Annotated in this window: 52 protein-coding genes and 1 tRNA gene (1 of these 53 running past the window's edge); 22 read left to right on the top strand and 31 right to left on the bottom strand. The window is 42.3% G+C overall.

Translation table 11 applies throughout. The annotated features are described in order from the left end of the window. Positions 1-858 carry the 5' portion of an ATP-dependent DNA helicase gene (locus tag IQ246_RS01020; protein ID WP_193999293.1) on the bottom strand. It extends 699 nt beyond the left edge of the window, so the window shows 858 of its 1,557 coding nt (coding positions 1-858); the start codon lies at positions 856-858; the stop codon falls past the left edge of the window. Positions 859-1,058: 200 nt separating this feature from the next. Here IQ246_RS01020 and IQ246_RS01015 point away from each other — a divergent pair, with 200 nt between their 5' ends. From IQ246_RS01015 to lysS, 3 genes are all read left to right on the top strand, one after another. After that, positions 1,059-2,021: a M48 family metallopeptidase gene (locus IQ246_RS01015; protein ID WP_193999292.1), complete on the top strand. Its 963-nt coding sequence runs from the start codon at positions 1,059-1,061 to the stop codon at positions 2,019-2,021. Between the two features lie 90 nt (positions 2,022-2,111). Beyond that, positions 2,112-2,516 carry a hypothetical protein gene (locus IQ246_RS01010; protein WP_193999291.1) on the top strand — a complete coding sequence of 135 codons (405 nt, stop codon included), beginning with the start codon at positions 2,112-2,114 and terminating at the stop codon, positions 2,514-2,516. A 150-nt stretch (positions 2,517-2,666) separates the two neighbouring features. Then, positions 2,667-4,352 carry a lysine--tRNA ligase gene (gene lysS, locus IQ246_RS01005; protein WP_193999289.1) on the top strand — a complete coding sequence of 562 codons (1,686 nt, stop codon included), beginning with the start codon at positions 2,667-2,669 and terminating at the stop codon, positions 4,350-4,352. 63 nt (positions 4,353-4,415) lie between these two features. On the opposite strand, the gene IQ246_RS01000 is transcribed toward lysS, so the two are convergent. Further along, positions 4,416-5,012: a glyoxalase-like domain protein gene (locus tag IQ246_RS01000; RefSeq protein ID WP_193999287.1), complete on the bottom strand. Its 597-nt coding sequence runs from the start codon at positions 5,010-5,012 to the stop codon at positions 4,416-4,418. A gap of 198 nt (positions 5,013-5,210) precedes the next feature. On the opposite strand from IQ246_RS01000, the gene IQ246_RS00995 reads away from it, so the two are divergent. Together IQ246_RS00995 and IQ246_RS00990 are read left to right on the top strand one after the other, a co-directional pair. Then, positions 5,211-5,840, top strand: a complete 630-nt coding sequence (locus IQ246_RS00995; RefSeq protein ID WP_193999285.1) for a sigma-70 family RNA polymerase sigma factor — start codon at positions 5,211-5,213, stop codon at positions 5,838-5,840. 97 nt (positions 5,841-5,937) lie between these two features. Continuing rightward, on the top strand, positions 5,938-7,059 hold the full coding sequence (locus tag IQ246_RS00990) for a lipopolysaccharide assembly protein LapB (RefSeq protein ID WP_193999283.1): 1,122 nt from the start codon (positions 5,938-5,940) through the stop codon (positions 7,057-7,059). 64 nt (positions 7,060-7,123) lie between these two features. Here IQ246_RS00990 and IQ246_RS00985 read toward each other — a convergent pair whose 3' ends face one another. The 3 genes from IQ246_RS00985 to IQ246_RS00975 form a co-directional block, all read right to left on the bottom strand. Further along, a complete protein-coding gene (locus IQ246_RS00985; RefSeq protein ID WP_193999281.1) occupies positions 7,124-7,957 on the bottom strand; it encodes a hypothetical protein in 834 nt (277 codons plus the stop codon). A 304-nt stretch (positions 7,958-8,261) separates the two neighbouring features. After that, positions 8,262-8,744: a DUF2267 domain-containing protein gene (locus IQ246_RS00980; RefSeq protein WP_193999279.1), complete on the bottom strand. Its 483-nt coding sequence runs from the start codon at positions 8,742-8,744 to the stop codon at positions 8,262-8,264. A gap of 224 nt (positions 8,745-8,968) precedes the next feature. Further along, a complete protein-coding gene (locus tag IQ246_RS00975; RefSeq protein ID WP_193999277.1) occupies positions 8,969-10,399 on the bottom strand; it encodes a cell wall metabolism sensor histidine kinase WalK in 1,431 nt (476 codons plus the stop codon). Between the two features lie 64 nt (positions 10,400-10,463). Between IQ246_RS00975 and IQ246_RS31150 the strand changes: the two genes are divergently transcribed. The 3 genes from IQ246_RS31150 to IQ246_RS00960 all read left to right on the top strand — a co-directional run bounded on the left by IQ246_RS31150 (position 10,464) and on the right by IQ246_RS00960 (position 13,563). Beyond that, the gene (locus tag IQ246_RS31150) at positions 10,464-10,565 is read left to right on the top strand and encodes a hypothetical protein (protein WP_193999275.1); all 102 of its coding nucleotides are present in this window, start codon (positions 10,464-10,466) and stop codon (positions 10,563-10,565) included. A gap of 210 nt (positions 10,566-10,775) precedes the next feature. Beyond that, on the top strand, positions 10,776-12,956 hold the full coding sequence (ppk1, locus tag IQ246_RS00965) for a polyphosphate kinase 1 (RefSeq protein WP_193999273.1): 2,181 nt from the start codon (positions 10,776-10,778) through the stop codon (positions 12,954-12,956). 190 nt (positions 12,957-13,146) lie between these two features. After that, entirely contained in the window at positions 13,147-13,563 is a 417-nt protein-coding gene (locus IQ246_RS00960) for a response regulator transcription factor (RefSeq protein WP_193999271.1), read from the top strand. Positions 13,564-13,697: 134 nt separating this feature from the next. Here IQ246_RS00960 and IQ246_RS30085 read toward each other — a convergent pair whose 3' ends face one another. Then, positions 13,698-13,886: a hypothetical protein gene (locus tag IQ246_RS30085; protein ID WP_244141893.1), complete on the bottom strand. Its 189-nt coding sequence runs from the start codon at positions 13,884-13,886 to the stop codon at positions 13,698-13,700. 166 nt (positions 13,887-14,052) lie between these two features. Between IQ246_RS30085 and IQ246_RS00950 the strand changes: the two genes are divergently transcribed. After that, positions 14,053-14,622 (top strand): DUF2854 domain-containing protein, encoded by a 570-nt coding sequence (locus IQ246_RS00950; RefSeq protein ID WP_193999269.1) that lies wholly within the window; start codon positions 14,053-14,055, stop codon positions 14,620-14,622. Between the two features lie 49 nt (positions 14,623-14,671). On the opposite strand, the gene IQ246_RS00945 is transcribed toward IQ246_RS00950, so the two are convergent. Next, positions 14,672-14,932 (bottom strand): chlororespiratory reduction protein 7, encoded by a 261-nt coding sequence (locus IQ246_RS00945; RefSeq protein ID WP_193999267.1) that lies wholly within the window; start codon positions 14,930-14,932, stop codon positions 14,672-14,674. Between the two features lie 1,037 nt (positions 14,933-15,969). Here IQ246_RS00945 and IQ246_RS00940 point away from each other — a divergent pair. Further along, the gene (locus IQ246_RS00940; protein WP_193999265.1) at positions 15,970-16,992 is read left to right on the top strand and encodes a PleD family two-component system response regulator; all 1,023 of its coding nucleotides are present in this window, start codon (positions 15,970-15,972) and stop codon (positions 16,990-16,992) included. Between the two features lie 32 nt (positions 16,993-17,024). On the opposite strand, the gene IQ246_RS00935 is transcribed toward IQ246_RS00940, so the two are convergent. Then, positions 17,025-18,230 carry a histidine kinase gene (locus IQ246_RS00935; RefSeq protein ID WP_193999263.1) on the bottom strand — a complete coding sequence of 402 codons (1,206 nt, stop codon included), beginning with the start codon at positions 18,228-18,230 and terminating at the stop codon, positions 17,025-17,027. A gap of 958 nt (positions 18,231-19,188) precedes the next feature. On the opposite strand from IQ246_RS00935, the gene IQ246_RS00930 reads away from it, so the two are divergent. The 3 genes from IQ246_RS00930 to IQ246_RS00920 all read left to right on the top strand — a co-directional run bounded on the left by IQ246_RS00930 (position 19,189) and on the right by IQ246_RS00920 (position 22,907). Further along, on the top strand, positions 19,189-20,304 hold the full coding sequence (locus IQ246_RS00930) for a glycosyltransferase family 4 protein (RefSeq protein ID WP_193999261.1): 1,116 nt from the start codon (positions 19,189-19,191) through the stop codon (positions 20,302-20,304). A 61-nt stretch (positions 20,305-20,365) separates the two neighbouring features. Further along, positions 20,366-21,751 carry an S-layer homology domain-containing protein gene (locus tag IQ246_RS00925; protein ID WP_193999259.1) on the top strand — a complete coding sequence of 462 codons (1,386 nt, stop codon included), beginning with the start codon at positions 20,366-20,368 and terminating at the stop codon, positions 21,749-21,751. Positions 21,752-21,863: 112 nt separating this feature from the next. Next, positions 21,864-22,907 carry a M42 family metallopeptidase gene (locus tag IQ246_RS00920; protein WP_193999257.1) on the top strand — a complete coding sequence of 348 codons (1,044 nt, stop codon included), beginning with the start codon at positions 21,864-21,866 and terminating at the stop codon, positions 22,905-22,907. 24 nt (positions 22,908-22,931) lie between these two features. Here IQ246_RS00920 and IQ246_RS00915 read toward each other — a convergent pair. Beyond that, positions 22,932-23,003 (bottom strand) — tRNA-Thr (locus tag IQ246_RS00915). A gap of 33 nt (positions 23,004-23,036) precedes the next feature. Here IQ246_RS00915 and IQ246_RS00910 point away from each other — a divergent pair. Beyond that, a complete protein-coding gene (locus IQ246_RS00910) occupies positions 23,037-23,306 on the top strand; it encodes a DUF3493 domain-containing protein (protein ID WP_193999255.1) in 270 nt (89 codons plus the stop codon). A gap of 354 nt (positions 23,307-23,660) precedes the next feature. On the opposite strand, the gene IQ246_RS00905 is transcribed toward IQ246_RS00910, so the two are convergent. Next, a complete protein-coding gene (locus IQ246_RS00905) occupies positions 23,661-25,346 on the bottom strand; it encodes a DUF1565 domain-containing protein (protein WP_193999253.1) in 1,686 nt (561 codons plus the stop codon). 340 nt (positions 25,347-25,686) lie between these two features. On the opposite strand from IQ246_RS00905, the gene IQ246_RS00900 reads away from it, so the two are divergent. Beyond that, complete coding sequence (locus tag IQ246_RS00900; RefSeq protein ID WP_339379217.1) at positions 25,687-25,947, top strand: alpha/beta hydrolase; 261 nt, start codon at positions 25,687-25,689, stop codon at positions 25,945-25,947. Between the two features lie 106 nt (positions 25,948-26,053). On the opposite strand, the gene IQ246_RS00895 is transcribed toward IQ246_RS00900, so the two are convergent. The 7 genes from IQ246_RS00895 to tnpA all read right to left on the bottom strand — a co-directional run bounded on the left by IQ246_RS00895 (position 26,054) and on the right by tnpA (position 33,619). Beyond that, the gene (locus IQ246_RS00895) at positions 26,054-26,251 is read right to left on the bottom strand and encodes a hypothetical protein (RefSeq protein WP_193999251.1); all 198 of its coding nucleotides are present in this window, start codon (positions 26,249-26,251) and stop codon (positions 26,054-26,056) included. 6 nt (positions 26,252-26,257) lie between these two features. Continuing rightward, positions 26,258-26,869: a low-complexity tail membrane protein gene (locus IQ246_RS00890; RefSeq protein WP_193999249.1), complete on the bottom strand. Its 612-nt coding sequence runs from the start codon at positions 26,867-26,869 to the stop codon at positions 26,258-26,260. Positions 26,870-27,005: 136 nt separating this feature from the next. Next, positions 27,006-30,134 (bottom strand): translation initiation factor IF-2, encoded by a 3,129-nt coding sequence (gene infB / locus IQ246_RS00885; protein ID WP_193999247.1) that lies wholly within the window; start codon positions 30,132-30,134, stop codon positions 27,006-27,008. A 433-nt stretch (positions 30,135-30,567) separates the two neighbouring features. Beyond that, positions 30,568-30,837 (bottom strand): YlxR family protein, encoded by a 270-nt coding sequence (locus tag IQ246_RS00880; protein WP_193999244.1) that lies wholly within the window; start codon positions 30,835-30,837, stop codon positions 30,568-30,570. A 147-nt stretch (positions 30,838-30,984) separates the two neighbouring features. Further along, positions 30,985-32,274: a transcription termination factor NusA gene (gene nusA / locus IQ246_RS00875; RefSeq protein WP_193999242.1), complete on the bottom strand. Its 1,290-nt coding sequence runs from the start codon at positions 32,272-32,274 to the stop codon at positions 30,985-30,987. 235 nt (positions 32,275-32,509) lie between these two features. Continuing rightward, positions 32,510-32,971, bottom strand: coding sequence for a ribosome maturation factor RimP (gene rimP, locus IQ246_RS00870; RefSeq protein WP_193999366.1), 462 nt, complete (start codon positions 32,969-32,971; stop codon positions 32,510-32,512). 273 nt (positions 32,972-33,244) lie between these two features. After that, entirely contained in the window at positions 33,245-33,619 is a 375-nt protein-coding gene (tnpA, locus tag IQ246_RS00865; RefSeq protein WP_208491947.1) for an IS200/IS605 family transposase, read from the bottom strand. Between the two features lie 97 nt (positions 33,620-33,716). On the opposite strand from tnpA, the gene IQ246_RS00860 reads away from it, so the two are divergent. Next, positions 33,717-34,103 (top strand): zinc ribbon domain-containing protein, encoded by a 387-nt coding sequence (locus tag IQ246_RS00860; protein ID WP_208491946.1) that lies wholly within the window; start codon positions 33,717-33,719, stop codon positions 34,101-34,103. Between the two features lie 29 nt (positions 34,104-34,132). Here the strand turns inward: IQ246_RS00860 and IQ246_RS00855 are convergent, their stop codons facing one another. Beyond that, entirely contained in the window at positions 34,133-35,581 is a 1,449-nt protein-coding gene (locus IQ246_RS00855; protein WP_193999240.1) for a hypothetical protein, read from the bottom strand. A 271-nt stretch (positions 35,582-35,852) separates the two neighbouring features. Here IQ246_RS00855 and IQ246_RS00850 point away from each other — a divergent pair, with 271 nt between their 5' ends. Further along, entirely contained in the window at positions 35,853-36,572 is a 720-nt protein-coding gene (locus tag IQ246_RS00850; RefSeq protein ID WP_193999238.1) for a peptidoglycan-binding protein, read from the top strand. A gap of 31 nt (positions 36,573-36,603) precedes the next feature. Here IQ246_RS00850 and IQ246_RS00845 read toward each other — a convergent pair whose 3' ends face one another. Together IQ246_RS00845 and IQ246_RS00840 are read right to left on the bottom strand one after the other, a co-directional pair. Then, positions 36,604-37,497, bottom strand: coding sequence for a hypothetical protein (locus IQ246_RS00845; RefSeq protein WP_193999236.1), 894 nt, complete (start codon positions 37,495-37,497; stop codon positions 36,604-36,606). 158 nt (positions 37,498-37,655) lie between these two features. Then, positions 37,656-39,485: a serine/threonine-protein kinase gene (locus IQ246_RS00840; protein ID WP_193999234.1), complete on the bottom strand. Its 1,830-nt coding sequence runs from the start codon at positions 39,483-39,485 to the stop codon at positions 37,656-37,658. Between the two features lie 872 nt (positions 39,486-40,357). Between IQ246_RS00840 and IQ246_RS00835 the strand changes: the two genes are divergently transcribed. Beyond that, positions 40,358-41,266 (top strand): DUF3365 domain-containing protein, encoded by a 909-nt coding sequence (locus IQ246_RS00835; protein ID WP_193999232.1) that lies wholly within the window; start codon positions 40,358-40,360, stop codon positions 41,264-41,266. 43 nt (positions 41,267-41,309) lie between these two features. Here the strand turns inward: IQ246_RS00835 and IQ246_RS00830 are convergent, their stop codons facing one another. The 4 genes from IQ246_RS00830 to radA all read right to left on the bottom strand — a co-directional run bounded on the left by IQ246_RS00830 (position 41,310) and on the right by radA (position 46,434). Beyond that, complete coding sequence (locus IQ246_RS00830; RefSeq protein ID WP_193999231.1) at positions 41,310-42,536, bottom strand: serine/threonine-protein kinase; 1,227 nt, start codon at positions 42,534-42,536, stop codon at positions 41,310-41,312. 550 nt (positions 42,537-43,086) lie between these two features. Beyond that, on the bottom strand, positions 43,087-43,920 hold the full coding sequence (locus tag IQ246_RS00825; RefSeq protein WP_193999229.1) for a Uma2 family endonuclease: 834 nt from the start codon (positions 43,918-43,920) through the stop codon (positions 43,087-43,089). Positions 43,921-44,115: 195 nt separating this feature from the next. Beyond that, positions 44,116-44,841 carry a Uma2 family endonuclease gene (locus IQ246_RS00820; protein ID WP_193999227.1) on the bottom strand — a complete coding sequence of 242 codons (726 nt, stop codon included), beginning with the start codon at positions 44,839-44,841 and terminating at the stop codon, positions 44,116-44,118. Between the two features lie 69 nt (positions 44,842-44,910). Further along, positions 44,911-46,434, bottom strand: a complete 1,524-nt coding sequence (gene radA / locus IQ246_RS00815; protein ID WP_193999226.1) for a DNA repair protein RadA — start codon at positions 46,432-46,434, stop codon at positions 44,911-44,913. Positions 46,435-46,604: 170 nt separating this feature from the next. Between radA and rpaB the strand changes: the two genes are divergently transcribed. Both rpaB and IQ246_RS00805 read left to right on the top strand, forming a co-directional pair. Then, entirely contained in the window at positions 46,605-47,333 is a 729-nt protein-coding gene (gene rpaB, locus IQ246_RS00810; protein WP_162399181.1) for a response regulator transcription factor RpaB, read from the top strand. Positions 47,334-47,444: 111 nt separating this feature from the next. Beyond that, positions 47,445-48,101, top strand: coding sequence for a cofactor assembly of complex C subunit B (locus tag IQ246_RS00805; RefSeq protein ID WP_193999224.1), 657 nt, complete (start codon positions 47,445-47,447; stop codon positions 48,099-48,101). 188 nt (positions 48,102-48,289) lie between these two features. Here IQ246_RS00805 and IQ246_RS00800 read toward each other — a convergent pair whose 3' ends face one another. Beyond that, on the bottom strand, positions 48,290-49,135 hold the full coding sequence (locus IQ246_RS00800) for an HAD family hydrolase (RefSeq protein ID WP_193999222.1): 846 nt from the start codon (positions 49,133-49,135) through the stop codon (positions 48,290-48,292). Between the two features lie 104 nt (positions 49,136-49,239). Between IQ246_RS00800 and IQ246_RS00795 the strand changes: the two genes are divergently transcribed. Beyond that, entirely contained in the window at positions 49,240-50,061 is an 822-nt protein-coding gene (locus tag IQ246_RS00795) for a hypothetical protein (protein WP_193999220.1), read from the top strand. A 79-nt stretch (positions 50,062-50,140) separates the two neighbouring features. Here the strand turns inward: IQ246_RS00795 and IQ246_RS00790 are convergent, their stop codons facing one another. From IQ246_RS00790 to psbP, 6 genes are all read right to left on the bottom strand, one after another. After that, a complete protein-coding gene (locus tag IQ246_RS00790; RefSeq protein WP_193999218.1) occupies positions 50,141-50,848 on the bottom strand; it encodes a DevA family ABC transporter ATP-binding protein in 708 nt (235 codons plus the stop codon). A gap of 159 nt (positions 50,849-51,007) precedes the next feature. After that, positions 51,008-52,162: an ABC transporter permease DevC gene (gene devC / locus IQ246_RS00785; RefSeq protein WP_193999216.1), complete on the bottom strand. Its 1,155-nt coding sequence runs from the start codon at positions 52,160-52,162 to the stop codon at positions 51,008-51,010. Between the two features lie 191 nt (positions 52,163-52,353). Further along, positions 52,354-53,778, bottom strand: coding sequence for an HlyD family efflux transporter periplasmic adaptor subunit (locus IQ246_RS00780; protein ID WP_193999214.1), 1,425 nt, complete (start codon positions 53,776-53,778; stop codon positions 52,354-52,356). Between the two features lie 465 nt (positions 53,779-54,243). Next, complete coding sequence (locus IQ246_RS00775; protein WP_193999212.1) at positions 54,244-54,981, bottom strand: phycocyanobilin:ferredoxin oxidoreductase; 738 nt, start codon at positions 54,979-54,981, stop codon at positions 54,244-54,246. A 273-nt stretch (positions 54,982-55,254) separates the two neighbouring features. Further along, entirely contained in the window at positions 55,255-55,848 is a 594-nt protein-coding gene (locus IQ246_RS00770; protein WP_193999210.1) for a nucleoside triphosphate pyrophosphatase, read from the bottom strand. Between the two features lie 149 nt (positions 55,849-55,997). After that, a complete protein-coding gene (gene psbP / locus IQ246_RS00765) occupies positions 55,998-56,543 on the bottom strand; it encodes a photosystem II reaction center PsbP (RefSeq protein WP_193999208.1) in 546 nt (181 codons plus the stop codon). 195 nt (positions 56,544-56,738) lie between these two features. Here psbP and IQ246_RS00760 point away from each other — a divergent pair, with 195 nt between their 5' ends. Further along, positions 56,739-57,362: a hypothetical protein gene (locus IQ246_RS00760; RefSeq protein ID WP_193999206.1), complete on the top strand. Its 624-nt coding sequence runs from the start codon at positions 56,739-56,741 to the stop codon at positions 57,360-57,362. Positions 57,363-57,671: the final 309 nt, after the last annotated feature.

Raw genomic sequence — 57,671 nt, 5'->3', positions numbered from 1 at the left:
TAAAACCACAGGTTGATGCTGCCAAATGGGCGAAAGTATTTCCGCTAATTCGATTGGGGCGTAGTGCAAAGAAAATAAACCTTGACGACGGGCAATTGTCGCCCAGAACAGAGGAGGGGAGAAGGCCAGAGAAATATTTTCATTTATGTATTGAAATTGTTGCCAAAATTGTTTCCAGACATCAGGTATATCGGCTGACTCCAATACTAAATAAAGATGGCTTAAAATCTCTACTTCGGGCTGGGAAATTAGGTAGCACTCATAAGGATTAGTCGGATGCTGGAACAGTTCGTGTGTCAGTTGCACCCGTGCAGAGCGAATTGCTTCAGCTTGGTTTGGACAAGCGAGCATAAGTTGATCCCAGTCATGCGGTTGAATAGCTTGAGTCAGCTGATGACGTACCCAATCTTCCAGATCATCCACCCCATCAATTATTGTGGGAATACCGTGAGGAAAACGATCGCCCTCACTCAACTGACCTTTTAACCAGGCTTCTGGAGTAGTCAACAGTAGTCCTTGGAACTCACTACCAGGCCAGGCGTCACCTGTCCTAATCGGTTTGTTGGCTGGTAGCCACTGCTGTAGCCGAGGAATTTCCACTTGCAGCAGGCGTTGCTGCACTACTTCTTGAGCAACAATAATTACAGGCCCATGCCACATCAATGCTGATGCGACAAAACTAGTACGATAGCGCCCTTGATAACCACAAACTGCCCCTACTTGAATTAAGGCGCTACGTCCTAAGCGCAAGGCGCGTGCTACCAACCGTGCCATCGTCAAATGATGGGGCCAGGAAGGGAAACCCGCCTGCGATCGCAAAAAGTTATGTAGTGACAAATGAACTTCTGCCTCAATCACACGCTTTTAATCCCATACAAAGTGATTTTTACTTACAAAGCTCCATTTCTATTATCTTGTCTGCTTTGCAAGTCGAGGGTCAAAAGTCAAAAGTCCAGAGTAATTAATTTTGACTCTTGACCCTTGACTCTTGACTCTTAACCCTTGACCCTTGACCCCTGACCCTTAACCCTTAACCCTTGACCAAATCCCCGTAAATTATGCCAACTTACACAGGAATTTCCAGCGAAGCCTTCAGGCATCCACTGGATCGCCAAGCCGAGCAAGCTTTACGAAACTTACCAGGATTTGATTTAATCGCTCGTAAATTCGTGGAATTTGTCTACGAACGCCCTCAATTAGTCTATCTAATGGGCAACACCATCCAAGTTGGGCCGCGCCAATATTCCACTATTTACCAGATGTTTCGGGAATGTGTGCGGGATTTGGACATTTATCCAGAGCCAGCACTGTTTGTCTCACAAAATCCCCAAGCAAATAGCTATGCTTTGGGGCAAGAGAATCCTTACATAGTCATAAATACAGGGATACTAGACTTACTAGACGAAGCTGAGATTCGGGCGGTGCTGGCCCATGAACTGGGGCATATTAAATGTGGTCATACTATTTTAATTCAAATGGCGATGTGGGCGATGAGTGCTGCATCTGCCTTCGGGGAATTAACCTTTGGCATCGGAAATTTCCTGAGTCAGGGCTTGATTTATGCCTTTTTTGAATGGCGACGGAAAGCCGAGTTATCGTCAGATCGTGCTGCGCTGTTGGTGATGGATGACTTGAACCCGGTGATGTCTTTGATGATGAAAGTATCTGGCGGTAGTATCAAATACGCCAATGAATGTAGTTTACAGGAGTTTATTCGCCAGTCAGAAAGTTATCAAGCGCTGGATGAAGATGGACTGAATCAAGTGTACAAATTCTTGATGTACAGTGGCATACAAGGAACGATGCTGAGCCATCCTTTTGCTGTAGAACGCTTACACTATCTACGGCAATGGGCAGTATCAGAAGAATATCAGCAAATTCGCCGAGGAAATTATCAGCGATCGCCTGCTTCAGGAGCAGTAGATGTTGCAGCCCAGACTAGTGAAAACGAAGCTGAAACTTTGCGCCGTCAAATTGAAAAATTACAACAAGAAATTGAGAGAATGAAAAGGTCAGAGTGAGCTTGAATGCTGAGTAAATTTTGGTATGGTACGTTAAGGCTTGGCTTAAGTACCATACTAGACTGAAATTTAATTTAACAATTTCTCAATATGACAACTCACTTGACAAAACGGCTATTTGTCTTATCTACTATTCTTGGCATTTTCCTCTTCTTGCCTAGAATTACTTTGGCTGCGCCAGTCCAACTCTATGCCAATTCTGGTGCTATTTTTGCCCAAGCTGCTAACCCTGTAAAATACTCCACCTCAATTACTGAGATTAACCTGACTCCGCAACAACGCCAACAACTACAGGCTGTGCGTCAACGCAGGAACAGGGAAATTAATGCAGTCTTAAACTCCTCTCAACGTGCTCAACTTGCTCAAAAACTGCGCTCTGGAAATAATATCTATCAAGCTTTAGAAACACTGAAGTTGCAATCAAACCAGCAAGACCTTGTAAATGCGATCGTACAATTTACTAACTTGAAGATGAAAGAAATTTCAGGCATATAAATTATGCATTTCCTTTAGCGGCGATGTCTGACGACAAAACGCTTTGCGTCTGTGCATGGCATTCTGAAAGTAGCCTGCAAAGCGTAAATATCTCTGACTGCCAACTTTTGCAGCATCTATAATTAATCTTGCCCTATTTAGTTCGTTACTATGTCGGAAGAAGATATCCGTGCCGCCAGGCTGGAAAAAGTAGACCAGCTCAAGCAGCTAGGAACCAATCCCTACGCCTATCGTTGGGAATCTACCCATCATGCAGCGCAATTGCAAGAACAATTTGCCAATTTACCCAATGGTGAAGAAGTTGATTTAGAAGTTGCCATTGCTGGACGCATTATGGCGCGTCGCGTTTTCGGTAAACTGGCTTTCTTCACCTTGCAAGATGAAACCGGCACAATTCAGCTTTATTTAGATAAAAATCGCATCCAAGAAGGCATGACAGATATTGATGCCGATGCTTTTAATCATTTGAAACAACTTACAGATGCCGGCGACATCCTGGGAGCAAAAGGCACTATCAAACGGACTGAAAAGGGCGAGTTATCTGTCTACGTCAAACAATACACCATCCTCACTAAATCCCTTTTGCCCCTACCCGACAAGTGGCATGGATTAACGGATGTTGCTAAGCGCTACCGTCAGCGCTACATTGACTTGATTGTTAACCCGGAAGTGCGGCAAACTTTCCGCCGTCGTGCCCAAATTACTGCGGGTATTCGCCGTTATTTAGAACAGCAGGATTTTCTAGAAATTGAAACACCAGTTTTGCAAAGTGAAGCTGGAGGTGCAGATGCACGTCCATTCACCACCTACCACAACACCTTAGAAATGGAGTTGTATCTGCGAATTGCCACAGAACTCCATCTCAAACGGTTAATTGTGGGTGGTTTTGAAAAGGTGTTTGAATTGGGACGAATTTTTCGCAATGAGGGAATTTCGACTCGCCATAATCCTGAATTTACAACGATTGAAGTTTACCAAGCTTACGCCGACTACAATGATATGATGGTGCTAACTGAGGGGATTATTACCACTGTTGCCCAAGATGTACTCGGCACATTGCAAATCACCTACCAAGGGGAACCTATAGATTTAACACCACCTTGGCGACGGGTAACAATGCACGATTTAGTCAAAGAATTTACACGCTTAGATTTCAATTCTTTCCAAACATTGGAAGAAGCAAAAACAGCAAGCAAAAATGCTAGTATTCCTGGTGTAGATGAAGCCAAATCAATTGGTAAGTTACTGAATTTAGCTTTTGAAGAAAAGGTAGAAGCTAATTTAATTCAACCTACCTTTGTAATTGATTACCCTGTAGAAATTTCGCCTTTAGCAAAGCCCCACCGTTCTAAGCCTGGCTTAGTGGAGAGATTTGAGTTATTTATAGTGGGGCGCGAGACTGCTAACAGCTTTTCAGAACTTACCGATCCCATCGACCAAAGAGAGCGCTTAGAAGCACAAGCACAGAGAAAAGCCGCTGGTGATTTGGAAGCGCAAGGTGTAGATGAGGATTTTCTGACTGCTCTTGAGTATGGAATGCCACCTACAGGTGGTTTAGGTATTGGGATTGATCGGTTAGTAATGTTATTAACTGATTGTGCCAGTATTCGAGATGCGATCGCCTTCCCTCTACTGAAGCCTGAAAGCAGCGTGATTAAGGAATTTAGCTATGATCCAACAACTCAAACACTGACTGTTGAATTTGATAGTGGAAGTGTTTACGAGTATTTCAAAGTACCTCCCAGTGTCAAGGAAGACTTAGACAATGCACCGTCCAAAGGTCAATACTTTAACAAGTTGATTAAAGGGAAATTTAAGTATGAACAATTGAGTTGAGGCAGTAAGTGCCATTCAACAGTGGGGTGCGTTATGGTTTTGCCTAACGCACCATTTTTATGACTAATTTGCAACTTCAGCCAGTTCAACAACACGTCCTTCATAATCCTTAACCAAAAAATTCAGGGGCTTCTGATTACGAATCTTGAACTTCAAGCCGCGTGTTTCAACTCGCATTAAAATCATTTCCAGGCAGTCACGCTCAAAGCAAACGTGGCGTTGCTGATTTTTGCTGCCTAAACTAGCACCAGTAATAACGTGTAGCTGGGTGTTTTTCTTCAATTGATACCACAGCCCATCGTTGGCATTATTCATCATTCTGCCTGACAAAGTGGGACTTGTGGACATATAAAGTGGATCAATCCCAGTTGCGCCGAGAGTTTGTTCGTAGTTGTAGTAGTAATGTAAGGGCACATCTGCTGCTGGTAAATCTAGCAGACCTTCATACAGTTGTCGTGCAATCTCCAAATCCGACACCATAACGGTGTGTACTTTTGGGGCACTAGTAAGGAACATCCACATGGCTCCAGCATACGCCGCCAGCAGTATTACCATAATGCCTTGGGTAGAGAACAAGCTATCCAAGGGCAGGGAAGGTAAAAAAGAGCCTAAAGTAACAGGATTAAACAGGAACGATATCACACTAGCTGCTATAACCATGAACAAATCAAGGATTGTATAAGGGAATCGCTTTTTATGATTGTCGATTAAGACTAAAATTAAGTCTTTGTTTTTAGTTTATCAATACTCAACTAATGTGAGTCTCAGCTATAAACTGAGCAACACCAAGATATTATGCTTTTAACTACGAGGCTATGAGCCTCAAAGATATTTTAACAACTATCAACCGAAAGGCTTGTGCAAATTCCTCATTTTCCTGAAGCTAATCACCCACTAGTTAAATCGCTGTTTCATCACAGTGACCATGAATTGCTGACTCTGTTTCAGCGCTATCCAGAGGCAGGCAAGTACTTTACAGTGATTTTTTGCCGTTATAGCCCAATAGTGTATACCTTGATTCGGCATTCGGCGCGATCGCCTGTGCAGGCAGATTATCTGTTTGCTCTTACTTGGCGTCACATCTACTACGAACTCGGTGGACTAAATTTAACCAGCGCTCAATCAGCCGAAGAAGCTTTAACCATTCAAAATTGGTTGATTAATATGACAGCTTTCTGTATTAACGAGATTAAATTACCACCCACAGAAGCAATTCATTATTCTCTCCAGGCGACTTCTCCGCCACTATGGTGCTATGTAGAACAAGCATTAGACCAACTAAAACCAGTTTTGCGATTAATTGTGTTGATGGCTCAAACTTTTCACTGGAGCGAAACTAGAATCGCTGCTTATCTACAAGCCGAAGGAGAAGCGATCGCCCCTATTGAAGTAGCAAATTTTCTCCAAGAAGGCTATCGTATGCTAGAAGACAAATTACCTGTAGATATCCGCGCAATTTACTTTAGCGAGGATTTAGGTAAATCCTGATTTACGTATAAACGCGTATGCTAATTGTCTTTATTTAGAAACTTAAAACTTTTTCTTAAACCTTCTACTTAAACCCGAAATTTCAGGGATAAGTTTTATGAAACAACGGCATGTATTCCTAGGGCAGACCATTTTGGATTTAGAGCCAACCCGACGCTATGGTTTGTGGATTTTGGCTGTTACCCATGCCTTACGCCAGGTTGACAAATTCAAGTTTTGCAGCTTTTATTTACTGTTTACTTTTTTGCTTAGTCCTATAGCAGCAGGCGCAGTTGATATTACCCAACAACTCCACCGCCCTTTAAATAGTTCGGTTGGGCGACAATCGAGAGATGAAGCGGACAGTTTGCTGCGTATCGCTGAACAACAATACGCTTCAGGATATGCTGATAAAGCAATTGCGTCATGCTTGCGGGCGCAGCAAATATATCACTCAATTGGCGATTTTAAAGCACAAGGTCTGACTTATAATTTGCTTGCTAAGGCTTATGTACAGTTAGGTAGTTTCAAAGAAGCGGATAATGCCTTACGGCGAGGTTTAGCGATCGCTCGTGATACTAAAGACTTTCAATCTCAGATTTTTGTGCTCAATAACATCGCTACATATTTGCTGCAACAAGGGGAGTTTGCTGCTGCTGGTAAAACTGTTGAGGAAGCACTTTCAATTGCTCATGATGTCAAAAATATTGAAGGAGAAGGATTATCTTTGAGCAATTTGGGATTAGTAACTGCCAGATTAGGAGATTATAATAAAGCGATTAAACTTTATGAAAATGCTTTAATTTTTCGCCGTCAAACTGGCGATGCTATCGGTGAAGCAAATACCCTGAATAATTTGGGTGATGCCTACTTAGCATCTGGAAATTATCTAGATACGATTGGCACTTATGGGGCAGCAATGCGGATAGCAAAAACTAAGAGCGATCGCACTAACCAATTACGATCAATTGATGGCTTAGTTACAGCTCACAGTGCTGTAAAACGCTATGAGCGTGCCTTTGACTTGCTAGAACAGCGCTTAACACTTGCTAACGAACTACAAAGTCTACAAGAAGAGTTAAACTCGTTTGAGTCCTATGCTCAGTTGTACGAGCAATTAGGTAATTACCCAACTGCTCGCAATTTTTACGAAAGGGCGATTACACTGGCGCGGAATTTGGAAGACAGTAAGCGGGAGGTGTTTTTACTGGATAAGCTGGCTAAAATTCAGAAGCGTTAAGGTGATTTAAGAGCTTTAGATTCTCGACTTCTTAGAAAAGTCGAGAATCTTATTGTTTGTCTAACTAATTCAACAACACTGCGCCGTTTTGTTGAATCCGCATCGTACCTCTATCTTTGCCAATATCAGTTGCTTCGTTCAGTCTCAGTTCTAACATTCCTGGCTCAGAAAAGGCCTGGGGAGTCGCTTTTAATAGTCCGCCATCTTCTCGTTGGAACGTCACTGTTACTGGCGCACTTAGACCTTGCAGCATCACATCTGATTTACCTTTTAGCGATCGCGCTGCTGTATCGCCAATTACTTCATAAGTTACATTAGCCGCAGTGTCGTTTACTAACCTGATATTAAGTTTACCATTCGCTAGTGCGATCGTGGTGCTAGGGGCTTGTTGTTCAGGTGCTGGTGGTTGAGTCGTAGTCGGAACCTGTGGGTTAACTGAGACTCCTTGTTCAGCTACTGATGATTGGGCGGTAGGTGGGTTAACTGAGACTCCTTGTTCAGCAGCTGATGACTGGATTCTTCTAGTTGGAACCTGTGGGTTAACTGAGACTCCTTGTTCAGCAGCTGATGATTGGGTAGTAGTTGTAACCTGTGGACTAACTGGGACTCCTTGTTCGGGTGCTGGTGGTTGAGTCGTAGTTGGAATTCCCTGGCTGGAAGTTATTCCTTGTGCTTGTCGTTGTTGGGTGAAAGCATTTGGAGGGCATCCCTGCGGTACCAAAATCCTACTGTTATGTGGTTCTTCGTAGAAAATTTTTGGACAAGGGTTGACTTTGGGAGTTGATTGCTGTGGCTGTGCTAATGCTGCTTGAGGAATTGCTGACAAGCTAATCAGTAATCCCCCACAAATAGTGCCAAATAACTCAGCCGATTTATGTAACTTTAGATATTTATTCATTTTTTACCTCCTGGAAAATATATTTAAACCTGCTTTACAGTACTTTGCTTAATTGCAACTGCTGTTAAGCAAAGTGAAAACTCATCTACTTTTGTCTGCTGTACTCAGGCATCATTGTTACTTATAAGTATAAAATTATGATTAATTTTAAATTAATAATTAAATAAGAAGTTTTATCTCATACGATACAGATGAGAAAAGATGATTTACAAGTATATCTTTCACTCGTCAGCAGCGGGTAAATAAATCAAGAGTTATAGTTAAGAGTTAAGAATTATTTCCTAACTCCTAACTGAAAACTTTATTAAGCTTCTTCCCAAAGTTGACGAACTCTATCAGGCAACCAGCTAGCAATTTCTTGGATTCGTTCTGAGGACAATTCGTCTTTAGTAGCAGAAAACACGGCCTTAACCACTTGTTCGCGGTCTACATTTGGTGGCATTCCACCTTCATTTGCTACCCGAAATAAAAAGCGATCGCTATCAATTTTAAAGATACCAGGGCCTTGCCAAGGTGGACGCACTCGGCTCAGGAATCCCACAATCGGATTTGTATCATGCCACAGGTCTGCAATTTCCATTTGCAGCGATTTATCATCGGTGATTTCAGCTGGTTTGTGCAGTTCCTCTTCAACCCGATCAGCAGCTTCGGTAGTCATCAAGTCGCGCATTACCCGGAATACTAATTCGGTTAAGTCCCTAGCATCGTAAAGATCTGCTAAACCACTCTTAGCCTTAACCTTTTCTAAAAAAACTGTATCTTTTTCTTCTATGGGAACTGGTGGCATCTAAACCCTCCGAAATACTTTTATAAATGCGTCATAGCTGAAAAATTTTGTCAAATTAAACTCGCAGTTTGGATGACTACTTACTAAAAATAATCATGGCAGTAGGGATATCAAACTGTTAAAAGTTAAATTTGTAAGTTAATTTTTCAACCTTTGCAGTATAAATTAATGTCTAAACCTAAACGTCAGCATCTATCACAGGAAACAATTATGTAATTAAAAATTTAAGACTCAAGAGTTATTGGTAAAGTGACGATGAATGTAGTGCCCTTTCCAAGTGTGCTTTCAACTTGAATTTGACCTTGATGATGTTCGACAATAGCTTGAGCGATCGCTAATCCCAATCCCGAACCAGTAGCGCTTTCTGTAGCTGTATTCCCAGTAGTATGGGTACGTGCCGGATCTACCCGATAAAAGCGGTCAAATAAGTGTGGTAGCGCCTCTCTTGGAATTCCAATCCCGGTATCACTGATCTTAATTTGCAACTGGGCACTGGTGTAACGTAGTCCAGATATCCGATTTATTCCCTCGATACGCGCCAATTCCACATTCACCCGTCCACCAGCAGAAGTGTAGCGCAAAGCGTTACTAATCAAATTTGTGAACAACCGCACCAACTGGTTCCAATTACCAAAAAATGTAAACCAACTGTCAAGTGATTCAGGGCTGGTTTCTTGGGCGGACGGATCAATTAAGTTTAAAGAAAGGGTAATTGCTTGTTCAACAGCTAATAGTTGTTGTTCTTCCACCACTTCTATCAGCAAAGCGTCAAGCGGACAATGTGAAAAGGTATCTTTGGTAATACCGCTATCTTGCCGTGCTAGAAACAGTAAGTCATTAACTAACTTACCCAAACGCTGTGTTAAGCGTTCCACCACTTTTAACTGTTGCCGATAGTGTAAAGAAGTAGTGGTTTGTGCCTCCGCTAACTCCAAGTCAGCAAGGGCAACCTGCACATTAGTTTGAATCAAAGTAATAGGACTTCTGAGTTCGTGAGAAGCATCAGCAGTAAATTGTTTTAGACGTTGGTAAGACTCGCCGACTGGTTCCATTGCTTTACCTGAGAGAAACCAACCACTTGCACCTACGGAAAGCAGCATTAACCCAATACCTAGGGCTAAATCAAAAATTAACTGACGACTGGGTTTAGTAACTTCAAACCAGGGATGGCTAACACGCAGATATCCCAATACCTGCCGTCCAACTTCTACACGCTGTGTTATTTGTCGTAATAACAGTGGAGAGTGGGGAGTAGCAAGTTTATTCCCTTCCCATCTTTCTTGTTTGATTACACGTACAGTTTCACCTGTACGGTTGGCATGAATGGGAATATTTAGAGGTTCAGATAGAGTTGACCAAAGTAATTCACCAGTTGAACTGAACCATTCTAAATCGATGTGATCATCTTCTACGGTGTCAGCGTTATCACGAAAACTGGCTTCTATATTAATGTGGAATTTGTCAGCATTAGAATTGACTGGCTCAATTATGAACGCTCTCTCTACTATTTCCACCACATGGTTAAGGGTGTCATCAATCCGCTCAACCAGCGTACTACGGACATATAAATATACGCCACTGGCAAATAGTAGTAGTAACACGGCTGTGACGGCAGTGTACCAGAGGGCAAGACGGCGACGAGTAGCTTGAAACATATTTTTTACTTGACTATTTCTACTAGGAACCGCTTTGGGGTTGAGTAGTTAAAATCAAGAGGCGGTGGGTGCATTCCAGCAGGCTCTACAACTTAACCCAGAGTACACGGAAGCTTACAGTAAATTAGGAGTAGCCTGTAATTTTGAGTTCTTGCCAGGAAATTGAGCAAGAGGGCGATCGCTTGCTTGATGAATTGCAAGCGTTAGACAGGTGAAGAAATCACGCTCAGATATCCGGTTGGTGTTGCTTCAGCATTTTGTTGTTTATATTTACTCACTTATCAGTTCATAGTTACGTTCTCTTCATCCCCTATTTAATTTACTATGTTTATATTCTCCAGCTAAATGGGCTACATCTGCCTCACACTAAGTCATCATGGCAAAATCCAAAAAGAGCGCGACCCCCATCAATCTGAGTGACCCACAATATTATATAAATCGAGAGTTAAGCTGGTTAGAGTTTAATAGCAGGGTATTGCATGAAGCCTGCGACCAGCGATCGCCCCTTCTCGAACGGCTCAAGTTTCTGGCAATCTTCAGCTCCAATTTGGATGAGTTTTTCATGGTGCGCGTTGCAGGCTTAAAGCAACAGGTAGAAGCAAAAGTTAGTCAGTTAACCCCCGATGGTCGCACGCCTCAACAACAGCTAGACGATATTAGGTCTACCCTCAGTCCTCAAATAACGAAACAGCACCAACATTTTGAGCAAGTACTTCGACCGCTGCTAGCAAATCACGGCGTCCATATCCTGAATTACATAGATTTAAATCAGAAACAGCGGACTCATCTGGAGGGCTATTTTGAGGAACAAGTCTTTCCGGTCTTGACTCCCCTTGCTGTTGACCCTAGCCATCCCTTTCCTTTTATTTCCAATCTCAGTCTGAATTTAGCAGTTCTAGTCAAAAATCCAGATACCGAAGAAGAATTCTTTGCCAGAGTTAAAGTCCCCAACGTTCTGCCGCGATTTTTACCTATACCGACAGAGTTAGGAGATAAATACAATGGACAAACTGTGCATTGGACTGGAGTACCCTTGGAACAGGCGATCGCCCATAATTTAGAATCCCTATTTCCAGGCATGAATATTCTTGAATATCATCCCTTCCGCATCACCCGTGACGCTGACTTGGTGCTAGAAGAAGATGAAGCAGATGACCTGTTGTTAGCCATAGAACAGGAATTGCGAAAACGGCGCATGGGTGGGAGTCCAGTCCGACTAGAAATTCAATCCCAGACTCCGGAACCAGTGCGATCGCGATTATTGCAAGATTTGGAATTAACAGAAAACGATATTTACGAAGTAGACGGTCTTTTGGGACTACGGGATTTGATGTACTTTATGGCATTGCCACTGCCGGAACTCAAAGACCCACCACGACAATCTGTTGTACCATTGCGCCTACAAAGGCTGAGGGAACCAAGTTTAGACCCGGATGTTGTCGAAGTAGACGAAGGAAAAGACTTTTTTGCTGTAATTCGGGAAAAGGATTTGCTAGTACACCATCCCTATCAATCCTTTTCGGCAACAGTGGTGCGCTTTATTACCCACGCTGCCCATGACCCGAATGTGTTAGCAATCAAGATGACTCTTTACCGGACTTCCGGGGACTCGCCCATAGTCAATGCTTTAATTGCGGCTGCTGAAAATGGTAAACAGGTGTCTGTACTAGTGGAATTAAAGGCTCGGTTTGATGAAGAAAATAATATTTACTGGGCAAGACGACTAGAAAGAGTCGGAGTTCATGTTGTCTATGGTTTAGTGGGATTGAAAACCCATAGTAAAACCATCTTAGTGGTGCGACGGGAAAAAGACCGGATGCGTCGCTATATACATATTGGCACTGGGAACTATAACCAGAAAACAGCAAGACTATATACAGATTTGGGATTGTTCAGTTGCCGTGAAGAATTGGGTGCTGACATCACAGATCTATTTAACTTCTTGACAGGCTACTCTCTGCAAAAGTCTTATCGAGAGTTACTAGTTGCACCTGTGAATATGCGCGATCGCTTTTTAGCACTAATTCACCGCGAAATCGAAAATGTTCAAAATGGATTTTCTGGACGTATCGTTGCCAAAATGAACGCCCTAGTCGATCCACAAATTATTGCCACTTTATATGAAGCTTCCCGCGCTGGAGTGCAAATTGACCTAATTATCAGAGGCGTTTGCTGTTTACGCCCAGGACTCAAAGACATTAGTGAGAATATTCACATAATCAGCATTGTCGGTCGCTTTTTAGAACACTCTCGTATTTATTATTTTTATAACAACGGACAGGAAGAAATTTATATCGGCAGTGCTGACTGGATGCGCCGTAATCTAGATCGCCGAGTAGAAGTAATTACCCCAGTGAAAGACCCAGATATTGCTAAAGATTTGCAAGAAGTTATGGGAATTATGTTGGCAGATAACCGTCAAGCTTGGGAGTTACAACCCGATGGCAGTTACATCCAGCGACGTCCTGGTGATCATTGTCCAGAAGCTAATTCACAAAAAACTCTGATGAATATGGCATTACGTTCAATTGGCATAACCTCAAACCTAATTGATTAAAAAACAAGTTGTTTCTACCTTGACAACTAGCTCAACTTGGTTTTTTTTAGAAAACTTTAATTTTTTCGGGTGATCTAAATTATTTATCATGGTTATACACAAGTTATTCAACCATAGGATAGAGTTAGGGCTGGCACTTGTTCCCATAAACTATAAAAATTACTGCACGTAGTTTTTATATTTCCCTGGAATGTTAATGTTGTCCTGTGAGCTTTCTACCTTGCGCGTTTTAGTAGTTGATGATCACGAATTAACTCGTTTAACCTTACAATTGGTTTTTTCTGGTCAAGAAAATATTCAAGTAGTAGGTTTAGCTAGTAATGGTGAAGAAGCTATAGAAATGGTTAAACGTTATCATCCTGATGTGATTATTCTAGATTTACAGATGCCCGTCATGGATGGTTGGAGTGCGTCTGGTCATATTAAAGCTATATCTCCAAATACTCAAATTCTTGCTTATTCCTCGGTGGAAGATATAAATATTCAGGAAACAACAGCAATGCCTAGTTTTGATAATTTTTGCAAAAAAGATGTGTCCACAACTGAACTCATTGCTTTAGTCAGGCAATTAGGTCAGCGTGCAGGAGATGGTTCCGTTGCAGGATAAATGGCTTGGAAAATCTAGGCATAGCTAAATTCTGGGGATTTGGGAATTATTTATACATTATTGAGTAGCGTCGGTAGAGCCGTAAGACGGTTACACCGACGCTATTTATTATCCGGGATAGTGCCTAATTGGACTTAATTATCTTCTGTTTGTGTTTGCGGAATAGTACGTCTAAATTCATCAATTAACTCGTCCAGTTCATCTAGAGCTTGATCTACGTCAATTTTTAATGTTCCTAGGTTTGGTTGCTCCAGCAGATTCAGCAGGTACTCGCGTTTACTTTGTACTATCGCAATTCGTTCTTTTAACGTCTGTATATCCATTATTTACTTCCAAACTTTGACTACCCTCAAGTTTAAAGTTAACTCAAAATCCAACCCTCTGGGCGCTGAACTTTCTAGTAGTTTGAGCTAACACCTTCCCTAATCTGTTACTCATAGCCGATGATAATAAAACTGAGGTATTAAGAATTTATAGTAATCTAAGCTCATGCTACGCCAAATTTCTTTGGGAACACTCGGTTTGACTATCGGCAGCATATTAACCATCATCGGCTTTGTCGCCTACGCTGTGAATAATGCCACGCTTAACCTTGTAGGATTTTTTTACGGTATTCCTCTATTGTTGGGTGGGCTGGCGCTCAAAGCTAATGAACTCAAGCCCATACCCTTTAGTCAAATTACAACACCGTCGATATTAATGCTGCGCGAGCAGCAAGCAACTGTTACTCAAAATAAAATCCGCAAAGACATTACTCGATATTGCTATGGTCAAGATGCTCATCTAGATACGGCACTTTCTTTTTTAGGACTGAGTCCTACGGATGAAGAACGACCTATAGTTACAGGGTTACGAGAAACGGAAGTCAATGGGTCTTATATCTTGATTTTAGAATTTGATTCGCCTCTGATCCAAATTGATATGTGGCAAAAAAAGCAGGAAAAAATGACTAGTTTTTTTGGGCCAGGAGTAAAGGTTGAAATTACACAGCCAGATGAAAAAAAAATTGAACTGGCGCTGATTACTACTCAAAAAGAGTCAATAGTCAATAGTCAATAGTCAATAGTCAATAGTTACGAATGCTGCCAATTGACTGTTACTTCAAAAATTACTTTTCTAAGCGAACTGCATACCACTGCAAATATTGTCCAGGCCCAATATCTAACTCGCAACTAGTGTCGAGTAAATATTGGGCTTGGGCTTCCACAGCATCAAACTTTTGTAAATCTGGCGGCAAATCTTGAAAGTTTAGTTGTCGAATAATTTTTTTGAGCTTTTTTAATAACTCTGATGCTGTAAGAAATTGTTCTGGTTGGTTTGTTTCTAGAACGACAAAAACATCCTGTTGATACATTAATGGATCTGGCATATAAAAAAATTGGTAAATGTAAATAGATTTTGATTTTGCGCTTGTAGTTGTTTTTGTGTACTAATAGGACTGTTTTATATGTCTTTCAGCTTGTAGAATGGGCATTGCAATGCCCATTCTACTGTGCTTTATCCTTATGAAATCCGCTATATATGTCTTTTCGTAAGTAATTATAGTCTTATAAGTAAAATATATTAATTTTCATTTAGCATTTTTATATTTTAGATTATTTTAACTACCAAATTGGGATAAAAAAGCAGCCTATCTTATTTACCCTAGATATGTATATCTTATTGAAGATAATTAAGGATTTTTACTTAGTCTATTAACCCTATAATCAATCGAGAACAAAGTTACACTTTCAGTCTTGTCTTCATTTTATGTAACTATCCTAAACGCTGATACCTTTTACAAATCCTCTGAGTGAGTACAGCCAGCTTAGTCCCAGCAGTAACATTTAGTATTAGCTACTGTTTGTAGCGGTGTGGTATTTGCTTTGCCCTATTTTATTTGGGTTCAGAAATTCCTAGATAACTAAATAATTAAGCTGGACATTTAAAGTTTTCAAGAAAATTGCCAAATAATTACATTTCACTTTACCGCTGGGGAAAGATAAAACTAACGTTCATTACCATAACCATGATTGAAAAAAAGCAAAAACTGCCTTTGCATTCTAAATATATTGTCTGTGAAACCTAGTCATCTGGAGCTTGCTTAGCTCAATTGTTTTGAGCAGTCTATTGTCAGAAAAAAGGTATTTGTGAAGCAAGACATACCTTTTCTACAAGTTTTAACATTTATGAGGAATAAATAACCTTTATGCGATCGCAGCACAGCTTATTTTTAGGATAGTTCCGAAAGTTACTAATTTCACACATCACACATTTGTTGTTCACATCTGTTCTGCTAAATTGACCGTCAAGTGGGAATCTGATAGCTGCAATAAAACTACTGCTCATAGGCAATTTGGTTATGGAGGCAAGGTTTTTCCTGGCTTACCTCTACTCAATACTTTCATTTTCTGTGGAACGCAACTCATGTCAGGCATAAGCCCATTTCCTCTTTCTAAGCAACCTCCTGTGATTCTAGTGGCTGATGATGACAAGACCATCCGACTACTGTTGCGTAAAGCTATGGAAAAAGATGGCTATCGAGTAGTCGAGGTTTCTGATGGTAAGCAGTGTTTAGATGCTTACGAGACTGTTAAACCAGATATAGTTTTGCTAGATGCTATAATGCCAGAAATGGATGGCTTTACATGCTGTAAGCAGTTGCTCCAGATTGCCAGAAATAATTTGATATCGGCACTCGCAACATTTGATACTGATTCTGCTCTTGGTAGTACGGTTATTTCCAAGTTATGGGAGCGTACTCCTATATTGATGATTACCAGTTTAAATGATGAAGAGTCCGTAGACCGTGCCTTTGAAGCAGGGGCAACAGATTACATCACCAAGCCAATTCACTGGCCAGTATTGCGCCAGCGGTTGCGACGACTGTTGCAACAAGCGCAAGTATACAAGCAATTAGAGGCAGCAAACCAAGCTTTGCAGCACCTGGCAAACGTAGATGGCTTAACTGGATTGGCTAATCGTCGTCGCTTTGACGATTATCTTAATACTCAATGGATTAATCTAGCACAGGAAGAATCTCCCCTATCGCTGATCTTGTGTGATATAGACTTTTTTAAATTTTATAATGATAAATATGGACATCCTGCTGGAGATGTTTGCTTACAACAGGTGGGTGCTGTTTTAAATCGGAAGGCGCAAAAATATCAAGATTTACTAGCGCGTTATGGCGGCGAAGAATTTGCTGTGATTATGCCAAACACCCATGCTGCCGGTGCGTTTCATGTTGCCACGGCAATGCAAGCAGGAGTCAGAGATTTACAAATTGTTCATGACGGATCTGCCGTTAGTCAGTATGTAACTTTGAGTATGGGGGTGGCAACTGTTATTCCCACTTGGGAATCTTCACCTTCCGATTTAATTGTGAGTGCAGATAAGGCACTTTACCGAGCAAAAGCAGAGGGGCGCGATCGCATTGTCTCAAGCTAATTTCAATTATCCTTTGTCAGACTTACTCTCGACTAAGATGGGTAAACTGGCAATGTGAAGTGGAACCATGCTCCGCCATAGGGAGCAGTGTCTACCCAAATTTGACCGTAATGTGACCTGATAATCCGTTGGCATAAACAAAGACCAATGCCATAACCTTCTGTGCCTTCATCGCGTTGCAGGCGGAAGTGATTTTCAAAGATGCGATCGCAATTTTCTACAGGAATACCAGGGCCAGAGTCGCCAATACTGAACTGAACTTTTTGGGTAGTACGGTGCAGTCCAGCAATGCTTATTTTCCCCCCTTCTGGGGTATATTTAATGGCATTGTCTAACAGATTCATCAATACTTGTCGTATACGTTCTGGATCGGCATAGACACAGGGTAAGTCTTTGGGGATATCTGTGTCTATATTTTGGGATTTGGCGGTGTAGCGATCGCGCAATTCCTCCAATACATCCAGGCAAATTTTGCCTAACTCTACCTTTTGTGGTATGATTGGTAGCTCAGTGTCGTTACCACGACCTACGTGCAAAAGGTCAGTAATCATTCGGTCAATAGTTTTAGTCTGACTGCGGGCTTGCTTTAATAAATGCACCGTCATGGCTGGTTTGAGGCGCACAAACTCACCTGTATCTAAATTGTAGTTAGATTGGAGAGTTTCAATAGCGATCGCGGCAGCAGTTAGCGGATTGCGGAGATCGTGTGCCAACATTGCTATCACCCGGTCTTTAAACTGTAGCTGCTCCTGGAGCTTATCTTTTTCCTGCTTCAAGCTAAAAATTTCGTCTGAAAGTCTTATCAATTCAGCGGAAACAGCAACTGAGGCGATTGTAGATTTAGGTGATGTCGCCCGACTATTTTCCTCTACACGTTCTTGTAAATCCTCCTGTAATTTTAAGTAAGCATCTACAGCAATTTGCCAGCGAGGCCACCAGTTTTTCAATTGGGCAATTATATTACTCCCTGCTAAAACCTGCCGGGGTTCCGGGTGGATTTTGATTAAAGCTGGTGTTGCTACCAATTTAAAGTGTTCAGCCAAGTAGGGTTGTTGCCCGACATCAATGATTTCAAGTTCAAAACTATACTCAGCCTGCAATTCTTTTAAGTAAGCACGTATTCGTTGTACCTGTTGTCGGGACTTTGGGCGTCCATCAACAAACAGTAACAGATGGAGTGGAGCCTCAGAATAAATAGGCTGATCCTGGGAAACTGGCATGTATTCGTGTTTCAGCACTGGTAACAACCCGGCGACGCTTACGGAAAGTAAAATGGACTAACGGTTGTCGATGGTCGTTCTTTGTTCTCAATTTAATATCTATTTTAGATTCTTCATACTCTTATCCGATCTGCGTTTTTGACATCAACATATCTTTATGCACCTTGAGAGTTGATTTCTCCATAAGCATTTCCCCTTAGCCAAACTTAGTACTGAGCTACCGAAGTTCAGAACAGCAAAAGCCGATATAAACTTTTGTGACCAACCATTCAGTACTCTTGACCGCTTTGCCTATGACCTCGATTCCCAAGAACTGCAAACTCACGCTAAGTTCCTGGAATTGCCTAAAACTGGCATTTTCCGCGTATCGCCTTATTCAGCTTACCATTCTCAGATGAATAGTCTCCAGAATCGACTGCAAGCCAGTCTTAGAAAACGTTGTCCATTTCCCTCATTGGATGAGGCTAAGGGGGGATTTACTCTCAGTCTATCACTTTAGGTAGTTGGCGATCGCTTCTAGTTAGTTTACTAAGCATTAGATGACAGCTACACCGTTCTTTGGCAAGTTTTCAATCAGTTTTCGCATCCCATGAAGATTTAAAGAACCCTACCTTAATCACCAAAACCTCATAACTTATGCCTGGCGAGTCTTTTAGGCTTAGTTATAATTTTTTCTGTAAATGTTACTTTGCCAGAATTTTAGGGAACTCTATAAATAAGCATGGGGATTATCAAAACCTAATGGCTGTAGACAAAAGACAATACGGTAGCAAAAGCTACCGTTTACTCATTTTTTTAGAGATCACTTTATCCGTAGGGAAAATTTTTGAGTATAACTGAGGCTACTTACTTACGCAAACTAGACAAGTATTAATCAACCTAAGTATAAACCTCCAATCCACTAATGCCCAGGGAGCTAAATTAAATCATTAAACTTAACATTATTAATAAAAATATCTAAATAGTCGATTTACGCATGAAGCTTTTAATTCAGCACCGTCATTCTGAGAACGAAATTGCTGGTGTTTTAACTTATATTTATTCTATTATCCCAGAACTTGAAACTAGGGGAATTGAAATTAAAACTATTTCCACCAAACAAGACAATTTGATGAAATGGTTGAACCATATTGTTTGGGCTGATATAGTTCACATGAATTCAAATAACTTAGTTTTTGCACTGTTATGCAAAGCGTTGGGTAAAAAAATAGTTATTAAATATCATTATTCTTTTTATCATACGACGCATATTAATTATGAGACGATGACATTTGGCAAACGGTTGCAAGCAGAATTAAAACACACATTACCTAAAGCTAACTATCCTTTAAAGTGGAAATTGCACACTGCCGTAAAATGGATGCGACTAGCTATCCGGCTTTCTACTGCACTAATAGCTGACTATCATACAGCTTGTAGTAATTTTTTGGCCGAATCTAGTGCCTTTCCTTGGTCAGTGGAGACTTTATATAATCCCATAGAAATTAACAAAAAAAACCAGCAAAAGCATCTAAAACTATTATCTAATCCATACAAATTTGTTTTTCTAGGCAGATTAGATGGAAGTAAGGGAGTTGATATTTTATTAAAAGCAGTACGAATTTTGCAAGAAGAGAATCATGAGTTTGAAGTTTTAATAATTGGTAATGGAATACAAGCTAGTGAATTGAAACAGCTAGCATCTGATTTAGGGATTTTAAGCTACGTTAGTTTTTTGGGTAAACTTCCTAATCAAGAAGCACTTGTAAAAGTTCAGGATGCGCTAGCTTTGGCCGCTCCTTCTCGCTGGCAAGAACCAGCAGGTTACGTAGTGCTAGAAGCCTCTAGCGTTCAAACCTGCTCCATTGTCTCAAAAATGGGAGGATTGCCAGAAGTTGCTGGACCACACAGCCTGTTTTTTGAAAATGAAGATGCAGAAGGATTAGCTAGCTGTATGAGGTACTGCTTGAATAATCCAGATGAAGCAATTAAACGAGGCTTCCAGTCCAGTCAATATGTCGCCGAGAACTTTTCTCCAGCCCGTGCTGCTACTCAATTACTGGAAATTTGTTGCAAACTCAGTCCTAAGGTATTAGCAAAAACTTATAGATAGGCAAATTAAATTTCGACAGTCTGCGCTAGGGTAGGAATTGAAACTCAATGTGTGATTTCCTGTGCTTCCCTGTAAACGTCCAGCTGTATTTCTGAGTTTAGCTGTTTTACTCACTTCGTTAACAGCCTGTGCTAACAGTCCAACTGCCAAAAATATTGAGCAGTCTTTGGCCGCAGATCAGCAGCTCCAAAACAATCCTGTTTTTGGGGAAGCTAAAGGTAACGAACCACAAGCACAGCAAAACGAATCAACGGTTCAGTTACCGACTGATTTTCCCAAAGATATCCCGTTATATCCCAATGCCAAGCTACAGGAAGTCACACCTGCTAATGGCTCAGAAAACAGAATATCAAGTCGCTGGCTAAGTTCTGATCCCAGCAATTTTATTGCCGATTTTTATCGCAGCCAATTTCAGACAAACAATTGGCAGATTTTGCAACAGCCAACAGATGAAGCTGGAGGTACTTTTGAAGCACGTCGCAACGATTTGCTGTTGAAGGTTTCCATTCAGGCGCAATCAGTCACCAACGCCACACCCAATCAACCTCAAACAGCCACTGAATTACGGATTGAGTACGTACCAAATAGTACAGCAACGCTACAACCTACAAATCCTAACGAAACTACTAACGACATTCCCAAACCAGCAGATCCACAGTTCATTGGGCCAGTGTCACCCACAAATCTGGCAGTGCAACCAGGAAACACGTCTAGTAGTAAAACAACTCCGACAGATACGTCTGAATCTCAGAAATTCAACGATCTCAATAAAGTACCACAAGAATGGCAGCAACATGTACAAGATTTAGCTGCATTAGGTGTTTTGTCTATAGAATCACAGCCTACTAAGAGTGATATCGCCACAACTAACCAGTTTCAACCTGGTAAAATCGTCAGCCGTCGGGAATACGCTCGTTGGCTAGTTGCTGCTAATAATGCCATGTATGATAGCAATCCAGCTAAGCAAATTCGTTTAGCATCAGAAAGCACTCAATCAGCTTTCAGTGATGTGTCGGCAAAAGACCCTGATTTTCCATTAATTCAGGGATTAGCCGAAGCTGGGTTAATTCCTAGTGCCTTATCTGGAGATTCTACAACGGTTTTGTTTCGTCCTGATGCACCCCTAACACGGGAGCAATTGGTGCTGTGGAAATTACCCCTGGATACTCGCCAAGCTTTACCCTCTGCCAATTTAGATGCGGTTAAACAAACCTGGGGTTTTCAGGATGCTGGAAAAATTGACCCCAAGGCTTTAAGAGCAGTTTTAGCTGATTTCCAGAATGGTGAACAATCAAATATTCGGCGGGTATTTGGCTATACGACGCTGTTTCAACCCAAAAAGCCAGTAAATCGCGCTGAAGCTGCTGCGGCTTTGTGGTACTTTGGGACTCAGGGTGAGGGTGTATCGGCTGCTGAAGCTTTGAAGTTAAAGCGATCGCCAACCTAAGTCTTTTTCCTATGCGTACCTAACTTTGCCACAAGGGTTAAAAATTCTATTAATCTTGGCAGTAAAACTAATCAAAAATTTCTCCAAATTAATTTTTCAAATCAATATATTAATGTGGGATTACGATCACTTATTTCAAATTATTGAAGAATTGGTAATGCATCATTCTCCTAGTGGTGTAGAAACGGAAATTAACCAGTTGTTGTTGCAGCGATTCACAGAGTTGGGCGTAGAAGTCTGGTGCGATCGCGCTGATAATATCATTGCGAAAATTCCTGGAAAAAATCCATACAGAGCGATCGCAATTACAGCCCATAAAGACGAAATTGGCGCAATTGTCAAAACTCTTGGCGATGAAGGTCGCGTCGAAGTCCGCAAACTCGGTGGCTCTTATCCTTGGGTTTACGGTGAAGGCGTTGTAGATTTACTCGGAGATCATAAAACGATTAGTGGCATTCTCAGCTTTGGTTCACGCCATGTTTCCCACGAATCCCCCCAAAAAGTTCAGCAGGAAGATACTGTCCTGAAATGGGAAAATGCCTGGATTGAAACAAAACTCTCTACTACAGAACTAGAAGCCGCTGGTATTCGACCTGGAACAAGAATGGTGATTGGCAAGCATCGCAAGCTGCCAATTAGGCTAAAAGATCATATTGCTAGTTACACTCTGGATAACAAAGCCTCTATCGCGATTCTGCTTGGCTTAACTCAAAGCCTGAAACAACCAGCTATTGATGTTTATCTAGTAGCATCAGCAAAAGAAGAAGTTGGGGCAATTGGAGCGCTATTTTTTACTCAAAATCAGCGTTTGGATGCTTTGATTGCGTTAGAAATTTGTCCGCTATCAACCGAATACCCAATTGAGGACGGCAAAAGTCCTGTGCTCCTTTATCAGGACGCTTATAGCATTTACGATGAGACTTTGAATGGACAACTACGCCATTGTGCTAAAAATCTAGATATGCCAGTGCAGTTAGCAACCTTAAGTGGTTTTGGTAGCGACGCATCAATTGCTATGAAGTTTGGTCATGTTGCTCGTGCTGCTTGTTTGGCATTTCCTACACAAAATACACACGGCTATGAAATTGCCCATTTAGGAGCGATCGCTAACTGTATTGATTTGTTAAAAGCCTTTTGCGAAACTGGATTTGAGTGATACCTTGAGCAGCACGTTTATCAAAGCCGATGATGGGATTTGAACCCACGGCCTGCTGATTACGAATCAGCTGCTCTACCACTGAGCCACATCGGCGTACACAATCTAGAAGTATAGCATGATTTCCTGATGGTAGAACCAAATCCCAAAAATCGTTTGAACCGTGAACAATATGCCCGCCTCAAAGCAGAAATGGCAACTCCTTATCGCGGATTGCGACTATTTATCTACGTCGCTTTTGGCGCTTCTGGTTTAGTCGGCGCATTCACCTTTTTCTTCCGGCTGCTTGCCGGACGGGATATTGACAGTGCTTTACCGAACTTGGCACTCCAAATAGGAATAGTTGCTTTGATGGGATTCCTCTGGCGCTGGGAGCAGCGTCAGCAAAGACGCCCTTAGAAGGTGAGTACCAATTTCTGAGTGGAAAACTTTAAATGTTAGTTTTTTTGAAGACTTTTTCTTCACGTTATATTTATATTTTTTCAGTTTATTAAACTTTTCATAAAATTGAAAACCTTAAACAGAGAAAAAATAAAAAAAATATTAGGAAATCTCAAAAGGCAAAAATTTCTGAGAAACTGGAAATTGTTCAAACGGGGTCAGCTAATATAAAGACCCTGACTATAAACCTAATCACATTCAAGTAGGGTCAGCTATATTTAAAGACCCCAAATTTAAGAAACACTCAAAATGTTTAAAGCGCCAGACTAACAAGTTGTTATTCTTGGCGCTTTAAATTTGCTAACTAAGGCTTTACTGAACTGTTACCAAATAGGATGAAGGAATTGGTTGGGCACGTCCGGCGCTAACGAGTGCTTGGTAAACGAAAGCTGCAACTTCTGCTCTGGTCGCCTCACGATTAGGATTGAGTTGCTTAGCTGTGGGATAGTTGATCACTAATTGCCGTGCAGTTGCAGCAGCAACCGGGGCGATCGCATAATTAGGAATCTGGGCAGCATCGGTGTAAAAGGAAAGGACATTCTGATTGTTGGCAGTTAAGCCCAAACCATTGGCTAAAGAAACTAATGCTTGCACTCTAGGGATTTGCTGTTGTGGTTTAAAACTCCCATCGGGATAACCAGAGACAAATTGACTCTGATAAGCAGATTTGATAGCGGCGTAAGCCCAAAAATTGCTTTTTACATCTTTAAACTCAATGCTGGCGCGTTTAGCTGGTGGTGTTAAAGCTTTGGTAATAATAGTGGCGAATTGAGCGCGGGTCACAGGTTCGTTGGGTTTAAAACTGCCATCAGGAAAGCCAGCAATAATATTTTTGGAGGCTAAGGCTTCGATGTAGGCTTTTGCCCAATAAGTTGCTGGTACATCTTTAAAGGCAACAGGCTGACCTGGGACAGTTGCGGCAACAAATTCTACTGAACCCAAAATCCGTTTTTGATCAATATCGTTGCCAATAGCGAGAATCTGATTAGTTTTGGTGGCGTTATTCAAGTCATAACGAGTGTTATTCCGAATCAGATTGCTACCAGGACTTTCGTTAGTACCGAGGTCAGGTAGAGCGTTGACCGTCGCTACGACGCCATCTCGCTTGTTGTTTTGAATAACATTCTTACGTAGTACCGGCTTGGCTGACTCCGAGATAAAAAGACCGTCTTGGTTTTGGATGATTTGGTTTTCCACAATCAGGGGTGTGGAAGTGCCACCAATCGCTAGACCAAAACCTGTATCCTGAAATACGTTATTCCGAATCTCTCCTTGGGCAGATCTAGCCACGGAAACTCCGTTGCCTTTGTTTTGTACAAAGAGGTTATTTTCAATTTTGGGATTACCTGTACCCGTGACAAAAACACCCTCTCTTACACTGTTAGTAAAAGTACTGTTTTTGATAATGGGATTAGTTGATTCCACCCACACACCAGTACCCCGCTGATTCGGGTTGGTAACACTTACACCTGTGATAGTAGTATCTTGCTCAGCAAGGATTGTAATATCTTGTCTGGCAAAAGTGCGACTAGTGTAGAAACCTCCGCCTGTAATCAATATTGCTTGACCTTTGGTCGATTCATCACCTCGTAGCGTTACCCCTGGTTTAAGCAGGAGTGGGAAAGTTTCTCCACTTTCCTGGTTATAGTTCCCCCCAGCTAGTTGAATGATTGTACCTGGTTGGGCTTGACTAAGGGCGAAGGTGATGGTTTTGTATGGTGCTGCTGCCGTTGCACCAGCACCAGTAGTATCTGCACCAGTTGCGGAGTTAACGTAAATAACCGTTGCAGTTGCAGGAACTTGGGCTGTGAGAGTAGGGGCAATAGTTTCTTGGTGAGTAGCGCCAGCATTTACTTTACCAGACAGTAGCATTGAGCCACTAGAAACAGCTAACAAAGCTGTTAGTCCGGCTACCACACGTAATGTAAATTTGAAGTTATTGCTAGAAAGAAGGCGAAAATTTTTCGCTGAAGAAATGTGAAAACCCCGATATTTCATTTTTAAAGTCTGTGATGTGCTGAATTAATGTACGTTGAACAAGGTTTAAGATAGCAGCCATATAGCTGTAAAACCCATGCAAAACTATACCGGATGATTAGCACTAATTCAGCTAAATTCCTTAGATACATCACAGAACTTATACTGTTGATTTCTGAAAATTTTACTAGAGGTATTTTTCAGACGAGGAGTCGCGCTCAGTCTACTGCCTATTAGGCGACGTAATAGCCAGATTACAACTAACCTGTGAATCGTTCTAACCTTGATACCAAAAGGATTAAACGAGTAGCGAGTCCTCGCCCAAGAAGCGGCGACACCAAAGGCGAACGAGCGTCAAGTTATTCATACACCGTCTCGTAGAGCAGACCGACAAGCTGTACGTGCGCCTTTAGTTCTTTCTGCAAGCCAAGATGGGCAGGTGTCGTTAATCGAAATTATTGAAAATAATCCCACAGAGGAAGTCGAAGTTGATGGCGATCGCTTGGAGAGTGCCTATCGTCAACTTCGCCGCTTGCAAACAAGCCTACAAGATTTATCCGAAAAAGCGGTTGTTCAAAACCTCGCCCCTAGTGGGCGAAAAAATCCTTGTTTCTCAAGGTAGGTAAAAACCCCACCCCTTGTGGGTGGCTGAATTAATTGCGAAAAGCAGCGAATTGCGATCTTCGGAGCGGGGCGTTAGCCCATTGCGAATTGGTTTTATTTGGTTCTTAGTAAGCTAAAGTCTCTAAAGTTTCTCTTAAATACCGTTGTACCTGCTGTTCAAGGCGAAGCCCCTGTAATTGAGCATCACGTTCTAGTTGCCAGCGTTGAAAGCCTGAACTTGCAGAGATCGCGTATTTGAGACCATACCAAATTTCGGTATCTGGAGAAATTTTGCGATCGCTAGAAGCTGGAATTTGAGCCATAGTTCCTCATTCCTCAGTTTTAACTTCCAGATTCAACCGGGGCAAGATTCGATTAACCCGCACCCCTAAAATTGTGAAATTCTGCTTAATCTTTTCTAAAGATAATGGTTCTGTAGCAGCAAATTCTGTGTCATTAGTCACTAAAACTCGCGCTACACTCACAGGAATTTGTAAAAATAGATTGCTTGCCAAAAAAGCTAAAGCAGCAAGGAGTAGCCCTAGTCCGCGCCATTGTGGTAAAAATTTAGCTCCATTGGCTACCATTGGGGCAATTTGATAAAGATGCCAAAGCACCAAAACTAATAATATTGCCGCCCCTATGGACAGCAGCCGATTTAACTTTGTATTAATTAAACAGAGAATTTTTCGCTGTCCCTCAGTCAGATTTTCTGGTTTTAGAGCTATTCCCAAAATCGCAAATATGTAAAAAGGACGGCGTAACTGCATCCACAGCAGAGGAAAAATACCAATGGCTGCGACTAGGAATAACTCCATCCACATTGGTAACAGTGGCTTACCGACGGATAGGAACAATAAGCACAGGAGCAAAAAAATAGGCAACGTTGCCAAGCCGGCAACGTGAATCCACAAGATAGGTTCAGAGCGAAATGAGCGCATAGGACAAGAGGAGGAGAAGATAGGGAGAAAAGCAGAGTAGGCAAAAGGAGATAGGGGGGCAAGAGTTTAAAATTTAAAATTACTCTTCCACTCCTCCACTTTCTCACTCTCCCATTCTTCCACTCTCCCTTTGTGATCATTTCGTCAATGTCAGAGTGCGGCGCTTAGTCACCATCTGGTAGGCTTCGATGATGTCACCTTCAACCCAATCATTGAATTTATCAATGCCGACACCGCATTCATAACCGGCGTTGACCTCACGCGAGTCCTCTTTCATCCGTTTTAGGGAATCCAGAACACCTTCATAGACCACTTTACTGCCACGACGCACCCGCACTTTGCAGTTGCGAATCAGCTTGCCAGATTGAACGTAGCAACCGGCAACCGCACCACGACCGACTGGGAAGACGGCACGTACTTCGGTTTGACCCAAGGGTTCTTCCACCAACTCTGGTTCCAAAAGACCTTCCAAGGCATCTTGGATGTCTTCCAAGAGTTTGTAGATAATGTTGTATTCCCGGACATCTACACCAGCCTCATCGGCGGCTTGTCTTGCTCCACTGGCAAAGGTGGTATTGAAGCCAATGATCACAGCGTTACTGGCAGCTGCTAAGTCGATATCTGTCTCGGTGATTTCCCCAGCAGTAGCCAACAGCATCCGAATTTGGACTTCGTTTTGTGGGATTTGCTTGAGCGCTCCCACAATGGCTTCCACCGAACCTTGTACGTCTCCCTTCAAGATTAAGTTGAGTTCTTTCAACTCGCCTTCTTGTGCCTGAGCTGACAGGGTTGTAAGGGTAACACGTCCTTGCAATAAGCGTGATTGACGTTGTTTGTCGGCTCTGTCGGCTGCGAGTGAGCGAGCTTCTTTTTCGTTCTCGAAGACTTCAAACTCATCGCCTGCCGCTGGTACTTCACTTAAGCCTAATACCTCGACTGCAAAGGAGGGAGAGGCAATATCGACTCTTGCGCCTCTGTCATTAACCATTGCCCGCACCTTACCAAAGGCGGAGCCGGCTACCAGCATATCTCCCACATGTAGGGTACCATTCTGAATTAGGAGGGTAGCAACTGCTCCCTTAGCTTTATCCAGATGGGCTTCAATTACTGTTCCTTTAGCGGAGCGATCGGGGTTCGCATTGAGTTCTTCTACTTCTGCTACGAGCAGAATCATCTCTAAAAGCGTATCTAGGTTTTCACCTCGGATAGCGCTCACGGGAACCATAATCGTTTCACCGCCCCAATCTTCTGCGGTCAGACCATACTGAGTGAGTTCTTGTTTCACCCGCTCTGGCTGCGCCCCTTCTTTGTCGATTTTGTTGATTGCGACAATAATCGGCACTCCAGCAGCTTGAGCGTGGCTAACTGCTTCAACAGTTTGGGGACGGACGCCATCATCAGCAGCCACTACTAGAATGGCAATATCTGTTACCCGCGCTCCTCGCGCCCGCATAGCTGTAAAGGCTTCGTGTCCGGGGGTATCTAGGAAGACAACCTGCTGCATTTTGCCTTCATGTTCGACATCTACATGATATGCACCGATGTGTTGGGTAATGCCACCTGCTTCGCCCGCAGCTACTTTGGTTTTGCGAATGGAGTCGAGCAGAGTTGTTTTACCGTGGTCAACGTGACCCATAATTGTCACTACTGGTGGACGGCGGTGGAGATAATCCAAGTCTTCCGCACCGACCATTTCTGTGACTTTCCGGGCTTCTGCTTCTGGTTCAGCGGTTTCAACTTCTATTTCTAGTTCTTTTCCTACCAGAGTAATTGTAGGAATATCAAGATTTTGGGTGATACTCACCGCCATGCCTTTGAGGAACAGGATTTTTACAATCTCTGTATCGGCAACGGCCATAACGTCAGCCAGTTCTTGCACAGTCAGTGGGCCTGTCACCACCACTTTTTCTGGACGCTCACGCTTGACTTCGGTTTCTTGGCGACGGTTTTGGTCGCGGCTGTAACTAGATTTTCTACTACCCCTAGCGGTTGGAATGCTAACGGCCACTGGGGCAATTGGCTGTGCAGGCCGGGCAGCTTTGGGTTTGGGAGGACGGGCGATGGAAAGACTGACTTGGACAGTAGCTGGTATTTCCAGACCATCTTCGTCCAGTAGATCTTCTTCTTCAAATTCATCATCAAGTATCGGCTTGATCCGCTTACCTTTGACGCCAGCCTTTGCCTTCTCTTTAACTTCGTCAATGATTTCCTCTTCCACCCACTTTTTCCCACCTTTGGTAGGACGGGGTGGAGTTGGGCGTTTCAAATCGAGGAGATCGGGTGCAACTGGCTCATCACCCAATCCTTCAGATTTCGCTGCTACTCCTGACATCTGTCTTGGTGGGGTAGCTATTGGCATTGCTGCTACAGCTTCACCAGGACGTGCTGGTCTGGGTCTTTGCCCTTCTCCTAGTGTTGCTGGTGCTGATGGTCTATTACCCCTATGCTCTGGTTTGACAGGCGGCGGAGTGGGACGACCCTGTCTTGGCGGTGCAGTTTGTGGGATCTGGTCAGTTGTCAGCTTAGCGACTTTTGGCTTGACTTGATCGCGCTCTTCTTCGACACGCCGTGGGCGATCGCGTTTGAGTACCGGTTTGTCTGCCTGAGATTGCGGCTCATCTGGCTGCGGTTCTTCCGTCAATGGTCTTGACGGTGGGGCAACCAATTGCGGTTTTGGGGTTTTTTCCGGTTTGGGTCTGGGTGGAACTGTTTTTTCCGGTTTTTCCGCTGCTATTTTTTCCGGTGCCTGATCTGTATTAGGCTTTTGATCCGCATCAGTGACAGGAGGTTTTTGTGCGGTTTCAGGCTGATTCCGGGGTACAGGTCGAATTGGTGCCGTCGGCTGCATGATTGAGACAGGTGTAGCGAAGGGCCGTGGAGGTGAAGGAGGATTAGCTTCAGACAAGGCAGCTTGGGTATTGGTAGCGACTGACGCCTCTGGGGCGTTGGAGGTAGGATTTCTCAATATTTTGGGCTTACGGATTTCCAAAATTTGTTGTTTGTGAGGTGGAGCAGATCGGTTATGTCCGCCATTTTGTGGCGAATTTGGTTTATGACTGGTGATACCTAATTCTTTTTTGGTCGTTCCATTGGTAGCTGCAAGTTTTTCCGCAGCCAAACGGATACGTTCTGCCTCCGATTCGGAAATTGTGCTGCTATGGCTTTTGACCGCAATGTTGAGCTGATCGCAAATTGCTAATAGCTCTTTGTTATCCAAATTCAATTCCTTTGATAATTCGTAGATTCTAACTTTGCCGTTGTTCATCCACTCTTCCCCTTTAATTTACAGTTTTAGCGGATGGTTGCCTGGTTTGCGACATCTCCATCCTTTGATTACTGTTTTTTGGTTGCCGTTCAGATTTTGTCGGTGCCTCCAATCAGGAAAGAGAGATGTTTCGGTTTAATACTGGCATCCCCACTAGGAAAGATGGTTGACGCCAAACTGCGCTTGAGCGCTACCAGGTTGCCATTTTGTAGTTTTTTGTTTTGGTGTTTCTGAGTCTTCCACAACACAATTGAGTAAATCTTGTTGGGAGTGTTGCTTCGCTCCTCTCTTTTATTGGAGAGCTGGTTGCTAACTACACCCATTTACTATTTTGGCACTAACCCTACTAAACGCAGAGGGTGTAATGAAAGCACGAATAGTTCGGCTTTCGGCACAATTCCTCTTCTGGATTACCACCACCAAGTTGTTCCAACTAAATTTTATTTTGGGTATTGTTTTGGGCTAGACGCTGCCACAATGTTTGATACAGTGCTTCTGGCACTGATGCATGTAGCGATCGCCCTAGTCGATTTTTTTTTTGAGCAGCTTGTAGGCAGCTCGGTTGTGGACAAATATAGGCAGAACGCCCCATGCCCATATCCAATTGTACCTTCCCCGATGGAAAGACGCGGACAATCCGCCAAAACTCTTCTTTCAAGCCTACTTTGCGGCAACTAGTACAGCGCCGATAATTTGGTTTCATCGGTTCTCTGCTACCTTATGTCAGCAGTTTGGTTGTAAAAAAAGTTTGTTATTGCCAATTTCTACTTATACCAAGTTACCTTGCCAAAAGTAATCTTTCAGACTGGGAATGCATTCAACATTACTTGAACTCCAAGAGGCTAATAAATTATTCCTCATCGTTAGTGTCAAAACCATCATCCTCTAATTCTAGTTCTTCTTGATTTTCATCTTCTAGCTCCTCAAAATCAATGTCATCTTCTTCGTCTCGTTCCTCTTGTTGATATTTAGCTCGTGCAGCTGCAAACTTAGCATCTTCTGCCGCGTAATCATACTTAGCTTTGTCTTTGATGTCAATTTTCCAACCAGTCAGGCGGGCAGCCAAACGGACATTTTGTCCCTCTTTGCCAATAGCTAAGCTCAGTTGATCTTCAGCTACTAGTACGTGAGTTTGCCGAGTTTCTGGATCCATGAGGCGCACTTCATCTACCCGTGCTGGACTCAAGGCGTTGGCAATATACGTTGCTGGGTCTGGAGACCAGCGAATCACGTCTATTTTCTCACCGCGCAATTCGTTGACTACCACTTGAATTCGCGATCCCCGTGCTCCAATACAAGCACCTACTGGATCAACATCGCGATCAAGAGTGTCTACTGCTATTTTAGTCCGGGGCCCTACATAACGTGAGGGGGGATTTGCCTCTCTAGCTACGGCGACAATCCGCACCACTTCATCCTCAATTTCCGGCACTTCGTTGGCGAAAAGATAAACTACCAAACCAGCATCGGCGCGAGACACGAGCAACTGCGGCCCCCGTTGCTGACCTTGAGAAACTTTTTTGAGATAAACTTTAAATGTGGCATTCGCCCGATAATTGTCGTTGGGCAGTTGTTCTCGCTTGGGTAATTCGGCTTCTACCTCTGGCTGACCAAAACCACTGGTAACTGCTAGGATTACCGATTGTCTCTCAAATCGCAGAACTCTTGCTTGCAGGACAGTTCCTTCTAAATCTTGGAACTCTTCTTGTACCATCTGGCGTTGTTGATCCCGTAGTTTTTGCGCCAGTACCTGCTTTGTCTGCATCGCTGCCATCCGACCAAATTCTCCCTGATCTGGCGTAACATCCAATACTACGGAGTCCCCTAACTGCGCTTCGGGAGCTACTAATTGAACTTCGTCTAGGGAAATCTGATGGTCTGAGTTGCTGACCTCTTCGACAATGGTTTTAGTGGAGAGAACGCGAAACCCTTCTCCTTCAATATCAAGTTCTACTTCAAAATTATCGAAATAATCTTCATCAAACTGTTTGCGTTCTAAATTTTGGGCACGACGGTAACGTTCGTAGCCCTTGAGCAATGCTTCTCTTATAGCTGATTGAACTGCAAGACGGGGTAAATTACGCTCGCGACTTATACTTTCAATTAATTCTTTTAATCCCGGTAAACTAACCATTGACATAAGCAATCTCCTTACGTTTTATGTAAGCATCCAGCGTAATTTTGGATTTTAAATTTTAGATTTAGATTAGGGATTGGTGATTAATAATAGGTAATTGTGGCTCGATTTGCCATTCACCGTTACCTAATTAGATCACCAACCTTTAATCCAAGATCTGTCTTAGAAAGTTGAGCTATTGCGCCAATTGAGGAAGCCGACGCTCAGACTTTCCGTAAAATCTAAAATCCAAAATCACCTATCGGCGCTCATCCATCTGCACCCTAGTAATTAGGGAGCGCGGAATTTCGACTACACGACCTTTTTGGTTTAAGTAAACTTTTGTCTCATCTCGGCGAATTAACTGACCAATCCACTCTTGCTGTCCGTCGTAGGGTGGAGAAGTGGAGATGATTACAGGAAATCCTTTAAAGGAAATAAACTCCCTGTCGGTGACTAGTTGCCGCGAAATACCAGGACTGGACACTTCTAAGATATAAGCATCTGGAACGATTTCCGCTGCATCTAAGAAGGCTTCTAAAGCACGGCTCATCCTCTCACAATCATCCAACCCAGTATCTTGCTGAGTATTGCGGATATCTACCCGCAATACTGGCGGACGTTGGTTAGTGTGAAAAACTACACCAACAACTTCCAACCCCAGTTCTTCTGCTACTGGTGTCGCCAAATCAATAATTTGTGGGACTAAGGGATGAGTCATGCGAGAATTCAATAAAAAAAGTGGGCATCGACCCACTTCCTGCGATAGGAATATCTTCCAAGAAGTCTTGTGACGAACCATGATGGTTCGCCCCTAATTTGAGTTTAGCGCATTTCTTTGATAGTCAAGAGTCATTTGGTCAAGGGTCAAGGGTCAAGGGTCAAGATTTATAAGAAAAATGCTGAAAACCCCTGAGAGACAGGTGCGTAAGCACCGTATCTCGTACTTCAGGCTCTTGATGAAAGCTAGTAGCACCGTTTACGGTGTTCCGATTTAATCTTTTTGGTGTGCAATATACTCTATTACATTTTTTGTAGAAATATTGCCAGCAGTTGAAACAAAATAACTTGGTGTCCATAGAGTTGGAAGTTTAAGCAATTCTGGAAACTCTCTTCTTAAGTGATGAGAAGCCCGTCCTTTAATCCTATTCATGATTTGGGACGGGTTATCTGTTGGTTTCACATTCAAAAATAAGTGAACATGGTCAGGCATAATTTCCATTGCAACAATTTTCCATCTATTTTCAATGCAAACCTCACAGATGATTTGCTGTAATCTCTCTGCTATTTCACCTAGCAATACCTTCTTTCTGCGCTTAGGGATAAAAACAAAGTGGTAGTTGAGTAGTGATATAGCGTTTCCTTGCAAAGTTAAAATTGATGGGTCTTCCGGGAGATTTTTAAAGAACGGGCAATCAAGAAAGAAGGGTTTAAATCGCGCTATCTCTGATGCAAGTTGGGGTGAGTTGATTTTAAAGATTGAGTATCTGGCTGAGAAGCAAGGAAAAGTCGTAATTAAAATCAATCCTAAACATTCATCCCAAGAATGCAGAAATTGTGGACATATTGATAAGTCAAATCGTGATGGTGAGAAGTTCATTTGTACAGAATGCGGGTATCACGAACACGCTGACATCGGTGCAGCCAAAACAATTAGAGATAGAGGTTTGGAAATAGTACGTGGGGACTCCGCGAAACTAGGTGTTAATCACCAAAACGTCCAAAAGGTGAGCCAGTTGCTCTACTTGGGGAGACCCCAAGTAGAGCAACTGGCGGTATCACCACGCTCTATGAGCAAACGTGGTGAGTTTGGGAACCTGTGCAAACAGGATATTAGGGCTGCAAAGTCTTAAGAATCTCCTCGCCTTTAGGCAGGAGAGCGTCAACTTTCTCTAGTTTTTGGCAGAGCAGTAGCTTTATCCACCAGTGCTGGAATTGATGCTTGTGTTCGTAGATGCCTCGTTTGTTCGATAATTTGATCCATATCTTCTTGAGATAAACGTTGGACGTAGTTGAGCTTGATTTCCTCTAAGAAGTCAAAAAGTAAGCTTTGAAGTTCTGAAAGTAGTTGTTTATTCTGTACTTCTGCTCCCAAGGCTTTGCTAAAGCTTTGTACCAATTGACTGGAGAGTTTTGCACCAACAGGATCTTTGACAGCGCTAACTAAAGCGCTGTAGAGGTTAGTTGTGATTTGCGTCGCCAGTTGTTCGCTTAATTGGGCTTGTGCTTGTCCTATGCCAAGGAAATTTTGAAGGTTGCCGTAGATAGGTACTTGATGGAAGACAGTTTCGATGTTGTGGCGCAAAATGGCAATGATCTCTGGTTGGATTTTGGGCAGTACCTGATAGACAATTGTTTGCACCAAAAGACCCGCGATCGCTTCTACTTCATTCACGTTATTAATATCTATGTAGGGACGCAGGTTATCTTGTTGCAACAGCCAACGCATTAGCTCACCCCGCTGAATTGAACCCTGGATTTGGTTAATCACCCTCACCACGACAATTTCTGTGATTTCCTCGGCAAAATTGGCAACAATTCCCAGATGAATTTGCTGTTGCACTAGGTGAAGATCCAATATCCGCGCTTGATCGAGGCGAATTAATACCGGCATGATTCGCAACCATCGCCAAAACGGCATCAGCAAGAACAAGTCGTACCAACGCCATAACACTGCTTCTAACCAGCTTAAACCTGGATGTTGGCGTCTGATAGAGAAGGTTCGCCCCAGCAATTCGACGCCAAATAAAATCACAAACGGTAAGTCAATAATCCAGAAATCATCAATAAATTCGCCATTTTCCCCAATTTTGCGGTAATAGTTAACAGCAATTAGGGGACGGATTTTCTGGTTGAAAAAATTAATTTCTTGTTTCCAGCCATTTTGAGATAAATACGACTGACTCCAGAAAGTCGCAAAAGCTCGTTTTGCTGATTCTTGTCTAGTGCGATCGCCCATCCGATTTTTGATTTTTTCCAGAGTACCACTCTTATCCACTCCCGCAAACGGATTGCTGTCAATCATCTCGCTGCTAAGACGACTTATTTCCTCTAGCTTAGTTTTTACTTGAGGCGACTGTAACCCCACTTGGCTTACTTGTTCTTCTAAGGCGGCTACTATTTTCAGATATTTGTTCGTATCTCGATGGGGTTCAATACCCTTAATTGGATCATAAATCTGGGTAATTTGGGGAAGTCTTCGCAAGTAGAAATCCCGCCAAGGCACGTAGCTTAAATCAAACAAAACTAAACCTAAGTTCACGGTGGCAGTGATTGCCATCAATCTTTCAAACCATAGGTTACGCTGCTTGGGCGATTTTGTGTTTTTCATTATTAGTTTTAGATTATACAAATTTGGGATATTTTAGATCTTAGATATCTCAGATATCTCAGGTCTTTCCAGACCCAGAATACTTTTAATTAAAAATACTTCTATTGGTGGATGACAAAAATATATTTTTATAAAAACTTTGTTGAATTTAGAAAACATCTCACAAATTAATCAAAATTCATTAAAAATAGAGAAAAAAGATGTTAAAGAAACTTAAAATGCACCTGTTGACCTCTATATCTTGCTGATTTAATCCAAAGGAGTTTTAAGTATGTGGTGTGAGTTTGGAAAATCAAGCGTGTCAGTTGCTGCGACCTGCTTGATAACTGCTAGTTTAGTAGTTTCTAACACAAGTTTTGCGGCTATTCAGCGTAATTATACGCCACAGCAATTCCGTGGTGTATTGCGGGGATTAGGTTACAACGTCCAGGTCAAAAATACGCCCTTGACGGATGAGGAAACTAAAAAAGCAATCCGTGAATTCCAGACGGGTTATAAGCTAAAACCAGTTGATGGAATAGCAGGGCCACAAACCCAAGCTTATGCTGCTAACATCATGAAAATTTTGCAAGCAAATTTAAATGCAGTGCTTAAGCCGAATCCTCCCCTCCCCCGCGACCAGTTTTATGGCCCCCGGACAGAAGAGGTGGTAAAGGAATTTCAGAAAAAATACCAGATGCAAGAAACTGGAATTGCTAATTTAGCACTCCGCCAAAAGCTGAATGAAGAAGCTAAGAAAGTCTTAAGCCAACCTACAATTAAGCCGTCGCCTAAGCCAACAGCCAAACCGATGGCTACACCAACAGCCAAACCGACAGTTACACCAACAGTTACACCAACACCAACAGTTACACCAACACCAACAGCCACACCAACAGTTACACCAACAGTTACACCAACAGTTACACCGACAGTTACACCGACAGTTACACCGACAGTTACACCGACAGTTACACCGACAGTTACACCGACACCAACGACTACACCCTAAGCATTACCAAAACAATTACTACCTCAAGATTTCAAGTTCTCTGATTTGGTTCTTCTAAAGGTCTACCTTTCGGTGTGGGTAAAATTGGGCGGCGGTCATTGTAAGGCATAGGAATGTACTGAACAGTCGGTCGCCCTCCTTGTGGTTGTGGGTACAAATCCATAAGATCATAAATACAACGGGGTAGCCCGACGGTTATGGGCAGCCCCATTTCTGTAGCCTCTTCAACAGTGATGGGATAGTCGTGGGTAACACGCCCGGTTGTCAAGGCTTCAATAATCGGTTCGATGTTTTCTGGTAGAACTTTTTGTTTAGGTATACTATCCTTAAGCAGAGTCCGCACAAACCGCTGTACCTGCTGAATAGCTTTGCCTGAGAGGTCTGCCATAATCAAGGTTTGGTCATCAATTTCACCGATGGGTTTATGTTCAACCACTTTCAGGATACTCGCTGCTGGGTAGTTGCCCAGTTGGGGATCAACTGGCCCCAAGACAGCATTGGCATCCATGATAATTTCATCAGATGCGAGAGCAAGCATTGTACCTCCACTCATAGCATAGTGAGGCACAAAAACGCTGACTTTTGCGGTATGGCGAATTAATGCTCTAGCAATTTGTTCTGTAGCCAATACCAAACCACCAGGAGTATGCAAAATTAAGTCAATTGGGACATCTGGTGGGGTAAGGCGAATTGCCCGCAGTATTTGTTCTGAATCTTCAATAGTAATGTAGCGCGATAAGGGAATGCCTAGTAAGCTAATGGACTCTTGGCGGTGAATCAGTAAAATCACCCTACTTTTGCGTTGATGCTGAAATTCTTCTAGAGCACGCAAGCGCCGATATTCTATTTGACGTCTTTGCCAGATGGGTTGTAAGGAAGAAAGCAGAAGGAAAATCCAGAATAAATCACCAATACCAAAGCCCATAAAATTAATTGTTCAATAATAATGTTTGCCGTCATTATTGTGACAATTTTTGGACAATTACAAGTCTATCTGGAGGGTTAGAAGGGGAGAGTAAAGGAGGGTGAGAGTGGGGACAAGAGTTAAAAATTTAAAATTACTCCCCCACTCCGTGCTCAATATTACTCCTGTCGCCAAATTTTGATGGTGTCGTCATCACTTCCACTAGCTAAGGTCTTTCCATCAGGACTGAAAGCAATAGATCTAACGTAGTTAGAATGACCTGTAAGTGTGCTAATTAGTCTTCCTGTGTCTACGTGCCATAGTTTAATCGTATTATCCCAACTTCCACTAGCCAGCAGCTGCCCATTCTGGCTGAAGGCAACTGACCAAACTGAATTAGAATGACCTGTAAGAGTTTGGATTTCTCTGCCTGTGTGTACGTGCCAAAGTTTGATAGTGCAGTCAGCACTGCCACTAGCGAGAAGTTGACCATCAAAGCTGAAAGCAACGCAATTGACGAAGAAGGAATGACCTGTGAGAGTTTGGATTTCTTTGTCTTTGTGTACGTGCCAAAGTTTGATCGTGTAGTCAGCACTACTACTAGCCAGAAGTTGTTCATCCTGGCTGTTCGCCACAGCCATTCTTGGAGAGTAGGCGACTGACCAAACTGAGTCGTAATGACTTGTGAGAGTTTGAATTTCTCTACCTGTGTGTACGTGCCAAAGTTTGATAGTGTTGTCACTACTGCCACTAGCCAGAAGCCGACCATCTGGACTAAAGGCGACAGAATTCACCCAGTTGGCGTGACCAGTGAGAGTTTGAATTTCTCTGCCTGTATGTAAGTGCCACAGCTTGATAGTATTATCCCAACTGCCGCTAGCAAGAAGCTGCTCACGAGGGCTGAAGGCGACGGAATGAACCATGCTGGTATGACCGGAAGACCAACGACCTAGGTGACGCAATAGCTTGGCAGTTCCCAGTTGCCAAAGTTTGATAGTGTTGTCACTACTGCCACTAGCAAGAAGTTGCCCATCTGGACTTATGGCGATCGCATTGACCATGCTGGAATGGCCTTTGAGGGTGTGTATGCATTGCCAGTTTGATTGCTTGACTACAATAGGTGCGTAGTATTTGAATTCAGGCGCGATCGTTACTGTAGGTGTTATTGATGCTATATCATTCCCAATATCATAATTTAATAAATTTAACCACTCCTGTACAGATTGAGGGCGATACGTTGACTCCAAATCCATGCCGCGCATAATAGCCTGATTCACTCTGTTGCTGATTTTAGGATTAAAATATTGTGGCGGTTCTAGGCGAATGTTTTGACGTCTGTCATCTGCATTGGTGGGTACAACTGCGGTTAGCAAATTATACAAAGTAGCAGCTAGGGCATAGATATCGATGTATTCTCCTCGTGGCGCTTCCAATTCATACTGTTCAGGTGGGGCAAAACCAGGAGTGCGATATGCTGTATGCCTTTGAATAACATTGGGAATAAATTCTCTGGCGATGCCAAAGTCTATCAGTACTGCTTCTACTTTATCTATGCGGATCATGATGTTGCGCGGCTTGAGATCCCTATGCAGTAAGCCTTTAGAGTGAACTAGCGTCAAAGCATCGCCAATCTGCCGAATGTACAGCAGCGCTTCTGCTTCTGATAGCACTCCCATCCGCCTCAGACGCTGACCTAAGTCTTCGCCTTCAATATACTCCATCACCATGCAAGGCAAATTTCCCTCGTCGAAGATGGTTTCTATTTGCACTACATGGGGATGATGACACACAGCAAGCCTAACTGCTTCATCGCGGAAGTCTTGCCGTAATTTGTTTCGGTGGAGTATCCAAGCGGGGTGATTGAGGATTTCTTCTTTGAGAGTTTTAATCACTCGCAGTTCGTCCCGTTGATTTTTGGCAAGATAAGTAATGCCAATTCCGCCTTCGCCTAGTTGTCTGTTGATAATGTAGCGCCCTCCAAATAAAGGCTTTCCTGGATTCCACACCATTAGTAGTACTTGCCAAATGCTGATATTTATGTTGGCACTGGATTAGAACATCCAACACAAGTTTTTGATAACTCAAATGGAATTGCGATAGATTTATAGAAACTAGTTACTTTAAGAAAGTTTTCATTAATTCTAATATTTAACAATTGTTTGCAAATAAGTGACTGTACATAAATAAACAATACTGTATTAAGACACATTAAGGTAGCAGAAGTTACCGAAGGGTCATAAGTGAAAGGTTAAGGTGATGAACATTTTGTCAATAAGCAATAGTACTTAAAATTATGCTGAAAATGGGGCTAATCAACAGAATTTTTGGGCGTGCGATCGCCTCATATTTAAAAGCATCATTCGTTTTTGCATTCAAAACAAACATTGAGTTTTATTTAATACTCAATATTCCAGCAAATTTTCAGCAAAGTTACTAATTGACAAAAAGTATTTTGTCTTAAACTCTCACAAATGCCGAAGGGTAAACGTTGTCGAAAAGTTTAGTTAAAATAGAAGCGATCGCTTAACCTAACATCCCCTTTTAGCAACTCGCTCTCCTATTTGTACAAACATCAAGAAAAACAATTTAGTAAGTAAAAATATCTTGGTATCATCAAGAATATCAAGATTATATTTTAGATATAATTTAATAGTTTTAACTCAACTATAGTAATCCGATTTGATTCGTGAACCGACTCGTAGAGAAAGGGAATGGGGAATAGGAAAAAGTGAGATGGAGGTGTACGCAGTTTTTTCAAAAATCAAATAGGAATCCTATATACCTTTTCACTAAAAACCTTAGTTGTTTACTCTAATCTGAGTAAACAATGACTTGAACTCCGTTTAGTAGTAGAGATTCTAATTGCAAGTAATTTGGAATTATGTTAAAAAATCTAAATTTGAGACAAAAATTTACAATTCTGCTACTTGTAATTCTGGTATTTGGTTTGAGCTTGAGTGGCTTGGCTCTTTCTTCTCTGCTCAGAGAAAATGCTAGACAAGATATTGACTCAACAGCTCTCATGCTGATGGAAACGATGAGTTCTGTTCGTAAATACACCAGTACTCAAATTAATCCTGAACTAGCTGATAAGTTGACAACTAAGTTTTTGCCGCAAAGTGTGCCTGCATACTCAGCACGGGAAGTCTTTGAAATTTTGCGAAAAACAGCGGATTACCGTGACTTTTTTTATAAAGAAGCAACACTCAATCCTACTAATCTGCGGGATAAGGCTGACAGTTTTGAGACAGAACTTGTAGAAAGTTTTATAAAGAAACCAGATCTTAAAGAAGCGAGTGGATTTCGCTCAATTCCTGGTGGAGATATCTTTTACATTGCTCGTCCATTACCAATTTCTGAAGAAAGTTGCTTGAAATGTCATAGCACGCCTGAAGCCGCACCTCAAAGTATGATTGCTCTTTATGGCACAGCTAATGGATTTGGGTGGAAGTTAAATGAAATTATAGGTGCTCAGATCATATCAGTACCAGCGAATAAAGTTATCAACAAAGCCAACTACTCTTCTTTAGTAATTATCTTGATTGTTTCAACTGTTTTTATAGCAGCTATTCTGTTAGTTAACTTTTTCTTAAATCGACAAGTTGTTAAACCTCTAAAACGCATAACTCGCGTAGCGGAGGAAGTCAGCACAGGACATATGGACGTTGAATTTGAGGAGTTTTCCAATGATGAAATTGGTAGTTTAGCTAAAGCTTTTAAACGAATGCAGTTCAGTTTAGAAATGGCAATGAAAAGAATTAAGCGCTCTCATGGAAATACGGGTAGTTAAAAAATTAAACATTATTCCTAAATAAAGTAGTGGTTTAAATCTACTATGATAATAGGCTGTTTTTGAATTCAAAAGCTGCTTGAAAGTTAGGAATTTCTTGAGCTATGAGTTCAACAAATTGGTAAGGCGAGATGTGAGGATTTTCAGCTAACATCTCTTCTACTACTAGGTTTGCCATTGGGCCGATGTGATAAGCTAACGCTTGCTGACAACGTTTGGTAAATACTGGATTGAGTAAAGGTTGTTCAATTCGGTCAATTTGCGGGCTAGCAGGCACACTAAATATTGTTTCTTCCGATTGGCTGTAAGACTGCGAGGTGGTCGCCATAGTTTGAGATTCAGACATAAATACAGTAGGAGATAAGTGAACAACTGTTATAGGTGTTTCTACTTGTGGTTCTCCAAGCTGCTCTAGATCAATGATAACTTCTCTGGCTGTTTGGTATCGTTTGTTAGGCGTGTCTGCCAACATGCAATCAAGCACTTGGGCAAATGCGTCGCTAACATAGGTATAGCAACGCCATTTCCATTCTAAGGAGTACTGATCCATTAGCAGAGATGGATCTCGTCCTGTGAGTAATACAATAGTTGTTACCCCCAAAGCATAAAGATCACTACAGGGAGAACACAAACCTAAGCTAATCTGCTCACGGGGAGCGTATCCCACTTTGCCTACAAGAGACATTTTGCCAACAAAGGTTACTTGGTTAGAATTTCTCCCCTCGTTCAGGTCAGCAATTTGCTTACCTACACCAAAATCAATCAGTACTGGCATATCTTTGCCATCAGGCAACATAATATTGTCAGGAGAAATATCTCGATGGATGATGTTGTGGTGGTGAACATATTCCAACACAGGCAACAAATTCTTTAACCATTGTATGACTTCCTCCTCCGAAAAAGTTCTTCCCTGGCTTTGAAGTTCTCCCAATAGTCTGGAATATGTTTTACCGTCAACATACTCTTGTACTAGGAATAGGCGACCATCTCCTTCAAAGCAAGCCAAGAATCTGGGAATTTGAGAATGTTGCAGTTGATGAAGAATTTTTGCCTCTCTTTTGAATAAGTTGCGAGATTTTTCCAGTCCATTTTCCCCTGTACCAATGGGAGCGAATTCCTTGAGAACACAAGCTTCATTAAAGCGACGAGTATCAAATGCCAAGTACGTTCGTCCCAACCCCCCCTGTCCCAAAAGTTTTTGGATGATATAGCGGTTATCAATTAGAGTTCCGGGAGCTATTTCTGGTCTTGTTAAAGCGGACTGTGACATCTCATCGCACTCCTTGCGATTTTGTTGGTAGATTATTTGGTTTGCTGAAAGATAGAAACTCTAGCCGATAAAAGCTTGTATCGTCCCTAAAATCGAGGTTAGCACCATCTTCAAGACGAGAGAATGCACTTTTCTACAATCTGTTGATGGTGTTATGTAACCAAATAGATAATTTTTGGTCCTGAGTAGTTTTTTTATACTGCTCGTATTTAGATATTTTAGCAGCCGGAACGCAGCCAGTGTCTGCGGTAATGTCTGCGGGTGCTTCAGTCATCACTTTTCGTAATCTACTGATATCCTTGTGTTGTAACCTGATTAGGACTAAGCTTTGTAACAAAAAAAACGAAGTGACAAGTGATTTCCCTAAAAAACTGAAGTCGCTATAGACTTCTAAAGGTAAATATATATGTATTTCAAGTGTTAAATGTGCGATCGCTCTCAAAAATTAATCTTTATGAGAACTAATATGATTATGAGATAACTGCTTCGGCATCGGCTATTAAAGTTTTCAGTACAGATGATTCCTCAAAAGCAAAAAAGACTCCTGAAGCTACAATAATCCATCTAGGTTATCAGGATTCACGCCTACCTGACGCAAACGTTCTGCTAATTGTTCCGCTTTTCGTTTGGCTTGAGCAGCTTCTTGTTTCGCTTCTGTAGCTTCTTGTTCTGCAATCATAGCTCGTTCAGTTGCAGCAGCAGCTTCTTCTGTGGGTACGGGAATTAATTCTCCCGTCAAGGTGAACCATCTTAACCACAAGCTTTCAATATCTCGAAATGAACCTTGCCATAAACCTAAACTTAAATCTATCTCTGGCATTAGTAAGTATCCATTAGTCAAGTTCATTGCTTCATAGTGACCGCCGACTAACTGAAAAGCTCGAAGATCATTAGTGTAGCGACTAAAAACAATATAGTAGGGAATCCGCAAAATTCGTTCATAAACTTCCGATTTGCTAGGAGGTTTATCTGCTGCACTTTCTCTTCTTGTGCCTAAATCTTCGTCTTCTGTACCTGGAGATAATAACTCAACAACCACAAAAGGATTAGCTGGTTCTTGCCAAGTTACATAACTTAAACGTAAGTCTTGCCCTTTGTATAATTTTCCTACGCCTACCACACCAAACCAATCTGGACGTTTGTACCACAAAGGATGCTGTAAATCATAGTAGAGATTAAGGTCAGCCGCACTGTAAACTAATTCTGGATTCCAGTTAATTGGCTGAAAAGTTAAGTATAAAAGTAAGGGTTGTAAAAAGTGAAAATCGTCTGGCAAACCTGGTTCCTCTGGGTTGTCAGTTGGTAAATCATACATTGTTGGTAGAGTTTCCCAAGGAGGAAGCGGCGGATCAGATTGAGGAATATAGTGGGGAGAAGAAGTCATAGCTGATGGTATTGTATTCCTTAAATTGTGTTTTTCATCGGAATATCTCTTTTTATAAGTAAGTAGCGAATAATGACCCTCATCTTGCCTAGCAACTGGTATTCACCTCTACTCAATCATTTGTGAAAAATAAGATCCTCGGCTTGTTTGACAAGTCGGAGATTAGTGGCTTTCAATTTTTCCTAAAACATTTCGTCACACTTCTGGCTCAATCCCCGCCGCCCGCAATTGTGCTGCTAGTCGTTCAGCACGCTGGCGTTCTTGTTCGGCACGTTGGCGTTCCTGTTCGGCTAACTCTGTACCCCAAAGTAGAAGATTTCCTTGTTCATCCCACCACCGTAACCACTTTCCTGTGCGGTTTTCACGAGTACCTTGCCATACGCCAAGGTAAAGATTCATTTGGGCTATCCAGTAGCGTTGATTTTCATCAGGCTCTTGCAAGATGTACTGTTCTGTGGTTTGTAAGCGATACATCTCAAAACTACCGCTGTCTGGCTCAAAGATGATGTAGTTTGGCACTTTTAAGATGCGTTCGTAGAAAAACCATTTTCCTGGGGGATATGTCGCTTTGACAGAATACTCTGTCTCCTGTGTATCGGAAATAAATTCCATCACAATTACGGGAATGTCACCCTGTAGCTGAGGGGTGTAACTGCGTGTTACTTCTTCTCTATTAACGTTAATTTTGGGAATAAAAGCCCAATCAGGGGCTTTAATGACCATTCTGTTGTTTAGGGTGGCACAAATGCCGTAATTGCTTGTTGTCAGTGCGTTAGCTAAGATTTTTCCGGCTAATTGTAGGCTTTCTGTGAGCGCTGCGGCTAAGGCTGGTTGGTTGATGTTGTCCACTGGATCATCTGGCAGCTTGTAATCATCGGGTAGTTTTTCCCAAGTGATTTGGTAGTCTTGGGTAACTGTCATGGTGGATTTTCCTTTAGTGTGATATTTTACTGTATTGCTTCCCCTAATCACTGAAAAAGGAAGCGATGGTCACTCTTCATCGGGTTCTAAATCGTCCTCTGTCAATTCTTGATGGGGAATGGCGGCGATAATTGCATCTATTACCTTGGATACTGGTAAAATCTCGATATTAAGGTCGGGAAATTTTGTCCCTTTTGGCACGATCGCTCTTTTAAACCCTAATTTAGCTGCTTCTTTCAATCGCAGTTCCATTTGTGACACTGAGCGCACTTGTCCACCTAAGCCGACTTCCCCAATCAATACTGTACCTGGATCAACAATGCGATCGCGGAAACTAGCAACAATGGCGATCGCTATTCCTAAATCTACCGCTGGTTCTACTACACTCAATCCACCAGCAGAAGCAACGTAGGAATCCAATTTCGACATGGGAATCCCCACCCGTTTTTCTAATACCGCCAAAATTTGCACTAGACGGTTGTAGTCTACGCCAGTACCAGCACGACGGGGAGAAGGGTAGCTGGTAGGACTTACAAGGGCCTGTAATTCGACAACAATAGGACGAGTTCCTTCGCAAGCAACGACAATCGCAGTACCAGGCGCAGGATCGTCGCGGTTGCCTAAAAATAACTCTGAAGGGTTGGCAACTTCCCGCAGTCCCTGAGCTACCATTTCAAAGATGCCTATTTCGTGAGTTGCTCCAAAGCGGTTTTTCACTGTCCGTAATAACCGATGAGAAGCAAAGCGATCGCCTTCAAAATACAACACAGTATCAACTAAGTGTTCTAAGACTTTGGGCCCGGCGATCGCTCCTTCTTTGGTGACGTGCCCTACAATCAACATTGTAATGTCTTCGTGCTTTGCCACTTTCATCAAAGCCGCAGTACATTCCCTTACCTGCGCTACCGATCCAGGCGCAGAAGTCAAAGCCGGAAAGAAAATCGTTTGAATACTATCAATCACCGCCACATTCGGTCTAAGAGAATCTATCTCCCGCAGAATCTCTTCTAAATCTGTTTCTGGCAATACATATAAATCTGCGCCTATACTTTCAGGTGTTTCTAATTTAACAGTATCTTCTAATACTTTACTATTTCCATTAACAACCACATCTAGGAGTTTTGATACTCCCAGCCGAGAAGCTCTTAATTTAATCTGTTGTCCTGATTCTTCTCCAGAAATGTAGAGAATACGGTATTTTTGTGCCAGTTGATTCGATACTTGCAGTAGTAAAGTAGATTTACCAATTCCAGGATCGCCGCCAATCAGCACCATCGAACCGGGAACAATCCCACCACCAAGTACTCGATCCAGTTCTCCATAACCGGACTCCCAACGTGTTACTTGGCGATCGCTAATTTGCTCGAATGTCAGAGAAGCTCGCTGTTTAGGCGTTTTAGCAGCGGATTTGCCATTGTTTTGCGTAGCGTGCCAACTACTCACTCCTCCCCGACTTGGTATATCTACGGAGGACTGGATAGCAATCTGTTCTTCTAGAGAATTGTAAGTCCCGCAAGCTGGACACTTGCCAAACCACTGAGGCGATTCTGCTCCACAATCATTACAAACGTAAAAGGTTTTTGGCTTTGCCATTCTTAAATCTTATTCAATAATCTTAATTATTATTTAATTCTTGGAGAGAACTAAAATCTAATATTAGTAGTAATTAGAGCTTTTTCCAAATCAATTGATGGAATGATATCTTAATATTATGGTATTAAAAATTAATCATGTAAAATTTTAGTGAAGGAGCGTTGATAAACTTGGAAAGTCATAAAGAAAAAATCCTGGTGGTAGACGACGAAGCCAGCATTCGCCGGATTTTGGAGACGCGCCTTTCCATGATTGGCTACGATGTAGTAACAGCTGGCGACGGAGAAGAGGCTTTGGAAACTTTTCGTAAAGCCGATCCTGACCTAGTAGTTTTGGATGTGATGATGCCAAAACTAGATGGCTACGGTGTGTGTCAAGAATTACGAAAGGAATCTGATGTCCCCATTATTATGCTAACAGCCTTGGGGGATGTAGCTGACCGGATCACGGGGCTAGAATTGGGCGCTGACGATTATGTAGTTAAACCATTTTCTCCCAAGGAGCTAGAAGCTCGAATCCGCTCTGTGCTGAGGCGGGTAGACAAAACTAATGCTTCTGGTATTCCCAGTTCAGGGGTAATCCATGTTGGCAATATCAAAATCGATACGAATAAACGGCAAGTCTATAAAGGCGATGAGCGCATTCGGCTGACTGGTATGGAGTTCAGCTTATTAGAGTTGTTAGTAAGCCGCTCTGGAGAAGCTTTTTCTCGTTCAGAAATTTTGCAGGAAGTGTGGGGTTACACGCCAGAACGCCATGTGGATACCCGTGTAGTAGATGTGCATATTTCCCGTTTACGGGCAAAGTTAGAAGATGACCCCAGCAACCCAGAATTGATTCTGACAGCACGAGGTACTGGTTATCTTTTTCAGCGGATTATTGAACCAGGGGAGGAATGAAAAGATGGGGAGATGGGGAGCAGGGGAGCAAGTGAAGCGCAGAAGATGAGGGAGATAAAGAAATAAATCTTGACCGTTGACTTTTGACCCTTGACCCTTGACCTTGAACTAATGATTAAACCTGATCCTAATAGAGTTTTGCGGCGTCTGCCCATTGTCGTCGGTGGGTTGGGTGCTGTACTTCTGTTGATTAACCGTTTGTTGACACCCGAACTTACCGAATCCCAAGCGCGTGGAGATGTGGTTGGTGTGATTTTGAGTGCGGTGCTAATTTTAACGGGTTTAATTTGGCAACAAGTACAGCCGCGATCGCCTGATGCTGTAGACCTAATTGGGGAAGAAGGTTTTGTACTAGCCACAGATTTACCAGAAGCCGTGAAAACAGAACTAGCCTGGGCCTCTCATTTATTATTGACTAATACAGTTACGCGATCGCTGGTAGTCTTTTATCAAGGTAAAGTTTTGTTACGTCGCGGTATTCTGGGTACTAAATCTGAAGTAACGCCAGGAGCAATATTAAAACGGGTATTGGAAACACAAAAACCGATTTATTTAGTTGCGTTGTATGTGTATCCAGGCAGGATTGAATTTGATTATTTGCCAGAGAATACTCAAGGTGTAATTTGTCAACCACTTGGCGATCAAGGTGTCCTAATTTTGGCAGCTAATGCTCCTCGTAGTTATAGTAAACAAGATGAAAACTGGATTAGAGGAATTGCTGATAAATTAGCTGTTACTCTTAGCAGGGTAAGCTCATCTAATCCCTGACAAATATAGCGATCGCACTAATAACTAGCAAAACCCCAAACCAAAATCTTACCCTGGAGTTAGACGGCTACTGATTCTATGATTTATCAGTGAGTATTATCAAAGTCAACACCGAGCGATCGCAACCTTGTCGATACCTATAGGTAGAATAACTGTCATCGTTATAAATTCAGTGCTACCAACCCATTCTAGAGCAAGTCTGGCACTGCTTGACTTTTGGGTATTTCCAATCTTTTTAGAAGATAACTAGATAACTCACAAAATCCTTCACCTTCAGCAGATGTAGTTACATAAGCAGGCTGATACTGCAACTGATTCATATATTCCAGCACATTCGCTACGCCCACAGAAACCGGAAAATAACTCTGATTAAATAAACTTTCATCATTGGGGCTATCGCCAACGGTAACAACTTGCTCTGATGAGTACTTGGGTAAGTATTCGCACAATACCTGTAACAAGCCCACAGCCTTATCTTGCCCTTGGGGTTTAATGTGGCACTGCACATTGCTGTAGGTGAATCCCCAACCCATCTGCTGACAGAGATTGTCGAGGGTTTGTAGTTCACTTGGATTCAAAGCAGCTACATCAAATGTCCAGTCGGTGATGCGAAAGCGATTGTCAGCAGATTCCTGGATTTGGGAAAATTTCTTTTGTAATTGTCTAAAAGCTGTAGCTAAGTGCTGGCGATGGTTAACTAAATCGGGAATAGGTGTTAAGGTTACTGGTTTCTGGTTCCCAGATGGAAAGAATAAACCACCGTTTTCTGCTATGGCTCCGGCGATGGGCATCAAGCTACTTAGTCCACTTACCCAACCGGCTGAACGTCCTGTGACAATTAGTACCTTGATATCAGATGCGGCCAAATCCTCCAGCGCTTGCAATAGTGCAGCAGTAAATTTTCCTCGTCTAGTGAGAGTGCCATCCATATCTGTAGCAACAAGACGAATATTGCTCAAGCAACTGAATGAAATCTCAGATAGTGGCTTTGGGTCTTTTGAACCTCCAGCAGTGACATTCAAGTGTCTGGACATATACGGTTTAAAAAAGCTGTAAAAAACATTAATGATACAGCAAGATGGCATTCAAGATTTGGGCATCCTAAAAATCAGGAGTCAAGTTTTTCAGTTTGTTAACCATGCTCACTTCGATGTTTCTTGCCCAATCCCCAGGGTTAAAAACTAAAAAGGCATCTCAGGAAGTGCCAGCAAGCGATCCCCAAACACCACCTTTTTTGGTGATAACCTCTGGAGGACTGGCTTTAACGGTAATTGCTTTGATTGTGTATGGCAAGCTTCAGATGAATCAGCTGGAGAAAAAAATCAGGTTTGAAAAATTCCGCGTGCGAGAACTAGATAAAAAGTTTAAGCTGGCGCTGGAAACAATTCGCAAAATGGAAACTAATCCAGATTTAGTCAACTCACGGGACTTTAACTTAGATTATTTGCGAATGCGGATGTCAGAGGAGGTATTTCATTTTGCGATCCTGAATCAAGTTAAGATAAAAGTCAAAGATAAAATTTCTCAAGCTCTGCGTCCAAATCAAGCTCAACAAGGAACACTAGGAATTGCCAATAGCGCCGGACGACAAGTGGATGAAACTTTTGATGTAGAGTATGAAACTGGTAGTCCAGAGATCTCTGCTAAGCGAGTACTGTTTCGCATTCAAATCCGGTTAATGAAGTTGCCGACGCAAGCAACTTCTGCGACTATTAGCCAAATTATTGACTGTATTGAAACTTATCTTAGTCCAATAGAAAACGAAGATACCTGGCAACCAACAATTCAAGGACGGATTGCTACCATGCATTGGGATCAAAAAGCTAAGCCTACGCCTCTGCTGGTGCTAGAACAATCGAATGAAGGCGTGAATGTGACTTTTCGCACAAGCCGCCAACCAAATGCCCCAACTCAACCTCAGCAGTCTGGAATGAAAAAATCAGGCTCGGCTAGACAATAATTGTGGCTTCAGGGTGCAGATATATAGTTACGAGTTATACGTTATTTCGGTAGGTTCGCTGATTTCTGGCTTTAGAAGCCTAACTAATAATTGCACTTTGGGAATTACGGGCTAAAAGACCATCTTCCATTTCTACGATGCGATCGGCTATATCCAAAATGCGGTTGTCGTGCGTCACTAACAAAATAGTAGTTCCTTGCTCTTTGGCAAGGCTCTGCATTATTTCTACAACATCGCGTCCTGATTGTTTGTCCAAAGCGGCTGTTGGTTCATCTGCTAGCACCAGTGGGGGACGATTCACCAAGGCGCGGGCGATCGCTATTCTTTGTTTTTGTCCACCAGAAAGATTGTCTGGGTAGTAATTAATTCGTTCTTTTAAACCAACAGCCCCTAGCATACCTTCTGACTTAGCTACTGCATCAGTTTGAGCAATATTTTCGTTCAACTCCACCGCCATTTGTACATTTTGTCTAGCAGTTAAGAACCCCAGTAAATTATGAGCTTGGAAAATATAACCTATTTTGCGTCGCATCTGCACCAACTTATTCTGACTGACACCAAATAGTTCTTCACCTAAAAATTTCAAACTTCCTTCTTGTACTGACCGCAAACCACCAATCAAGCTCAGTAATGTTGTTTTACCTGACCCTGATGGCCCAGTCATAATTACAATCTCTCCAGCATAAATATCTAGGTTAATGTCAAATAAAATTTGTCTTTTTAGTGCGCCTTTGCCATAGTAGTGATTCAGATTTTTAATGGTAATTACTGGTTCTTTTCTATTCATAAATTTGGTAGCTAAAAGTTAGCTTTATTGAGATGGTTTAGCAAGGGTGAGAATTTATAATCTCTCAACTATAAATCATGAATCACGACCTTATAATATTTGTTTATAATTAATTTTTAATTCACAATGTTCCAAATAAAAATTGTTGGTAAGCTTTAATTAAAAAATATCTGCTGGATCAGCAGAACGTAGTTTTCGTACAGCTATAGCACCAGAAATAAAGCACATTACAATAGTCATAATTAAGACCATCACCGCGCGCTCAAAACTCATAAAAACTGGTAAAAGTGTAGCTTCTCTAGCCCTTTGATAAAGAAACATTGTAAAAGTAAATCCAGGAACATATCCTAAAATGGCTAACAACAAAGCCTCTTGTAAAATCACAATTAACAAATATTTTTGTGTATAGCCTATTGCTTTGAGAGTGGCATACTCAGCTAAATGATCCGTAACTTCTGTATAAAGTATTTGATACACAATTACAGTTCCCACAATGAAACCCATGATTGTCCCTAACGTGAAAATAAACCCAATAGCCGTACCACTTGCCCAGTAATTCCGCTCAAAATCAATAAATTCTTGCTTAGTTAAAACATTGATATCTTGAGGTAAATATTTCCGTAAATTTTGAACAACAACTGTAGTATTAGCTCCTGGCTTTAATCTAATTAGTCCAATATCAACTAATCCTCGCTGACGATTGGTGAATATCCGTAGAAAGTTAACATCACTCGTAATTAAATTACCATCTGCCCCAAATGATGCGCCTAGTGTAAATAGTCCTCCTACTTTAACTTGCCTCCTTCTGACCTCTGCTGTCACAGTCTTTCCTTGCTCAAAGTTAGTTGCAATTGGGCCATACTCTACCCTAGAAGAACGGTCATATAAAACGACATCTGGTAATTTAACTTTATCTAAGTTTTCCTGAACTCCAGGTAAGTTTAACAGGTTAACTTCCGGGTTAATGCCAAAAATTAGGATATTACGAGGACGACCTGTTACAGGATTTTTCCAACTTGTATAGTCCAAATATATAGGATGTACTGATTGTACTGCTTGCAAATCTAAAGCTTTATATAACCGTCGTTGAGAAAAACTTTTCATCGCCAACAGAGCGTTAGATTGGCTGTTAATTAAAACAATATCGCCTTGCAAGCTGGTATGTAACCGAACGTTACTATAATAAAGAGCGTCACGGAAACCAAGTTGCATAAACATTAAAATATCCGCAAAGGCAATTCCTGCTAAAGCCACGGCTAGACGAGTTTTTTCTCTTGTCAGTTGTAGCCAAGACAAAGGTATTTTTTGATTCATTTTCTATGTTTATAAGCAGTTAATAGCTAATTAAAAAAATCACTTATATTAATTTCTAGATAATTAGTTTATTAATCTATTATGGTGATGGATAATTGGTAACTTTAATTAGTGATTCTGATTAACTGGATGATAAATAATAACAAGTATTGCAGATAAAATGATGTCATTACTGCTCACCCATAACTTGATTAGATATTAATTTCAACAACTACTTTAGCGTAGGTCAAACCAGAAACTAGCTGGCTATCTTCTGGAGATAGAGCGATTTTAACTTCTACAACTCTGGCATCTACATCTGCGGCTGGATCTGTATTTAGCACGTCTTTTTTGCCAATTTTTCTGCCAATTTCAGTGACAGTTCCCTTTAATTCACCGTTAAACGCGCCATTATCACTGGTAATAGTGGCATTTTGACCGACACGTACTTTACCAATACCGTCTTCAGGGACTTCAGCAATCACAAACATCTGATTAGTTTGTCCAATCTCAGCAATGCCATTTGAACTTATGGTTTCGCCTGATTTGGTGTGAATTTTTAAAATCTCTCCAGCGATTGGTGCTTGAACATAGCTCAACTTCAGTTCTGCTTCCGCTTTTCTGACATTTGCGATCGCATTGCTAACTTGAGCTTGCACCACTTGCATATTGGTAGGACTCACATCGAGGATTCTGCTTAGTTTGGCTCTTTCTTCGTCGATTTGTCTTTGCAAAGTTGCTATAGTTTTGTCGCGGTTAACTCTGGCTTCGATCAGCTGCTGTTGCAAAGTTGCTAAATTTTTTATCTGATTGGCTCTAGCTTCGGCAAGTTGTTGTCGTAGAGTTGCCAGTGTCTGCCTTAAGGTGGCTTGGCTTTCGACAACCTGCTGATTGGAAGTTATGGCACTTAGGCGTCTTCTGTCCCGTTCTTGTTGAGAAATCGCACCTTCACGGTACAACATATCATAGCGTCCAGCATCGACTTGGGCATTGCGTTGCTCGGCTCTGATCCTTGTAAGTGTCGCTCTTAAAGTATCTCTTTGCCCAGTCAGTTCAGCTTCTAGGCGATTCACCATTGCTTGTTGAGCGATTTTTTCCCCACTTAACTGGGCGGCGATCCGAGCGATCGTTGCTTGCTGAGCATCCCTTTCTCCACTTAACTCGGCTTGTAAGCGAGCGATGACTGCTCTTTGAGCTTGAATGTCTCTTGGTGAACCGGCTCTTACTTGCGCTAAATTCGCACGGGATTCTTGCAGTTTGGCCTTTGCTTCTTCCACTGCTGCTACTTGGGTATCGCGGTTATCCAAAATCGCAACCACTTGACCTTGCTTTACTCGCTCTCCTTCTCTCACAAAGAGTTGCTGAATTCGTGACGATGCTGCCAATCCGCCGCTGGGGGCAGACAGTTTAACGACTTCTCCCCGTGGCTCTAAACGCCCAACAGCACTAATACTGTTAGCAACTGGCGCTACGGGTACGGGCGTAGTTAATTTTCTTAACTGCTCGATTTTTGCTGTACCTAGTATCCCGGCGGCGATTACTATCGGCACGGCTACAGCAATGCCCCACCAAATCTTCGCTTGTTCATGATTAAGTGGCTGCTCGCTTGGCTTTGGCTTCTCAGTCACCCTTGACATGGTATGTTGCCTATTTATCTGAATTGTGGTGATGGCAGTAAAAAAAGTTTAGTCAAAAAGGGTTTTTAGTAAACAGCCAGCTGCATCAATACTTTCCCTTAATAAGCATTCTGAATCACCTTTGTGGACTGGGAAAAGGTTGAACATTAAGGTAAATTTCAGCCTTTACCCTGAACCGAAAGGTATTGCCATTAGTTAAGTCAGAAACCAACTAAAAAATGTCTGTCAACTTGAGTATTCCTAACATCACAGTTTCCTTAACTTTCTGGTCAACCTGTTAGCAGGGTTGGGCGCTTATATCTATCAAAGCAATAGACCATCTTTGGCTATTTGCTCCAAAAACCTTGCTGCTGTTTTGGGACTCCATCAAACTCTCGTTGAATGAATTCTACATTCATCAGTTACGGGAAAACGTAACAGAGCCTACAGATGGGGAGGATGAGGGAGGCAGAGATAGGAGGATGATTATTTTGGGAGGTCAAATAAAACTGTGCTCATGTAATGTTCTGCCCAAGCTGAGCCAAAGGCTTTTTCCAATACCCGGCGGGTTTTATCGTTTTGCTGCTGTTTGGTGCAGTAGTTATGTTGTCCAGCGAGATTTTGTGTTACTTGTTCAGGCGAAACTGGACTAGAGGCGATCGCCTGAGTGCAATGAATGTCTAAAAAATCATGTACGCGGGAGAGAAACATCGCTTCTTCTTCTGGGGAACCGGGGCGCACAAAGATACAAAAATCAGAAAAGATATTTCCCCATTCAGGTAATTCACGAGGTTGGGAAAAGTTAAGGGTTGATAGTGCCGTCAGCGCAGAAGTATAAGATTCTGGTAAGGCACGCTCTATATGAACAGGAGAAAGGTCTGCGATCGCTGCACTAATTTGACCCCTACCCGCAACTAAATCACAACCAAACATCGGCAGGTCGTATTCTGGACGGGGAAACATCACACAGTGCAAAATATCCAGCATATTTCCTACTTTTGCCAATTCCAAGTGCATTTTTCGGAACTGGGGTGTTTGGTAACAGCTGTTCTGAATAATTAGTTTTTCGCCCTCTAGTCTACCTTCCACATACCCTAACTCAGCAGGCAACTGGTAAGGCGACAGATCCAGGTGCTGATGCCAAGCTGCCTCAATGCAATCAGCTAGCTGACGAATTAGGGGATGTTGTTGCTCACGCAGTGAGGGAATAGAAGTAAATGACATGTTCTACTGAGAAATGTTATCTAGTTGCCAGTCTACAGCTTGCCGTACCCTACCTGCTCTGGCTTGCAATATAAGCAAACACTTAAAAGCTTTTACTTGGGTAGAGCTTTTGCACCTTCCCAACCCATTCAGTTTTGACGAAGCACTTTTATTGTGTCCGGTTTCTGAAGATGATTGGCTAGTTTGGATTCCAGATTATGAGGAAGCACTACTACATACTAGGCAATTTCGTTACGAGTCATTAGTCATTAACTTTGGACAAATGACAAATAATTATCCCCAGAAATCTGTGACATCGTATCCCAGTTCTTCTAGCATGTACCGCAGCAGGGGCAAACTGAGTCCAATCACGTTGCTGTGACAGCCTGCGATTTTTTCCACAAATAGACTACCAAAACCTTCGAGAGCGAAGGCTCCAGCACACTTGAGGGGTTCACCTGTGGCCACATAGGCAGCAATTGTGCGATCGCTCATTTGACCAAAATAAACCCTTGTTACTTGAGACTTAACTATGGTGCGGTTTTGGGAAAGGTCAATCAAGGCATGACCTGTGTATAAGTCGCCAAAGCTACCTTGCATCACCTGCCAACGAGCGATCGCCTCTGAGGCGTTTGCTGGTTTGCCATGAATCTCACCATTGAGTGACAAAACTGAATCACAACCCATAATTAAAGCTGATTCAAACTGCGGGGCCACAGTTTCCGCTTTGCACTGAGCAAGGGTTGTGACCAATTGTGCAGGCTCATTTACTTGAATTTGCGACTCATCAAAATCACTAGGTCTGACTATCGGTTCAATGCCAACAGTTTGCAGCAAACGGCGTCGTGCTGGAGAAGCAGAAGCGAGTATAAAGGGTGGAATTCCCATAAACAAGCAGGGCGAGATGAGACAGATAAAGTAGCAGGGAAGAAAATAACTAATGACAAATGACTCTTGATCCTTGACTCCTGTAAAGACGCGTAGACGCTCAAAGAGCAGCTTCTGGTAAGAGAATAATCTCGTCTGTTGAACCTTAACTAATAAACAGAAAAAGAATTCACAACACTCTCAATCATACGTTTAACTTTCTGCCAACGCCTTTCGGGGATTGAGGCGTTTAAGGTAAAAAGTTTACCACGGCTAACAGCGACGCTGGCGATGTTATGTCGTTGTTGCTGATTAGGAAGTTTGACCTCATACTCTAAAAGGTAGTATGTTTTACCCTCAACTTCTCGCTCAAGGGCGTTGACTAACTCAGCTGAGCGACCAGAGTCAGGAGGAGCCAGAGCAGCTTTTCCCAACTTATATCCTACTTCTGTTGGTGTCCCTAGTTCTGGCAAAGTTTTGCCTTCTGGAACCGGACTAATCACCACAGATACATTTTCAGATATCTCAATCAAATCGTGAAATACTACATCTGGGCCGTTAGCAACCTTAACTTGCACCCAGCCATTAGGATATAAAAACTGATAGCCATCACTAGTGTCTACAAAGCTTTTGAGTCCAGCCGCAGCCGCAACACCAGAATTACTTAAGCTGAAGCTCAACACTAATAGCAAAATCAATGCAATTCGTTTCCACATTTCTATAGATTCCTTTGGGCTGGAAGCAACACAATGCCAGCGTCATTTATCGTTTTTATTCTCCCATCATCAGGGACGCTTCGGATGACGCACTAGATTGGCACATGGGAAGATAAGAGGAGCAGGTGAAGCATGGGAAGAATTCGTAACTTTTAACTCATGACCCTTGACCTTTGACTTTTAACTAAACAAATTATGCTGATAACTAACGAATTGCGCTGGTTCTACCCTGGCACAATCCCGCAAAGCATTAAATTTTGGTTTCAGCAAAACTGTCTTGTTGACCCATTACAACCACCAGAGTCAAGAGAAGATTTATATCTCCACTCACCAGGGTGTGATTATCTAGGGATAAAACTGCGGCAAGGAAGGCTGGAGGTTAAATGGCGTCAAGCCGAATTAAACTTAGTGCGCTTTGGGGAATTAGTAGAGGGTAGGGCAGAAAAATGGGGTAAGTGGCTGTGTTGCGATTCCACAGGAGAGAGTTTCCAGCCTGCAACGGTTTTAGACAAAGCTTCGTGGGTGAGTGTGCAGAAAGTTCGCTATTCACAACTTTATCAAGTCTTGCCTGACTTTTCAGTACAACCAGTTGTAAGTAATGATAATATGGATAACTCTTGTACTGTGGAAATCACCCATCTGGTGATTAGGGAAAATACCTGGTGGAGTATTGGCTTTGAAGCTTCTGGCAAGGATATGCACCTAATGAATAATCTTCAGGCTACAGCCAGTTTCATATTCAATACTTATCGGGGGTCAAGATTGGTAGCTGCTGATTCTTATGCTTATCCTCATTGGCTAGGGCTTGTTTATCGGTAATTGCTGACGATAATCAACTAACAATTATTCTGGACTCAAGTCGTTAGCGATCGCAATCTGTTTCGGCATAGTACTTGGGTAGATGCACTACGCAGATCCCACTGCTCCAGTAATTAAAGCACAGGTAAAAATTATCGCTGCTTTGGATACTAACTGGAGTTTAGACTAAAAATAAGCAAGCGGAAAATAATACTTAGAAAAGTATGGATAAAAAATTGACATATCTGGTCAGGTGAAAAGTCACTGAAAAGAAAAAGTGGTCAGCAATGTTGAACTGACCACAAATTGGTCAATGCTGATAAAAGGAAA

The organism is aff. Roholtiella sp. LEGE 12411 (genome assembly GCF_015206995.1).
In the GTDB taxonomy this organism is placed as follows: Bacteria; Cyanobacteriota; Cyanobacteriia; order Cyanobacteriales; family Nostocaceae; genus Komarekiella.
Note: the sequence above shows the minus strand (reverse complement) of the source record. Positions and strands in the feature narration are given on the sequence as shown.

Excerpts from the sequence above, each read along its gene's own strand:
- IQ246_RS01015 (WP_193999292.1), top strand. The coding sequence starts at position 1,059 with ATGCCAACTTACACAGGAATTTCCAGCGAAGCCTTCAGGCATCCACTG.
- IQ246_RS01010 (WP_193999291.1), top strand. The coding sequence starts at position 2,112 with ATGACAACTCACTTGACAAAACGGCTATTTGTCTTATCTACTATTCTT.
- lysS (WP_193999289.1), top strand. The coding sequence starts at position 2,667 with ATGTCGGAAGAAGATATCCGTGCCGCCAGGCTGGAAAAAGTAGACCAG.
- IQ246_RS01000 (WP_193999287.1), bottom strand. The coding sequence starts at position 5,012 with ATGGTTATAGCAGCTAGTGTGATATCGTTCCTGTTTAATCCTGTTACT.
- IQ246_RS00990 (WP_193999283.1), top strand. The coding sequence starts at position 5,938 with ATGAAACAACGGCATGTATTCCTAGGGCAGACCATTTTGGATTTAGAG.
- IQ246_RS00985 (WP_193999281.1), bottom strand. The coding sequence starts at position 7,957 with ATGAATAAATATCTAAAGTTACATAAATCGGCTGAGTTATTTGGCACT.
- IQ246_RS00980 (WP_193999279.1), bottom strand. The coding sequence starts at position 8,744 with ATGCCACCAGTTCCCATAGAAGAAAAAGATACAGTTTTTTTAGAAAAG.
- IQ246_RS00975 (WP_193999277.1), bottom strand. The coding sequence starts at position 10,399 with ATGTTTCAAGCTACTCGTCGCCGTCTTGCCCTCTGGTACACTGCCGTC.
- ppk1 (WP_193999273.1), top strand. The coding sequence starts at position 10,776 with ATGGCAAAATCCAAAAAGAGCGCGACCCCCATCAATCTGAGTGACCCA.
- IQ246_RS00960 (WP_193999271.1), top strand. The coding sequence starts at position 13,147 with ATGTTAATGTTGTCCTGTGAGCTTTCTACCTTGCGCGTTTTAGTAGTT.
- IQ246_RS30085 (WP_244141893.1), bottom strand. The coding sequence starts at position 13,886 with ATGGATATACAGACGTTAAAAGAACGAATTGCGATAGTACAAAGTAAA.
- IQ246_RS00950 (WP_193999269.1), top strand. The coding sequence starts at position 14,053 with ATGCTACGCCAAATTTCTTTGGGAACACTCGGTTTGACTATCGGCAGC.
- IQ246_RS00945 (WP_193999267.1), bottom strand. The coding sequence starts at position 14,932 with ATGCCAGATCCATTAATGTATCAACAGGATGTTTTTGTCGTTCTAGAA.
- IQ246_RS00940 (WP_193999265.1), top strand. The coding sequence starts at position 15,970 with ATGTCAGGCATAAGCCCATTTCCTCTTTCTAAGCAACCTCCTGTGATT.
- IQ246_RS00930 (WP_193999261.1), top strand. The coding sequence starts at position 19,189 with ATGAAGCTTTTAATTCAGCACCGTCATTCTGAGAACGAAATTGCTGGT.
- IQ246_RS00920 (WP_193999257.1), top strand. The coding sequence starts at position 21,864 with ATGTGGGATTACGATCACTTATTTCAAATTATTGAAGAATTGGTAATG.
- IQ246_RS00910 (WP_193999255.1), top strand. The coding sequence starts at position 23,037 with ATGGTAGAACCAAATCCCAAAAATCGTTTGAACCGTGAACAATATGCC.
- IQ246_RS00905 (WP_193999253.1), bottom strand. The coding sequence starts at position 25,346 with ATGAAATATCGGGGTTTTCACATTTCTTCAGCGAAAAATTTTCGCCTT.
- IQ246_RS00895 (WP_193999251.1), bottom strand. The coding sequence starts at position 26,251 with ATGGCTCAAATTCCAGCTTCTAGCGATCGCAAAATTTCTCCAGATACC.
- IQ246_RS00890 (WP_193999249.1), bottom strand. The coding sequence starts at position 26,869 with ATGCGCTCATTTCGCTCTGAACCTATCTTGTGGATTCACGTTGCCGGC.
- infB (WP_193999247.1), bottom strand. The coding sequence starts at position 30,134 with ATGAACAACGGCAAAGTTAGAATCTACGAATTATCAAAGGAATTGAAT.
- IQ246_RS00880 (WP_193999244.1), bottom strand. The coding sequence starts at position 30,837 with ATGAAACCAAATTATCGGCGCTGTACTAGTTGCCGCAAAGTAGGCTTG.
- nusA (WP_193999242.1), bottom strand. The coding sequence starts at position 32,274 with ATGTCAATGGTTAGTTTACCGGGATTAAAAGAATTAATTGAAAGTATA.
- rimP (WP_193999366.1), bottom strand. The coding sequence starts at position 32,971 with ATGACTCATCCCTTAGTCCCACAAATTATTGATTTGGCGACACCAGTA.
- IQ246_RS00855 (WP_193999240.1), bottom strand. The coding sequence starts at position 35,581 with ATGAAAAACACAAAATCGCCCAAGCAGCGTAACCTATGGTTTGAAAGA.
- IQ246_RS00850 (WP_193999238.1), top strand. The coding sequence starts at position 35,853 with ATGTGGTGTGAGTTTGGAAAATCAAGCGTGTCAGTTGCTGCGACCTGC.
- IQ246_RS00845 (WP_193999236.1), bottom strand. The coding sequence starts at position 37,497 with ATGGGCTTTGGTATTGGTGATTTATTCTGGATTTTCCTTCTGCTTTCT.
- IQ246_RS00840 (WP_193999234.1), bottom strand. The coding sequence starts at position 39,485 with ATGGTGTGGAATCCAGGAAAGCCTTTATTTGGAGGGCGCTACATTATC.
- IQ246_RS00835 (WP_193999232.1), top strand. The coding sequence starts at position 40,358 with ATGTTAAAAAATCTAAATTTGAGACAAAAATTTACAATTCTGCTACTT.
- IQ246_RS00830 (WP_193999231.1), bottom strand. The coding sequence starts at position 42,536 with ATGTCACAGTCCGCTTTAACAAGACCAGAAATAGCTCCCGGAACTCTA.
- IQ246_RS00825 (WP_193999229.1), bottom strand. The coding sequence starts at position 43,920 with ATGACTTCTTCTCCCCACTATATTCCTCAATCTGATCCGCCGCTTCCT.
- IQ246_RS00820 (WP_193999227.1), bottom strand. The coding sequence starts at position 44,841 with ATGACAGTTACCCAAGACTACCAAATCACTTGGGAAAAACTACCCGAT.
- radA (WP_193999226.1), bottom strand. The coding sequence starts at position 46,434 with ATGGCAAAGCCAAAAACCTTTTACGTTTGTAATGATTGTGGAGCAGAA.
- IQ246_RS00805 (WP_193999224.1), top strand. The coding sequence starts at position 47,445 with ATGATTAAACCTGATCCTAATAGAGTTTTGCGGCGTCTGCCCATTGTC.
- IQ246_RS00800 (WP_193999222.1), bottom strand. The coding sequence starts at position 49,135 with ATGTCCAGACACTTGAATGTCACTGCTGGAGGTTCAAAAGACCCAAAG.
- IQ246_RS00795 (WP_193999220.1), top strand. The coding sequence starts at position 49,240 with ATGCTCACTTCGATGTTTCTTGCCCAATCCCCAGGGTTAAAAACTAAA.
- IQ246_RS00790 (WP_193999218.1), bottom strand. The coding sequence starts at position 50,848 with ATGAATAGAAAAGAACCAGTAATTACCATTAAAAATCTGAATCACTAC.
- devC (WP_193999216.1), bottom strand. The coding sequence starts at position 52,162 with ATGAATCAAAAAATACCTTTGTCTTGGCTACAACTGACAAGAGAAAAA.
- IQ246_RS00780 (WP_193999214.1), bottom strand. The coding sequence starts at position 53,778 with ATGTCAAGGGTGACTGAGAAGCCAAAGCCAAGCGAGCAGCCACTTAAT.
- IQ246_RS00775 (WP_193999212.1), bottom strand. The coding sequence starts at position 54,981 with ATGTCATTTACTTCTATTCCCTCACTGCGTGAGCAACAACATCCCCTA.
- IQ246_RS00770 (WP_193999210.1), bottom strand. The coding sequence starts at position 55,848 with ATGGGAATTCCACCCTTTATACTCGCTTCTGCTTCTCCAGCACGACGC.
- psbP (WP_193999208.1), bottom strand. The coding sequence starts at position 56,543 with ATGTGGAAACGAATTGCATTGATTTTGCTATTAGTGTTGAGCTTCAGC.
- IQ246_RS00760 (WP_193999206.1), top strand. The coding sequence starts at position 56,739 with ATGCTGATAACTAACGAATTGCGCTGGTTCTACCCTGGCACAATCCCG.